Consider the following 55528-nt stretch of genomic DNA (forward strand, 5'->3'; position numbering starts at 1 on the left):
CGATAGCGGCGTGTCAGTCAAAATCGATGTGACAGACCTATCGCTATCGCGAGCAAGCTCGCTCCCACAGGGGGATACATCTCAATCGGCCTGGATCGCCTCGAAACGCTGCCGCCCAGGCTCACTGCGAATCATCCGCTTCATCTTCCATTCAAACGCCGCCGTCAGGCTCACCGCCGCGCAAGCCAGCCCCAGGGCCAGGCCCCACCAGACGCCGGTCGGCCCCCAATTCAGGTGGAACGCCATCCACCAGGCCGCCGGCGCGCCGATCAGCCAATAGCAACCCAGGCCCACCAGGAAGGTGGTCTTGGCGTCCTTGAGCCCGCGAATGCAGCCCATGGCGATGGTTTGCGTGCCGTCGAACAGCTCGAACCACGCCGCCACCGCCAGCAGGCTCACCGCCAGGTTGATTACCTCCCGAAACGCCGGGTCGTCGTGGTCCAGGAACAAGCCGATCAACTGATGGGGCAGCAGCCAGAACACCATGGCGAACGCCAGCATGGCCGCCGCGCCGAAGCCAATCCCGACCCGACCGGCCAGGCGTGCCATCAGCAGTTGCCCGGCACCGTAGTGCTGGCCGATGCGCATGGTGATGGCGTAGGACATCCCGGCCGGCACCATGAACGCCACCGAAACGATTTGCAGCGCGATCTGGTGGGCTGCCAACGGCGTGCTGCCCATGGTGCCCATGCACAGCGCGGCGAACGCAAACAGCCCGACCTCCACCGCGTAGGTACCGCCAATCGGCAGGCCCAGGCGCCACAGTTCCTTGAGGTACTGGCGATTGGGCCGCGACAGGCCGTCGAGCAATGGATAGGCACGGTAGGCCGGGTGCCGATGGATATGCCAGGCCAGCGCCAGGGCCATGCAGTTGGCAACGATGGCCGTGACCAGGCCAATGCCCATCAAGCCGAGTTTCGGCAGGCCGAACATACCGGTGATGAGCGCGTAGTTGAGCAGGAAGTTGGCCACCGTGCCGCCGAGGCTGATCACCATGACCGGTGTGGCCCGGCCGATGGCGCTGGTGAAGCCGCGCAGGGCCATGAAGCTCAAGTAGCCGGGCAGGGCGAACGGCAGCGCCAGCAGGAACTGTCCGGCAGACAGCACGTTGGTTTCGGTCTGGCCGAACATCAGCAGCACCGGCTTGAGGTTCCACAACAGCAACCCGGCCATCAGCGCCATCAGCCAGGCCAGCCACAATCCGGCCTGGGTCAGCCGGGTGGCGCCTTCGACATCGCCTGCGCCCTGGCGGATCGCGACCAGGGTGCCCACCGCGGCGATCACGCCGATGCAGAAGATCGACACGAATGAATAGCTGGCTGCCCCGAGCCCGCCGCCGGCCAGGGCTTCGGGGCTCAGGCGCGCCATCATCACGGTGTCGGTGAGCACCATCAGCATGTGCGCCAACTGCGAGGCAATCAACGGCCCCGCCAGCCGCAGGATGGCCCAGAGTTCGGTACGCACCGGATGCCGCATGATCATCACGCTCCATGTTCAAACAAGGCAGTAAAGCGACGATTCTCGGCGCTCTCGGTGGATTGCACAAAGGGATAAAAAAGATCGCTGGCATGATTAAAACTCATGCTGGATGGGTTTCTGGTAGGGTTTGCAAACCACGCCATGGAGCTTTTGCGATGCCTCGTCGTCTTCCTCCTCTTTATGCGCTGCGGGCATTCGAAGCCGCGGCGCGCTACAGCTCGTTCACCCGGGCTGCTGAAGAGCTGTCGATCACCCAGAGCGCGGTCAGTCGGCACATTCGCACCCTGGAAGATCACTTTGCCTGTCGGCTGTTCCAGCGCAGCGGTCGCAACCTGCAATTGACCGAGGCGGCGCGGTTGTTGTTGCCGGGCGTGCGTGAGGGCTTCATGGCATTGGAACGGGCCTGCCACACCTTGCATGGTGAAGACGGCATCCTGCGCATGAAAGCGCCTTCCACGCTGACCATGCGCTGGTTATTGGCGCGCCTGAGTCGTTTCCGGCATTTGCAGCCTGGCAACGAGGTGCAACTGACCAGTGCCTGGATGGACATCGACTCGGTGGACTTCAACGTCGAGCCCTTCGATTGCGCCGTATTGCTGGGCAACGGGCATTTTCCGGCGGACTGGGAAGCCAGTTTGCTGTTTCCCGAGGAATTGATCCCGGTGGGCGCGCCGAACCTGTTGAACGATCAGCCCTGGGATGTGGCGCGGTTGGCCAGTGCGGAGCTGCTGCACCCCACGCCCGATCGCCGGGACTGGCGCAATTGGCTGCAACGCATGGGCCTGTCCGACAAGGTCTCGCTCAAGGGAGGGCAGGTGTTCGATACCCTGGAGCTGGGCATGATCGCGGCGGCACGTGGCTATGGGGTGTCCATGGGCGACCTGTTGATGGTGGCCGAGGATGTCGCCCAGGGACGCCTGAGCTTGCCATGGCCGACGGCTGTCGCCAGCGGTGAACACTATTACCTGGTCTGGCCGAAAACCCGTCCGGGAGGTGAACGTTTGCGCCGGCTCAGCGACTTCCTCCAGAGTGAGGTGAAGGCCATGCAATTACCCGACGTGCAGCGTCTGGGCTGAAACGTTGCAGGTGGCGTGCTAGCCACTTGATATTAATCCCTCCAAACCGCTCAAGTATTTGGCTTTGCCGCCGACTCCGTGAAGATGGAACCTTCGTTCAGAAAGGTCAACTTACACCTCACCCGAATAAAACGCCGAGCGTGCGAGCGTGATCAGGATGATCCGGTCTCTCGGCCAGGAGCCGTCATGTCTCAACCCCGTGCCCGGATCGCCTCACAGCTAGGCCTTGCCCTCGCTGTGATATTGGCGGTCGTGATCTCCGGCAGTACCGTCTTCGCCCTGCGTTCGCTGGACGCTGCCAACCTCGCCACCCGTGAAGAACACCTGGCCAGCGAAGCGCGCCTGATGGCCGATCAGCTCAATACCTTCCACAGCACCTTGCGCGAGAGCACCCAGCGCCTGGCCGGTCTGTTCGAGAAGCGCTTCAGCGCTGGCCTGAGCGTACATCCAGACCAGCCGGTGACGGTGGCGGGTGTACAAACCCCAGGCTTGAGCCTGGGCAGTGACGTGTTGAACAACAACTTCAAGGAAGTGGATGAGTTCAAGCAGATGACTGCCGGGGTGGCGACGGTCTTCGTGCGCAGCGGCGACGACTTCATCCGCGTCAGCACGTCTTTGACCAAGCAGGACGGTACGCGGGCCATTGGTACCGTGCTTGACCGCGCCGGCCCTGCCTACGGCCCGGTGATCAGCGGGCAGAGCTACATTGGTCGAGCCTTGCTGTTCGGACGTTACTACATGTCGCAGTACACGCCTGTACGCGACAGCAGCGGCAAGATCATTGCCGTGCTGTACGTAGGCTTCGACTACACCGATGCGCAGAACGCGCAGTTCGAGAACCTCAAGCGCTTCCGCATTGGCCAGACCGGCTCGCTGGCGCTGTTGGACGAGCAGAACAAATGGCTGGTGCCACCGGCCGGCGTGCAGGCGCTGGACCAGGCGAGTACGACCATCGTTGGCCTGGTCAAGAAACCGGGCAAGGGCGCGTTCTGGACCGATACCGCGGAAGATTTCTACAGCGTTGCCGTACCGTTCGAAGGTGGGCCGTGGGCGGTGGTGGCGAGCATGCCCAAAACCGAGATACGCGCCGTGACCTGGAGTGTCGGTACGCAACTGGCCATTGGCAGCCTGCTGGCGATGTTGTTGGCAGTCGGCTCGGCGATGTGGTTGCTGCGCAGCAAACTCGCACCGCTGGGAGACCTGGTGCGCCAGGCCGAAGCCTTGGGCGCCGGTGACTTGAGCGTGCGCCTGAACGTGTCGAGCCATGATGAGATCGGTCAGTTGGCCCGTGCCTTCAACCAGATGAGCCAGGCCTTGTCGACCATGGTCGAGCACATCCGCAAAGCCTCCCAGGAGGTCAACAGCCGCGCCCAGGCCCTGTCCGGGTTGTCCAGCGGGGCGTATGAAGGCATGGAGCAGCAATCCGGCGAAATCACCAGCATGGCCGGCGCAGTGGAAGAGTTCAGTGCAACCTCATTGAACATTGCCGACAACATGGGCAACACCGAACGCCTGGCCCAGGAAAACGCCCAGCAAACCCGCATTGGCCGGACCTCGATGGATGAAGCATCGTCGTCCCTGGAACAAATTGCCGGCGCGCTGAACAGCACGGCCACGGTCATCAATACCTTGGGCCAGCGTTCCCAGGAAATTGGCGGCATCGTGGGGGTCATCACCTCGATCGCCGAGCAGACCAACCTGCTGGCCTTGAACGCCGCCATCGAAGCGGCCCGCGCAGGCGAGCAGGGCCGCGGTTTCGCCGTGGTGGCCGATGAAGTCCGCAGCCTGGCTTCCCGCACTCGCCAGGCCACCGACGAAATTTCCAGCATGATCAACAGCATCCAGCAGGAAACCGGCAATGCCATCAGTACGATGGAGCAGGGCAACCTGTTGATGCAGGAAGGCCTGTCGCGCAACGCCAACGTCGCCACGGCCCTGGCCCGCATCGACGAGCAAAGCCGCTCGGCGGGCCAGCAATTTGCGGCGATCACCACCGCCACCCAGGAACAAAGCAGCACCGCGACCCTGCTCAGCAGCAACCTGCAAAGCATCGCCATGGCCAACAGCGAACAGCGCCAAGTGGTCTCGAACCTGGCACTCACCGCCAAGGAACTGGAAAAACTGGCCCAGGACCTGCGCCAAGAGGTTGATCGGTTCCGCTGAGGCGTCCCGTCACGAGCAAGTTCACCCACACCCCTGTGGGAGCGAGCTTGCTCGCGATGACGGTTTCCCGCCCAACATCATCTCAATCTGACCCACCGCTATCGCGAGCAAGCTCGCTCCCACAAGGGAATTGCGGCGAACATACTTCTAGCGCTCGTCTGAAATCAGTGTGGGAGCGAGCTTGCTCGCGATGACGACCGCCCAGGCAACATCATCTCAATCTGACCCACCGCTATCGCGAGCAAGCTCGCTCCCACAAAAGCTGCCACCCTGGTGTCGTTCCTTTTTTAGGAATATTGCTGTTTTTAAGCTTGCTGAAACGTTTCTTCAAGTCTATAAAAACCGCACAACTCCAATAAAAGGTCGTGACCATGACTCCGCTCAAACTCCTCATCACCCTTGGCGCCTTGGGCGCTGCCTCCCATGCGATGGCGTGGGACTACGTCCTGCTGGATACCGATAAAGCCGCTCAACCCTGGCAAATCACCAGCCAGCAACTCGGCGTGAAGACCGGCAAACCCTTTTCCGTGACGATGCGCACCCTGCACGGCGGCCGGCAGGAAGGCGTCAGCATCGTCGACATCGACAACGGCACCCTGAAGCTTTCAGTCGTCCCGACCCGTGGCATGAACGTGCTGCAGGCTTCGGTCGGGAATGTGCGCATGGGTTGGGATTCGCCCGTCAAGGAAGTAGTCAATCCGGCGTTCATCGAGCTCAACGGCCGAGGCGGACTGGGCTGGCTAGAAGGTTTCAACGAGCTGGTCACCCGCTGCGGTTACGAATGGGTCGGCCATCCCGGTATGGACAACGGTGAGCTGCTGACCCTGCATGGTCGCGCCGCGAATATTCCTGCCAACAAAGTCACGTTGCACATTGATGAAAAACCGCCCTACGCCATCACCCTGCGTGGCGAGTTGAAGGAGCAGGCGTTCAAGAAGGTCGACTTCTCGGTGCAGACCGAACTGGTCACCGAGCCTGGCAGCGTAACGTTCGCGCTCAGCGACACGCTGACCAACAACGGCGATTATCCGAAGGAATACCAAGCGCTCTACCACAGCAACTTCAGCACGCCGTTCCTGGAGCAGGGCGCTCGTTTCGTGGCACCGGTCAAGCAGGTCTCGCCGTTCAACGACAAGGCCAAGGGCGATTTGTCCGATTGGCAAACCTACCGGGGCCCCACCAAGGATTACGACGAGACCGTCTATAACGTCGTGCCCTACGCCGACGCCAAGGGCGACACCCTCACTGTGTTGCACAACAAGGCCGGTAGCCTCGGTGTGTCGGTGGGCTTCAACACCAGCACGCTTCCGGTGTTCTCGCTGTGGAAAAACACCGATACCCAAGGCCAGGGCTACGTGACCGGGCTGGAGCCAGGCACCAGTTTTTCCTATAACCGCCGATATCAGCGCCCCCTGGGTCTGGTCCCCACCATCGCGCCGAAAGAACACAAGCAGTTCCAGATCCACTACAGCCTGTTGGCGGACAAGGGCGCTGTGGATAAGGCGCTCAAGCGCATCGATACCATCCAGAACGGTCAAAAAACCGAGGTGCGGGAAACACCGTTGGTGGACCTGAGCAAACCATAAGGCGGTTCAGGAGGTAGTCGGCCGATACTGCAGGGCTTCGGCCAGATGCTCGCGGCGAATGTTCCCCGCTTGCTCCAGGTCCGCCAACGTCCGGGCGACCTTGAGCAAGCGGTGGGCGGCGCGCAACGACAGGGTCAGCCGTTCGCAGGCGGTTTCCAGCCAGGTTTCATCGGTTGTGGATAACTTGCAATGCCGGCGCAACCCCGGCAGATCGAGGAAGGCGTTGGCGCAGCCCTGGCGCCTGTGTTGACGCTCCCGGGCCTCGGCCACCTGCTCGGCGACCGTGGCGGTATCGTCTCCGGCTTCGCGCTTGGGGTTCAACGCCGTGGCTTCCCGGGCGACGGTCAGGTGCAGGTCGATGCGGTCCAGCAGCGGGCCGGAGAGTTTGTTGCGGTAGCGCTGCACCATGTCTGGTGTACAGCAGCAACGGCCGCTGGGTTCGCCAAGATATCCACAGGGGCAGGGGTTCATCGCCGCCACCAACTGGAAACGCGCCGGGAAGCGTACTCGGTCACGGGCGCGAGAAACCACGATGTGCCCAGATTCCAGCGGCTCTCTCAAGACCTCCAACACCCTGCGGTCGAATTCCGGCAGTTCATCCAGAAACAGTACGCCGTGGTGGGCGAGGGTGATCTCACCCGGTTGCGGTTTCGACCCGCCACCCACCAGCGCCGGGCCGGAAGCCGAGTGGTGCGGCTGGCGAAACGGCCGTTGCGGCCAATGGCTCAACGGCACGCAACTGGCCACCGACTGGATGGCCGCGACCTCCAGGGCCTCACTCTCGGCCAGGGGCGGCAACAATCCCGGCAGACGGCTCGCCAGCAATGTCTTGCCGGTGCCCGGTGGCCCGCTGAACAACAGGTTATGCGCCCCCGCGGCGGCAATCAGCAAGGCCCGCTTGGCCCCGGCCTGGCCTTGTACTTCGTTCAAGTCGGGGTAGGGTTTGCTGGCCGAAAGCAGCCCATTGGAAACGAAGGGCTCGACCGGTGTGTGCCCGTTGAAGTGCGCCACCGCTTCGAGCAGATGATCCACGGCGATCACCTTCAATCCCGAGGCCAGGCAGGCCTCCTCGGCATTGGCCCGCGGCACCACCAGCATGCGCCCGGCCTTGCGCGCCGCCAGCGCCGCCGGCAATACCCCACGCACCGGGCGCACCGCGCCGGACAAGGCCAGTTCACCGAGGCATTCCACATCGTCCAACGTCAGGGTTGGCACCTGCACGCTGGCCGACAGGATTCCCAAGGCGATGGCCAGGTCGAAGCGCCCACCGTCCTTTGGCAGGTCCGCCGGCGCCAGGTTCAGGGTGATGCGCCGTGCCGGGAAGTTCAGCCCCGAATTGATGATCGCGCTGCGCACCCGATCCTTGCTTTCCTTCACCGCCGCCTCGGGCAGGCCGACCATCGTCAGCGACGGCAAGCCATTGGCCAGATGGACTTCAACGGTAACGGCAGGAGCCTCGACCCCTACTTGGGCGCGACTGTGGACAATGGCGAGCGACATGAATCGTTCCTTGAGTGAATGGGGCACCGCGTCCTGCGGCTCTTGAAGGTTAGTCGTGGGGATGAACTTGGGCGCGGCAATTGAAGGGCGAAAATTTGCCAGGATGTTTCGAGGGCAAGTGCCAGGCGAGGGGCGGCAAGCGCGCTATCGCCGCTTCACCTGCCTGCGCAAAATCCCCGGGAGCGACCTAGACTGCGATTTGGCCGTCGAGCAGCAGGGCATGATCGCCGAGTTGGCGCAGCTAACCCGCCGAATCGACCACATCAAAGAAATCGTCGCCACCCAGCAGTCCTATGCTGGCAACGCCAGCGTGCTGGAGCCGGGTTCGCTGCGAGAACTGGCCGAGGATGTCGTGCGCATTTGCGATGTCTCCCTGGCCCGCCACCACATCACGCTGATCAAGGAGTTCAGTGATGTCCCGCAAATGCCGATGGACAAGCACCGAGTGCTGCAGATCCTGGTCAATCTGATCAACAACGCCAAGCAGGCGCTGGACGCAGGTGCGAACCGGCCACCGCAGATCACCCTGCGCCTGAAGGTCGTTGACGATGGGCGCGTGCGGGTCGAGGTCGAGGACAATGGCGAGGGGATATCGCAGGACAATCTTGCGCGGGTGTTCGAGCACGGCTTCACCACGCGTGTCGACGGCCATGGCTTCGGCTTGCACAGCTGCATCCTGGCGGCCCACGAGATGGGCGGCGATCTGACCGTGCAGAGCGCTGGGCCGGGCGGCGGCGCGCTGTTTATCCTGGAGTTGCCGCTGGCACTGACCCCGGGCCAGTCTCAACACGCTGCGAGCGGTTGAGTGCCCCGCAGGGGCTGCTTATTCCTGAGCCGGAGCCAGTCGCGCTTCCAGCTCGGCCACCTTGGCCTCCAGGCTTTCGAGCCGCGCCCGGGTCCGGGCCAGTACCACCATCTGGCTGTCGAATTCTTCCCGGCTTACCAGGTCCAGTTTGCTGAAGCCGCTTTGCAGCAGGGCCTTGAACTGGCTTTCGATTTCGCTTTTGGGCAGCGGCGTGTCGCCACTCAAGAGGCGGGAGGCGTGGCCGCTCAGGGCGTCGAGGAGGTCTTTGGGCGCAAGCATGGCAGGTGTCCTGAAAACAATGGCGGGCAGTGTATCACGCAGTGTCTATAGTCAATTCGCAAGCCAGGGATGCACGCTTTTCGCGCATGGGTGCGAGCATCGCTGCACTGTTGTTGTGCGTATCGCCGCGGTTACTGGCGCAACGCACGTCGAGCCGGTGGCCAAGAGACTGAAATCAGAGGGTTTGGTGCAGATGGCAAGGTTTCTGCTTAGAGGCTGATGACCCATGCACTGATGCAGTCGCTGTGACGAATGCAGTGCAGCAGGCGGAACGGGGAGTTTCGTCAGGATCGGTTAACTGGCACCTGTCGGGCAACTTGGGCCGACGATGCGTTACAAAGCCAGGCACTGCGCTTAGACTTGAGTCGGGTTTGTTTTCCTGGGGCAAGTCCACCAATTCGGGAGAAAGTTTCATGAAGCTAGTCACTGCCATCATCAAGCCGTTCAAGTTGGACGACGTGCGCGAGTCGTTGTCCGAGATCGGCGTGCAGGGCATTACCGTTACTGAGGTCAAAGGCTTCGGTCGGCAGAAAGGTCACACCGAGCTGTATCGCGGCGCGGAGTACGTGGTCGATTTCCTGCCCAAGGTGAAGATCGACGTTGCCATTGACGACAAGGATCTTGATCGGGTGATCGAGGCAATCACCAAGGCCGCCAACACCGGCAAGATCGGTGACGGGAAGATCTTTGTGGTCAATCTGGAACAGGCTATCCGCATCCGTACCGGCGAAACCGATACCGACGCCATCTAAGCCGCCAAACCCAACGCCCCAGGAGAAAACAATATGACTCTGCGTAAATTCGCAGGGCTAGGAGCCCTGTTGTCCTTCGCAATGCCTGGCCTGGCCATGGCAGAAGAAGCGGCAGCCCCAGTCCTGAACTCCGGCGACACCGCCTGGATGCTCACGGCCACGATTCTTGTACTGTTCATGACCATTCCTGGCCTGGCGCTGTTCTATGGCGGCATGGTTCGGTCGAAAAACCTTCTTTCCGTGATGATGCAGTGCTTTGCCATTACCGGTCTGATCAGCGTCCTGTGGGTCATTTACGGCTACAGCATTGCGTTCGACACCACCGGCATGGAGCAGGGCGTCGTCAACTTCAATTCCTTCATCGGCGGTTTCGGCAAAGCGTTTCTGGCAGGCGTCACGCCAGCCAGCCTGACCGGCCCGGCGGCACTGTTCCCTGAAGCGGTGTTCATCACCTTCCAGATGACCTTCGCCATCATCACCCCGGCCCTGATCGTCGGCGCATTTGCCGAGCGGATGAAGTTCTCCGCCATGCTGGTCTTCATGGGCGTGTGGTTCACCCTGGTGTATGCACCGATTGCCCACATGGTCTGGTCCGGTAACGGCGGCCTGCTGTGGGACTGGGGCGTGCTGGACTTCGCCGGCGGCACCGTGGTGCACATCAACGCCGGTATCGCTGGCCTGGTGGCGTGCCTGGTACTGGGCAAGCGCAAAGGCTTCCCGACCACGCCAATGGCGCCGCATAACCTGGGTTACACCCTGATGGGCGCGGCCATGCTGTGGGTTGGCTGGTTCGGCTTCAACGCCGGTTCCGCTGTCGCCGCCAACGGCACCGCCGGCATGGCGATGCTGGTGACCCAGATCGCGACCGCTGCGGCGGCGCTGGGCTGGATGTTTGCCGAGTGGATCACCCACGGCAAGCCAAGCGCACTGGGCATCGCCTCGGGCGTGGTGGCCGGCCTGGTTGCCATCACCCCGGCTGCCGGCACCGTGGGCCCGATGGGCGCTCTGGTCATCGGCCTGGCAGCAGGCGTGGTGTGCTTCTTCTGCGCCACTACACTCAAGCGCAAACTCGGCTACGACGATTCCCTGGACGCCTTCGGCGTGCACGGCATTGGCGGTATCCTTGGCGCGATCCTGACCGGTGTGTTTGCAGCACCGGCGCTGGGTGGCTTCGGCACCGTGACCGATATCGGCGCGCAGGTGTGGATTCAATTCAAGGGCGTGGCTTTCACGGTGGTCTACACCGCGATCGTCACCTTCATCATCCTCAAGGTCCTGGACGCCGTCATGGGTCTGCGTGTCTCCGAGGAAGAAGAAGCCGTGGGCCTGGACCTGGCCCAGCACAACGAGCGTGGTTACAACTTGTAAGCGCACGCAATAAAAAAATGCCCGGTTCGCCGGGCATTTTTTTGTCTGGAATTTGTCATTGCTCACAAGGTGCGGCGGTTTTTCCGACACCTTTTGTTGTGGATGCGACACAGGTTTTTATACCGCCAAAGGCTTACACCGCAGCAAGAATATTAGGCCCTTTGTTTTTTCCCAGAGCGCGCTAGAATGCGCGCCGAACGTGCGGAGATCTGTATGTGGCAACAGACGCTGATAACCCTGCGGGCAAGGCCCCGGGGCTTTCATCTGGTGACGGACGAGTTGCTTGCCGGCCTGCCTGAACTCCGGGCGTGTCGTGTCGGTCTGTTGCATCTGTGGCTGCAGCATACCTCGGCTTCGTTGACCATCAACGAGAACGCCGATCCGGCGGTACGTCGAGACTTCGAACGATTTTTCAATCGGCTGATCCCACAAGGAACCGCCGACTATGAGCACAACGACGAAGGCCTGGACGACCTCCCGGCGCACTTCAAGGCCAGTGTGCTCGGCTGTCAGATCAGCCTGCCGGTCTCGGCAGGACAACTGGCATTGGGTACCTGGCAAGGTGTTTATCTGGGCGAGCACCGTGATCACGGCGGTGCTCGTAAAGTCCTCGCCACCTTGTACGGTGAAGGGGCATAACCGCTGGTTGCCGGCGGATGTTGAATTTTTTCTGGCAGCCTTCGAACAGATGGCGAAGCTGGGCTATAACTAATCTGCTTTTCGCAAGTCATGAGGTAGAACATGAGCGACGATGATCTGGAAAACGACGACCTCGAAGTAGGCGACGAAGACGAGACCGAAGAAGGCCTTGAAGCGGCGGCGGAAGACGTTGCCGACGACGATGGGGCCGACGTTCCGGTTCCTACCGCCAAAGGCAAGGCCAAGGCGGCCGTTTCGGTCGACGAATTGCCGAGCGTAGAGGCCAAGAACAAGGAGCGTGATGCGCTCGCCAAGGCCATGGAGGAATTCCTGGCCAGGGGCGGTAAGGTGCAGGAAGTGGAGGCCAACGTGGTCGCTGATCCGCCCAAGAAGCCTGACAACAAGTACGGCAGCCGCCCTATCTGAGTATCGGCTTCATTGCTTGCTGAAAAAGCCCGCCGTCGCTGCGGGCTTTTTCATGGGTGCGATTCCATTCCCAGGCCAGGCGCAGTCCCTGTGGGAGCGGGCTTGCTCGCGAAAGCGGTTTATCTGTCACATCGATGCAGGATGTGCCGCCGTCTTCGCGAGCAGGCTCGCTCCCACAGGGTTTTGTGCCTGGCAAAGGGCCTCGGTGCACAGCAGATCCAGGGTGGGAGCGAGCTTGCTCGCGATAGCGGTGGGTCTGTTGGCATTGATGTTGGATGTGCCGCCGTCTTCGCGAGCAGGCTCGCTCCCACAGGGTTTTGTGCCTGGCGCAGAGCTTCGATTCGCAGCAGATCCAGGGTGGGAGCGAGCTTGCTCGCGATGGCGGTGGGTCTGTTGGCATTGATGTTGGATGTGCCGCCGTCTTCGCGAGCAGGCTCGCTCCCACAGGGTTTTGTGCCTGGCGCAGAGCTTCGATTCGCAGCAGATCCAGGGTGGGAGCGGGCTGTAGTGGCTACAGGGCGGGGTTCAGGGTTGGCTATGCCAACCTGCCAATAACCCCGGCAGTTCGGTCAGGCTTCGGATCTCCGCATCTGGCGCATGGTCGGCATTCCAGGGCTTGCCTGCCGGGTTGAACCATACGGCGCGCAGGCCGGCCTGTTGGGCGCCGGCGATGTCGTCGCCCGGGTGATCACCAATGTGCACGGCGGTTTGCGCCGTGGCACCGCCGCGTTGCAGGGCTTCGTGGAACAGTCGGGCGTCAGGCTTGGCGATGCCGATGTCTTCGGCGCACAAGGCGAACTTGAAATAGTCCGCCAACCCCAGGCGCCGCACGTCGGCGTTGCCATTGGTGACCACGCCGAGGGCGAAATGATTGGCCAGGATCTCCAGGGTGGGCTGCACCTCGGGAAAAACCTCCAGTTGATGACGGGCATGCAGAAACGTCTCGAAGGCCTGGTCCGCCAGCTCAGAGGCTTGCCACTGGTCGTAGCCGGCTTCCTGCAAGGCGCGGAACAATACCCGTCGGCGCAGTGCACTGATGCGGTACTTCAGCCCAGGTTCCTCGCGCAGCACTTGCTCGCGAATCGAAAAAAGGTGCTCCACCGGCAGGCCGCCCAGGTTCGGTGCGTTGTCGGTCAGCCATTGGCGGAGTATGGCTTCGGCGCTGGCGATCACCGGGGCGGTGTCCCACAGGGTGTCGTCCAGGTCGAAAGTGATCAGCTCTATGGTCATGATTCGTCGCCCTTGATGCGTTTGGCCCTGGGATGGGCACTGTCATAGACCGTCGCCAGGTGCTGGAAATCCAGGTGGGTGTAGATCTGGGTGGTCTTGATGTCCGAGTGGCCCAGCAGCTCTTGAACGGCGCGCAGGTCCTGGGAGGATTCCAGCAGATGGCTGGCGAAGGAGTGCCGGAGCATATGCGGGTGCAGGTTTTGTCCCAGCTCCCGTTCGCCGGCAGCCTTGACCCGCAACTGAATCGCCCGCGGGCCGAGGCGCCGCCCCTGTTGGCTGACGAAGACCGCGTCGTCGGCGGGGTTGGTCAGCGCCCGCAGCGGCAGCCATTGCTCTAGGGCTTCACGGGCCTTGCGACCGACGGGCAGCAGGCGGGTCTTGCTGCCCTTGCCGAGCACCTGGACCATGCCATCGGCCAGGTCCAGTTGATCCAGGTTCAGCCCCGTCAGCTCAGAAAGCCGCAGGCCGGAAGAATAGAACAGCTCGAGAATCGCCTGGTCACGCCGAGCCAGGAAGTCATCCTCGACGGCACCTTCAAGCAATTGCAGGGCGCGGTCGGTGTCGAGGGTCTTCGGCAGTCGGCGTTCGCCCTTGGGCGGTGCCAGGCCGGTGGCCGGGTCGTGATCGCACAAACCTTCGCGATTGAGGTAGTGATACAGGCCGCGTACCGCTGACAACAGGCGCGCCAGGCTACGGGAGGATTGCCCCTGTTGATGCAGGCGGGCGATCAGGCTGCGCAAGCGCTGGATGTCCAGGGCCGTCCAGCTGCCGATGTTCTGCTTCTGGCACCAGCCCAGCACTTTTTCCAAATCGCGGCGATAAGCCGACAGCGTGTGGGGCGACACCTGGCGCTCACTGCGCAGGTGTTCGCAGTAGGCGTCCAGCTGTCGTTCCATTATCAGCGTACCGAGCGCAGCGAACCGGCAACCCGTGGCAGCACCCGGCCGGTGACTTCGGCGATGTAGCTCAAGAACAGCGTGCCCACCGAGCTTTTGTAGTGCTGCGGATCGCGGCTGGCGATGGCCAATACGCCGTGCACGCCCTGGTGGGCGATGGCGACGACGGCGGTGGAGCCGATCTGCTTGCGCTGTTCTTCGCCGAACAGGAAGTCCAGCTCATGCTCGCGCAGGCTGCCGCTGACGCTTTTGTCTTCCGTGAGCAGGCCGCCGATGGCTGTCTGCGCTTCGGCGTGGGTTACCCAGCGGCCCACCGGCATGGCGTTGTCGCCGAACAAAATCAGGCTGACAAAAGGCACCTGGAAATCCTGGCGCAGGCTGTCTTCGACGCTCATGACCAGGTCTTCGAGGGTGCTGGCGTCCATCAGGGCGAGGATCAGCCGACGGGTCTTGTCGAACAGTCGGTCATTATCCCGGGCCACGTCCATCAGGTGCGAAAGACGATGGCGCATTTCGATGTTGCGCTCGCGCAGGATTTTCATCTGGTGTTCCACCAGCGACACGGTATCGCCGCGCCGGTGGGGGATGCGCATCGTCGCAAGCAGTTCTTCATGCTCGACGAAGAAGTCCGGATGAGCCTCCAGGTAAGCCGCCACGGCTGCGGTTTCTGGCAGGCTGGGGGATTCGTCGGGCTGTGGGGCTGGAACCTGTGGCTGGTCGGTCATGGGTTTGGCTCACTCAAAGACGAACTTGTCCTTCGTATACGCGCACTGCCGGGCCGGTCATCATCACCGGTTGGCCAGGGCCTGCCCATTCGATGGACAGGCGCCCGCCAGGCAGGTCGATCAACAACGGCGAATCCATCCACCCCTGGCTGATCGCAGCGACTGCGGCCGCACAGGCGCCGGTACCGCAGGCCTGGGTTTCCCCGGCACCGCGTTCCCAGACGCGCAATTGTGCGCGGTGGCGGTCGATGACTTGCAGGAAACCGACGTTCACTCGCGCGGGGAAGCGCGGATGATGCTCGATTTTCGGTCCCAGCTCATGCACCGGGGCACTGTTGATATCGGCCACGCGCAGCACGGCGTGGGGGTTGCCCATGGAAACCGCTGCCAGTTCCACCGTGGCGCCATCGACTTCCACCTGATAGCTCAAGGCCTGGGCCGGTGCCTGGAAGGGGATATCCGCCGGTACCAGGCGCGGAGCGCCCATGTTGACGCCGATCTGGCCGTCGCTGCGCACATCCAGTTCGATGATGCCGCTCTTGGTCTCGACGCGGATCAGCCGCTTGGCGGTCAGGCGCTTGTCCAGCACGAAGCGGGCGAAGCAGCGCGCGCCATTGCCGCATTGCTCCACTTCCGAACCGTCGGCGTTGAAGATCCGATAACGGAAATCCACGTCCGGGTTATTGGGTGCCTCGACGATCAACAATTGGTCGAAACCGATACCGGTGTGCCGGTCCCCCCATTGCTTGGCGTGCTTGGGCAGGATGTGCGCGTGCTGGCTGACCAGGTCGAGGACCATGAAGTCATTGCCCAGGCCGTGCATCTTGGTAAAACGCAGCAGCATGGTTTTACTCCGGCAGCAGGCTTTCGCCGGCAAACAACTCGGCTACCGTCTCGCGGCGACGCACTTCGAATGCCTGATCACCGTCCACCAACACCTCGGCGCAGCGGCCGCGGGTGTTGTAGTTGGAACTCATGACAAACCCGTAGGCACCGGCCGAATGCACGGCCAGCAGATCGCCTTCTTCCAGCGCCAGCTCCCGACCCTTGGCCAGGAAATCACCGGTTTCGCAGATCGGCCCGACGATGTCGTAGCTGCGCGCCGCGGTATCGCGAGGGCGCACGGCGGTGACGTCCATCCAGGCCTGGTACAGCGCCGGGCGGATCAGGTCGTTCATCGCCGCGTCGACGATGGCGAAGTCCTTGTGCTCGGTGTGCTTGAGGTACTCGACCTGGGTCAGCAGCACGCCGGCGTTGGCGACGATGTAGCGGCCCGGTTCGAACATCAGCGCCAGGTCGCGCCCGTCGAGGCGCTCGCGCACGGCCTTGATGTAGTCGGCCACCAGTGGCGGCTCTTCATCGCGATAGCGCACGCCGACACCGCCACCGAGGTCGATGTGGCGCAGGTAGATGCCGCAATCGCCGAGGCGATCGACCAGCGCCAGCAGGCGGTCGAGGGCATCGATGAACGGCTCCAGGGTGGTCAGTTGCGAGCCGATGTGGCAATCGACACCCAATACTTCCAGGTTCGGCAGTTGGGCGGCACGCACGTACACGTCTTCGGCGTCGGCAATGGCGATGCCGAACTTGTTTTCCTTCAGACCGGTGGAAATGTACGGGTGGGTGCCAGCGTCGACGTCCGGATTCACGCGCAGGGAGACCGGTGCGCGGACACCCAGCTCGGCGGCGACGATTTGCAGGCGCTCCAGCTCGTCGGTGGATTCGATGTTGAAGCAGTGCACGCCAACTTCCAGGGCGCGGCGCATGTCTTCACGGGTCTTGCCGACGCCGGAGAACACGATCTTGTCGGCGCTGCCGCCAGCGGCCAGCACACGTTCGAGCTCGCCACCGGAAACGATGTCGAAACCGGCGCCCAGGCGCGCCAGGACATTGAGCACACCCAGGTTGGAGTTGGCTTTTACAGCGAAACACACCAGGTGCGGCATGCCCACGAGGGCATCGGCGAACGTGCGGTACTGGGCTTCGATGTGAGCGCGGGAATAGACATAGGTCGGCGTGCCGAAACGTTCGGCGATCGCGGACAGGGCAACCCCTTCCGCGAACAGCTCCCCGCCACGGTAGTTAAAAGCGTCCATGGCGTTCCCTTAGTAGGTGGTGGTGTGGGTGTCGTGCGAGTGGGATTTGGCTTGCGACGACTTGGCCTGTTCTTCAGGGGACTTGCTGTCATCAGGCAGGTACAGCGGACCTTTTTGACCACAGGCTGTCACGAGGCAGGCAACCGCGACGAGCGCAGCAAGGGAAGAGATCAGGCGCTTCATGGCGAAATCCTTGAAAATGCTTTAATTGCGCCGGAGTATACCGGCCACCCGTCAGCTTGCCTATGCAACGGGGCGCCCGTCCGGCGGCGCTGGTGGTCGTCAGTGGGTTATCCTTTGCAATCGCCGGGAAGCGTCCGTATCTTGCGGCGCTTGAGCATGAGCAGACATTTTCGAGGTTGCCGCAATGAGTTTGACTGAAGCCCGTTTCCACGATCTGGTCGATGCGACCCAGCAAACGCTGGAGGATGTGTTCGATGAAAGTGACCTGGACATTGACCTGGAAAGCTCCGCCGGTGTCCTCACCGTCAAGTTCGAGAACGGCAGCCAATTGATTTTCAGTCGCCAGGAGCCGTTGCGGCAATTGTGGCTGGCGGCGGTCTCCGGTGGCTTTCACTTCGACTACGACGAAGAAAGCGAGCGCTGGATGTGCGACAAGAGCGAAGAACAACTGGGCGAGATGCTCGAGCGCATCGTCATGCAGCAGGCGGGCGTAGAATTCGATTTCGAAGGCCTGTGATCGCGTGAGCCAGACCGCCGCGCAACGGCCACCCAAGCCGCTCTACAGCAACGTCAGCCCGGCCGTGCCGTCGCCATGTACCGGTGTGTGCAAGCTGGATGAACAGAAGGTCTGCCTCGGTTGTTCGCGCCACGTGGAAGATATCCGCGAATGGCGTTCGGCCGACGACGAGCGGCGGCGGGTCATCTGTGCCGAGGCGCTCAAGCGCAGATCCTTGTAGGAGCTGCCGAAGGCTGCGATCTGTTGATCTTGATCTTGGGGCTTTCGCTTAAGATCCAATTGCCCGAGTCAAGATCGCAGCCTCGTTGCACTCGTCAGCTCCTACTGATAGTGTCCGGTTACGCCTCAATCCATCGAGGCCCGTGAAAACCCCGCCTTTTTGTGGCGGGGTTTTGCTTTTTTTGTGCAGAAGAAAGGAGTCTGCCAGGATCATGACCGCACCTTCCATCACCCTTACCCGTCTGGACGTACAGCGTCTGGAACGCCTGATCGACAGCCTTGATGAATCGCTGCCGGGCGTGATTGCGCTGCAAGCCGAACTGGATCGCGCCGAGGACCTGGTGCGCCACGAAGACGTGCCTGCCGATATCGTGACCATGAACTCGCGTGTGCACTGCCGCGAAGAAAGCAGCGGCAAGGACTATCACCTGACGCTGGTTTATCCACAGGACGCCAATGCCGACGAAGGCCGGATCTCGATCCTGGCGCCCGTGGGCAGTGCGTTGCTGGGCCTGAAGGTCGGCCAGCACATCGACTGGCCGGCCCCGGGTGGCAAGACGCTGAAGCTGACGTTGCTGAAGGTCGAGTCGCAGCCGGTCAATGGCGGCGACTGCGCGTTCTGAAGCCGTCTCAGACCTGGTTCAGCGCCTCATTCAGGGCGCGTTCCAGGTCGGCCTTGTAGCGCAGGTACAAATTGCTTGAACAGGCGCCGTCGCCCACCAGGCCCGAGAGGTCCAGGTCGGTGATGTAACAGCGATAGCGCTGGGCTTCGCGGCGCTGTTCGACGATCTCCCTGGCGACCACGCGGAACAGTTGGTCGCCATGTTCCAGTTCGGAAAACTCCTGCTGATCGCAGTACAGGGTGACGTGCACCTGCCCGTGCGCCGCTTTGCCGATGATCGCCTGCACGTCATAGAACGGCTTGTTGACCAGCATCTGCGGGGCTTGTCGCGCTTCGATCCGTCGCGCCCGACCGCTACCTGAGGGCAATAACTGGTAGTACAGGGTTTCCAGGGTCAGTGGCTGGGCGGCATCCAGTGGCAGCAGGGCGTCGCGACGGTACAGCACCGATTGCAAAAAGCGTTGCAGCGGCACCAGCAGGCTTTGTTCGTCGTGATAAGGCACGTGTTGTTGCCACAGTGCGTTGAATTCATCGAGCACGTACAGATCGGCTTCGTCTTCGTCGACGCGGTAGAACACCTGGATGCACTCGGGCTGGCCCATGGGCAGGATCAGTGCCAGGTCGTGGTCCTCCAGGGCCATCGGGTCCAGGTGCAAGGGGCTGTAGGCCGTCAGATCCTCGCCCAGGTAATCCACCAGCGCCGACAGGCTGCCCAGCGCCACGTGATTGACCTGGCCGGGCACCAGCTCCAACACGTGATAATGCTGCTGGACCTGAAGCAGATAGCGGTGATTGAGCCTGCTCAGCAGCAGGGTCTGCGCCGTTTCGATGACGTCCTCGACGCGCCGCGCAATGAATTGGGCGCGGTTGTGGCAGAAGCAGCGCACCTGCAAGCGTGGTTGGCGCTGGGTGACGGGCAGGTCGTTAAGGTAATCGCGCAGGCAGTCGAGCAGGGCGTGTTCGCCGTCAAAACGGTTGACCAGTACCTCATTCCAACTGTTGAGCGTGACCTGGTCGAGTGTCAGCACCAGGTTCTCACGGACTCCAGCATAGCTCAGCGAGTCGGTGCGCTCGGTGGTCATCAGGATATTCAGGTCGCGGTGGTGCTTGAGCGGGTCGACGCCGACGTTTACCAGGATCAGCACTTCGCTGGGCACGCTGGCGCGCAACAACTGTGCTTCGTCCACCGTGGTCAAGGGCAGGGCGATGGACTGTTGCAAGCTGCCCAGCAGGTTGAACAGTTCGAACTCGCTCAGGTCGCTGTCGCCTGGGTGCAGCGCCAGGCGCGTGCTGCTGTCGATCACGCCGTTGCGATGGCACCAGGTCAGCAGTTCCAGCAGCTCGCGGCAGCGCTTGATCGGTGCGAAGTTCTCCCACTCCAGGGCGTTGAGGCTGCCGTTGTACAGCGCCCACTGGTTCTGCCCCGGTTCTTTCTTGTTGGGTGACTGGACCAGCGTCAGGGTGTCTTCGGCCAAATCCGGTGCGATGCCGGGGTTGATGAATTCGACCTTGTCGGCCTTGCGCTCGAAGGCTGCATACAACCGTCGGCCAAGCACATTGAGATCGCGCTTGTTGATCAGGCTGACGGTTTTCTCGGTGCGGGCGAACTGGGTCAGGAAGCGGTAGCTGTGGGTGAGTTCGTTGACCAGGGCCCGTCGCTCGTGGCTGACCTGGCGGACTTTCCATTGGCTGCGGCTGTCCAGCAGCGCCAGTTGCCGTGGGTCCCAGCCCCATTCCCGGGCCAGTCGTTCGAGCAGTACTCGTTGCCAACCGCTGCTGCGCGTCTGGCCGGTGAGCTTGCGATTGACCTTCAGGTACAGCGCGCGGCGGATCAACTCCAGGCGTTCGGATTCGCCGCGGGCATTGAGGTATTCCTCGATGCGGCGGTAGACCAGCATGTACGGGTCCAGCTCTTCCAGGTCCAGGCGATTGGCAAACACGGCCTGTTTGAAGCGCAGGCTCAGGCAGCGCACGTTCGGGTGTTCGCTGGCGTAGACCTCGGTCAGCAGTAGCTTGAGCACGGACTTGTAGGGCGACTCGATACCCTTGAACAGCTGCCAGAGCCCGGCACCGACGAATTCGCCCGGCGGAATGTAGGCCAGGTGCCCCAGGTCCAGGGTTTCATCGGCGCGGATGAAACGCTTGGACATCAGCGTATGGGTGTACTGCTCGTAGTTCTCTTCTTCATAGACCGGCACCAGCCACCAGATCGGCGTGCGCCCGGCCAGCCAGATCGCGGTGCGGTAGAACTCGTCCAGCAGCAGGTAATGTTGTGTGGTGCCGCAATCGTCGGAACTGAGCTGGTTGTCCCGCTCGCCCCGTACGAAACGCGCCGGGTCGATCAGGAAAAAGTGGGCTTCGGCGCCCTGGGTCGCGGCCCAGACCTCCAGCAACTGGCATTTCTTGCGCAGCTCGGCCAGTTCATCGTCGCTCAGGTCCGGCCCGTGGCACACCCAAACGTCCATGTCGCTCTGGTCGGCCTGGGCGAGGGTGCCGAGGCTGCCCATCAGGAACAGGCCAAGGATCGGCCGTGGCGGGTTGCTGCCATGCCGGGGCTTGTAGGAAAACGAACGGGTCAGCCGCTGGGCTTCGGCAAGGATATTGGCGTCAGGCTCGTAGTTCGACAGACCGGCAGGCGTGCTGCCGGAGACGTAGCCGGGCAGCAGCGGATGGTTGACGTGGAAGAATAGCGGCAGCAACGTCAGCACGCCTTGCTGGCGCGGCGACAGGCCTTCGAGGGCGCGCTCCATCCGCACGGTGTTGAGCTTGAGGAAACGGGCGCGCAACTGGCTCAAGACCTTGCGGTCGATTCCCTCGTCCAGATCGGGGCGTATTTCGTGATTGCGGGTCATGTCGGCTCAAACCGGCTCGCGGCGTCGAACGTGGGGGTGATGGCAGGTTAGCGCCCGATCTTGGGAATTCTTAAGCTGGAAACAGGATTGGATGCCGGTTTTTTACGCAGGGCACCCGTGCGCCTGCGGAAATCCCGTAGAGGAGATTCCCGTGGGCGACAGGGGGGATCAGGCGGCTTCTTGCACGCTGAGTATCGTCAGGACGGTTTGTACGTTTTGGGCGGCATCTCGGCCCAGGCTTGTCAGGTAACCACCGTCGGGCTGGGTGATCAGTTCTTTTTCGAACAGGCGTTGGGCAGCGGCAATCGCTTTCGGGGCAGCGGTCTGATGAATTTTCAGGCCTTCCTGGGAACTGTCCAGGTTGAAGAGTGCAAGGATTTCCAGTTCGGCAACCAGCTCAGGGGTAAGCGACATAAGGACTCCAGACTTTCTAGGAATTTGGTCGACAGCGTCACTAAGGTGAGCGCACTCGGCCGAGCTGTCCAGTCTCAGTGTCATGCTTTTTTTGTTTTTTTTAGCGAGTCCAGGCAAGTCCCTTGTGGCGAGGGGATTTATCCCCGCTGGGGCGCGAAGCGGCCCTAAAAAAGTGGAGTCATTGCGATTTTGGGCCTGCTGCGCAGTCCAGCGGGGATAAATCCCCTCGCCACAAGAGCGGGTGCGCCTGTCGGTTATTTCTTCTCTGGCGGCAACTCAGGCAAGGCGCGCAAGGCGGTTTCATACCATTGGGTGTCGAACGCCCGGTCCTCTTCCAGGATCGCATCGATCTCCACCGCCAGCACATGGGCCATCAGGTTGAGGATTTCTTCGCGCTCATAACCGACCAGGGTCAACTTGTTGAAAGTGGCCTTGGCCGCTGGCGGGTTGTCACTTTCGATCTGGTTTTCGATGGCCTGGATCAGCGTGTTCTCGACGAACTCTTCTTCGTCGTTGTCGATATCGGTTGGCTCGCTCATGGCAGGCTCCTGGGAGAAAGGTCGCCAGTTTACCTGCATTCAGCGGCGTGATGCGCCTGGCAAGAAATGCCCCGACGGTCTATAACGCAAGGCTGCCAACCCCACACGGCCTGGAGGCTTTGTAATGCTCAAGCTTTATGGTTTCTCTGTCAGTAACTATTACAACATGGTCAAGCTGGCGCTGATGGAGAAGGGCCTGCCCTTCGAAGAAGTGCCGTTCTACCCCAACCAGACCCCCGAAGCGTGGGCCGTCAGCCCGCGCGGGAAGGTGCCGGTGTTGAAAACCGAACAGGGGTTCATCAACGAAACCAGCGTGATCCTCGAGTACATCGAGCAAACCCAGCCAGGCAAGGCCCTGCTGCCCAGTGACCCGTTCGAGCGGGCCCAGGTATTGGCCTTGTGCCGGGAGATCGAGTTGTACATCGAGTTGCCGGGGCGAGCCTGCTATGGCGAGGCGTTTTTCGGCATGTCGGTGCCCGTGGCCATCAAGGAAAAGACCAAGGCCGAATTGCTGTTGGGGTTCGCGTCACTGGCCAGGCACGGCAAATTCTCGCCCTACGTGGCGGGCGATAGCTTGAGTATTGCCGACCTGTATTTCTTCTACAGCGTTTCGCTGGCCATCCAGGTGGGCAGGAAGCTATTCGATGTCGACCTGCTGGCAGAGATGCCAGCGGCCAAGGCGCTGATGGAGCGCTTGGAGCAGAATCCGCATGTGCAGCGGATTGCGGCGGACAGGGAAGCGGCGATGCCGGCGTTTTTGGCGATGATTGCTGCCAAGAAGTGAGTATTTCGGTGTTTTGAAGTGAGTCATCGCGAGCAAGCTCGCTCCCACATTGGATCTCCATGCTCACAAGTTTCTGAGTTCACTGAAGATCTACTGTGGGAGCGAGCTTGCTCGCGATGCTTTTAGCGGTTGGCGATCAGCGCCTGGCCGCGTACTACGGCTGCCTTGACCTGCGCCGGCGCGGTGCCGCCGATGTGGTCGCGGGCATTGACCGAGCCTTCGAGGGTCAGCACGGCAAACACGTCCTGTTCGATCTGGTCGCTGAACCGGCGCAGTTCGTCCAGGCTCATTTCCGCCAGGTCCTTGCCACTGTCCACGCCGTACTTCACGGCATGGCCGACGATCTCATGGCAGTCGCGGAACGGCAGGCCACGGCGCACCAGGTAATCGGCCAGGTCCGTGGCGGTGGAGAAACCGCGCAGGGCCGCTTCGCGCATCACCGCGTGCTTGGGCTTGATGGCCGGGATCATGTCGGCGAAGGCCCGCAACGAGTCGCGCAAGGTGTCGGCGGCGTCGAACAGCGGTTCCTTGTCTTCCTGGTTGTCCTTGTTGTAGGCCAGCGGCTGGCCTTTCATCAGGGTCAGCAGGCCCATCAAGGCACCGAACACTCGGCCACTCTTGCCCCGCACCAGTTCCGGCACGTCGGGGTTTTTCTTTTGCGGCATGATCGAGCTGCCGGTGCAGAAGCGGTCCGGCAGGTCAATGAACTGGAATTGCGCACTGGTCCACAGCACCAGCTCTTCGGAGAAGCGCGACAGGTGCATCATCGCGATGCTCGCGGCGGCGCAGAATTCGATGGCGAAATCGCGGTCCGAGACGTTATCCAGGGAGTTGCCGCCCACGGCATCGAAGCCCAGCAACTGCGCGGTGTATTCACGGTCGATCGGGTACGTGGTGCCGGCCAGCGCGGCGCTGCCCAGGGGCATGCGGTTGGTGCGCTTGCGGCAGTCCACCAGGCGCTCGTAGTCGCGGCTGAGCATTTCGAACCAGGCCAGAATGTGATGCCCAAACGTTACAGGTTGGGCAGTTTGCAGGTGCGTGAAGCCCGGCATGATGCTCTCGGCTTCACGCTCGGCTTGCTCCAGCAGGCCTTTTTGCAGGCGAGTGATTTCGGCCAGGATCAGGTCGATCTCATCGCGCAACCACAGGCGGATGTCGGTGGCGACCTGGTCGTTGCGGCTGCGGCCGGTGTGCAGTTTCTTGCCGGTCACGCCGATGCGGTCGGTCAGGCGCGCTTCGATGTTCATGTGCACGTCTTCAAGGTCGACGCGCCAGTCGAACTGGCCGGCCTCGATTTCAGCCTGGATGGTCTTCAGGCCATCGATGATGCTGTCGCGCTCGGCATCGGTCAGCACGCCGACCTTGGCCAGCATGGTGGCGTGGGCGATCGAGCCCATGATGTCGTGGCGATACAGGCGCTGGTCAAAGTTGACGGAGGCGGTGAAGCGGGCGACGAAGGCGTCGACGGGTTCACTGAAGCGGCCGCCCCAGGACTGATTGGTCTTGTCAGTGCTCATGAATTCGCTCGTGATCGGCTGTGGAAAAAGTAGCGGTTAAAGGCTGCGGCGGATGATAGCAGGGTTGCCGGGACTGGCGCTGGCACTGGTCGGCAGGTTTTTTCGATGCAAGCCTGGGATCCAACCGGGTTTCGCGCAACGATATTTTTCGATTGAGCAATATCGTCGCGGCAACCGTCTACAGTGGACGGTAGGACTTTTGCTTTTTCCACCCATGGCGCAGCGGATACAGATAAGAAGGGGGTGCTCATATTGGTCAGATCGACAGTTAACAATCCCTACGGCGACGCCGTGCGACAACGGGCCTCGGGCATCGGTCGGCAAGCGCTGGTAAAGATAGGCAACCGCCTCGCGGCACTTTTTGGCCCTCGAACGAGTCTTAGCGTGGATCGCGGTGACGGATGTCACTTCCCCTGTCTACGCTATCCTTGTGCGAGACTCACGCAGGAATCCAGCGCAATATGAATGTCCTGATCGTTGATGACGAACCACTGGCCCGCGAGCGCCTGAGCCGAATGGTTGGCGAGCTCGAGGGTTACAGTGTCCTGGAGCCGAGCGCCACCAATGGCGAAGAGGCATTGGCCCTTATTGACAGCCACAAGCCGGATATCGTGCTGCTCGACATTCGCATGCCTGGCCTGGACGGTCTGCAGGTTGCGGCGAAGTTGTGCGAACGAGAGTCGCCGCCCGCCGTGGTGTTCTGTACCACCCGGGACGACTTCCCTCCCGAGGTGCTACAGGCCGGTGCCGTGGGCTACCTGGTCAAACCGGTGGCGGCCGAGGCGTTGCTCGAAGCCTTGCGCAAGGCCGAGCGACCCAACCGCGTGCAACTGGCAGCGCTGACCCGTCCGGCCGCCGAAAGCGGCAGTGGTCCACGCAGCCACATCAGTGCGCGCACCCGCAAAGGCATCGAGTTGATCCCCTTGAACCAGGTGGTCTATTTCATTGCCGACCATAAATACGTGACCTTGCGCCATGAGAGTGGCGAGGTGTTGCTGGACGAACCCCTGAAGGCCCTTGAAGACGAATTCGGCGAACGTTTCGTGCGCATCCACCGCAACGCCCTCGTGGCTCGTGAACGTATCGAGCGTTTGCAGCGCACCCCCCTTGGGCATTTCCAACTGTTCCTCAAGGGCCTCAATGGCGACGCGCTGATTGTCAGCCGGCGACACGTGGCCGGCGTGCGCAAGATGATGCAGCAGCTTTAATCCGGTGGTCCAAGGCGTTCGATGCGTTTCATTCGAGGATTTGGCGGCCAGGGAGGCCTTGGGGTCGTGATTCAAATCAAAGCGGTTTTGGCTGAGCTGTTATTATCTGCCGTATCTTTTAAGTACGGATTGATCCATGTCCCCTCGCGAGATCCGCATCGCCACCCGTAAAAGTGCCTTGGCCCTCTGGCAGGCCGAATACGTCAAAGCCCGCCTGGAAGCGGCCCATCCCGGTCTGATTGTGACCCTGGTGCCCATGGTCAGCCGCGGTGACAAGCTGCTGGATTCGCCGCTGTCGAAGATCGGCGGCAAGGGCCTGTTCGTCAAGGAACTGGAAACCGCGTTGCTGGACAACGAAGCCGACATCGCCGTGCATTCGATGAAAGACGTGCCCATGGACTTCCCCGAAGGCCTGGGCCTGTTTTGCATTTGCGAGCGGGAAGACCCACGCGATGCGTTCGTCTCCAACACGTTTTCCAGTCTTGAAGCATTGCCTGCCGCAAGCGTGGTCGGCACGTCCAGCCTGCGACGCCAGGCCCAATTGCTGACGCGCCGTCCGGACCTGCAAATCCGGTTCCTGCGCGGTAACGTCAACACGCGCCTGGCCAAGCTCGATGCCGGTGAGTACGACGCGATCATCCTCGCCGCCGCCGGCCTCATCCGCCTGGGCTTTGAAGATCGCATCACCTCGGCCATCAGCGTCGACGACAGCCTGCCGGCCGGTGGACAAGGGGCGGTGGGCATCGAGTGCCGCAGCGCCGACAGCGACATCCACGCCTTGCTGGCGCCGCTGCATCATGAAGACACCGCCACGCGGGTATTCGCCGAGCGCGCACTGAACAAACACCTCAATGGCGGTTGCCAGGTGCCGATCGCCTGTTACGCCGTGCTCGAAGGCGAACAGGTCTGGTTGCGCGGCCTGGTGGGGGATCCCAACGGTGGCCGGCTGCTCAGCGCCGAAGCCCGGGCACCGCGCCAGGATGCCGAAGCGTTGGGCGTGCGGGTGGCTGAAGACTTGTTGAGCCAGGGTGCTGCCGACATTCTCAAGGCGGTCTACGGCGAGGCCGGCCACGCGTGACGGGCTGGCGGCTGCTGCTCACCCGGCCGGCGGACGAGTCGTCGGCGTTGGCGGCTGTCCTGGCCGAAGCGGGGGTCTACAGCAGCAGCTTGCCCTTGCTGGATATCGAGCCGGTCCCGCTGTCCGATGCCGGGCAGGCGATACTCCAGGCGCTGGACCAATACTCTGCTGTGATCGTGGTCAGCAAACCGGCCGCACGCCTGTGCGTCGAACTGCTGCGCCAATACTGGCCGCAGCCTCCAGACCAGCCGTGGTTCAGCGTGGGCGCGGCCACCGGCCAGATTCTCGTCGATGCCGGCCTCACGGTGTTTTATCCCGATAACGGCGATGACAGCGAAGCGTTGCTGGAACACTTGGTCTTGCGCCAGGCTGTTGCGCGGCCCAACCCCAAGGTCTTGATCGTGCGGGGCGAAGGCGGGCGTGGCTTGCTGGCAGAGCGTTTGCGCGAGCAAGGTGCTAGTGTCGATTATCTGGAATTGTACCGCCGCCACTTGCCCGATTACGGCGAAGGGGCCTTGCTGGCGAAAGTCGAAGCGGAACGCTTGAACGCACTGGTGGTCAGCAGTGGGCAGGGCTTCGAGCATCTGGTGCGGCTGGCCGGCGATGCGTGGCCGGCCCTGGCGCGGTTACCGTTGTTTGTTCCAAGCCCAAGGGTTGCCGAGATGGCGCGTGCCGCCGGGGCCCGAACAGTTGTGGATTGTCGTGGCGCCAATGCCGCGGCTTTGCTGGCGGCGTTACGGGACCACTGCGTGCCGTTTTCTAATGCAAAGGATGGATACGTGAGCGAAACAGCCTTGCCAAAAGAAGATCTAGACCAGCCAGCGATCGATGCGCCGGTTGAAACTCCGCCCCCGGTGGCGCCGCGTCGCGGCAACGGGTTGGCCATTGTTGCATTGCTGCTCGGGGCCGCCGGCGTGGCCGTGGGCGGTTGGGGCGTGTGGCAGGTGCGTCATCTGCAAACCAATAACCAGCAGCAGTCCGCCCAGGTCCAGGCACTGAATGATCAGGCCCAGAGCCTCAAGCTCAACGAGCAACGCCTGAGCGAACGCCTGGCGCAATTGCCCCCGGCCGAAGAGCTGGAGGAGCGGCGGCGCCTGGTGGCCCAGTTGCAAAGTGACCAGCAGCACCTGAACCAGCGCCTGGAAACCGTGCTCGGTGCCAGTCGCAAGGATTGGCGCCTGGCCGAGGCCGAGCACCTGTTGCGCCTGGCCAGCCTGCGTCTTTCCGCCCTGCAGGACATCAACAGTGCCCAGGCGCTGGTCCAGGGGGCTGACGAAATCCTGCGCGAGCAGAACGACCCCGGCTCGTTCGCCGCCCGCGAGCAACTGGCCAAGACCCTCGCCGCGTTGCGCAGCACCGAGCAACCGGATCGCACCGGGCTGTTCCTGCAACTGGGTGCCTTGCGTGACCAGGTCCTGGAACTGACCGAGCTGGCGCCCGAGTACAAGGACCGCGGTGAATCCCTGCTGGGCCTTACCGCCGACGGCGATGGCGCCAGTCGTTGGGCGCAGTGGTGGGACCAGATCTCGCGCTATATCCGTATCGACTTCAACGCCGATGAGAATGTCCGTCCGCTGCTGGCCGGGCAAAGCCTTGTGCAAGTGCGTCTGGCCTTGAGCCTGGCGCTGGAGCAGGCGCAATGGGCCGCCCTCAATGGTCAGGCGCCGGTCTACACCCAGGCGCTGACCGAGGCTCGGGACGTGTTGAAGAACAACTTCAACCAGGACAACCCGCAAAGCAAGATCATGCTTGAGCGCGTGGTCGAGCTGTCCAAGCAACCGGTGACGGTGGTCACCCCGGACCTGACGGGCACGCTGAGCAGCGTCCAGGCTTACCTTGAGCGCCGCAACCTCAACGCCCAGGAATCGGTCAAGCCGCTGCCCGCGCCTGGCGCGCAGGAGGCCACGCCATGAAGCGTCTCTACGTGATTCTGTTCGTGGTCATCGCTGCCGCTGCTTTGCTGGGCGTGGCGATTGCCGAGCATTCGGGTTACGTGCTGGTGGCGTACAAGAACTTCCGCTATGAAGCTGGCCTGTGGGTCACCCTCGCCCTGGTGGTGGTGCTCTGGCTGGTGTGGCGAGGCCTGCGGGCCCTGATCGGGTTGGTGACCACGTCCAGCGGTGTCGTCAACCCTTGGTCGCGGCGCAACCGCAGCCGGCGGGTGCAAGTGGCGATCGAGCACGGCCAGTTGGACCTGGCCGAAGGTCGCTGGGCCAGTGCCCAACGACACCTGCATCGTGCCGCCGAAGCCGAGCGCCAGCCGCTGCTGTATTACCTCGGCGCCGCCCGTGCGGCCAACGAACAAGGTCTTTACGAGCAGAGCGACAGTTTGCTCGAGCGCGCCCTGGAGCGTCAGCCCCAGGCGGAACTGGCCATTGCCCTGACGCACGCGCAATTGCAGACGGACCGAGGCGACACTGACGGCGCATTGACCACGCTGCAGGCCATGCATGAGCGTCATCCCCATAACGTCCAGGTCTTGCGCCAACTGCAACGCCTGCATCAGCAGCGCGGCGACTGGTCGGCATTGATCCGGCTGTTGCCGGAGCTGCGCAAGGACAAGGTCCTGCCGCCGGCTGAACTGGCGGAACTGGAACGTCGCGCCTGGGGCGAAAACCTGACCCTGGCAGCCCACCGTGAGGAGGATGGCAGCGTCGGTTTGCAGTCGCTCAATCGCGCCTGGCAACAACTGACCTCCGCGCAGCGCCAGGAGTCGGCGCTGGTGCTGGCCTATGCCGAGCAACTGCGCCAGTTGGGGGCCCAGGTCGAGGCCGAAGAGGTACTGCGAAGTGCGCTCAAGCGTCACTATGACAGCCATCTGGCGCGCTTGTATGGGTTGGTTCGGGGCAATGATCCGATCCGCCAGTTGCAAACAGCCGAAGGTTGGCTCAAGGATCACCCGGCCGATCCAAGCCTGCTGCTGACCCTGGGGCGCCTATGCCTGCAGAACAGTTTGTGGGGCAAGGCGCGGGACTATCTGGAAAGCAGCCTGCGCGTCCAACGCAATCCCGAAGCCTGTGCTGAACTGGCGCGATTGCTGGCGCAACTGGGCGATGCCGAGCGCAGCAACCAGTTGTTCCAAGAGGGGTTGGGGCTACTGGACGAGCGCCTGCTGGCCGCGCCGTTGCCGGTTCCGGCTCAGGTGTTGTCCACTTGATAGGGCATAAGGGCGCTTGCTCTCGCTTGGCTGATGCCCTGTAGGAGCTGCCGAAGGCTGCGATCTTTTGATCTTTTGATCTTTCGCTTGAGATTCAAGTGTCTGGGGAAAGATCGCAGCCTCGTTGCACTCGACAGCTCCTACACAGCTCCTGCATGCAGCCTGGCGGGAGCAAGCTTGCTTGCCACAGGTGTGTGTAAACCTTGGAAGAGAGGGGGCGAATACCGCCCCGGTTTTTGGGCTTTGGTCATGCCATCAGTAAAGTCCTACAGTCCATCGCGCTGAATCCTCTTTGGCTTGTCGGGATTTCCCTACATCCCTGGTGAAGTGTCTGCGTGGGCCTGCCTTGAAAGGCCCGAGGGCTTTCCTCTACCGTAACTGCTTGTCTCTTTTGTTACGGAACCGCCATGTCTTTGGCCAGCTCACGCTTCTTGTTTCTCATGGCTTCCATCGCCGCAGCCCTGGCTTTGGGTATAGCCAGCTACCTGGAATATGCAGTCGGTCTGACACCTTGCAGCCTGTGCGTGTTGCAGCGGTTGTGTCTGATGCTGTTCCTGGTGAATGGTCTGGTGGCCTGCGTACATGGCCCAGGTCAAGGAGGCAGCATTTGCTACGGGGCGATGGGGTTGGTTTTCGCGTCGGGGGGAATGACCCTGGCATGGCGTCAGGTGCTGGTGCAGAGCGCTTCTTTCGAACCGGCACCTGATTGTATTGCGCAGCTGCAGAGGGCAGATTCCTGGTGGGGTGCCGTGCATCGCGTCCTCGACGGGGCGGTGGACTGCGCGAATTTCACCTGGACGCTGTTCGACCTGAGTATTCCCGAATGGAGCCTGTTGTTTTTTCTCGCGGTGTCCAGCGTCATGACCTACCTGCTGCTGCGCCTTGCCTGGAGTGCTCTGGTACGACCGCTCAGCGGCGATACGTCGCAGATGCTCCGGGCCGTGGATTAAACACTTGTATGAACTTTCTCTCCTGCGTACCTTGAAGCCATTGTCGTGCGGGCATAATCTGGCCCGCACGTGTTATTGGATTTGTGCCGCTCGATCATGTTGTGTCTGGCTTGTCCCTGATCTCATCAGGCGTGCACAGGCTGCGAGTGGCATGACTCACAAGGGAAGAAATCACCATGCTCGAAAGTTGTCAGAATGCTCAGGAACGCTGGGGTGGGGTGCATCTGCTGATCGATCGCTGGTTGCAGGAGCGTCACGAACTGGTCCGGGCTTATGATGCCCTCGGCGACAAGCCTGAAGCGCTGGGTGAAAGCCGCAAACCCTTGCAGGAGTTCTGCGGCGTGCTGGTCGACTATGTGTCTGCCGGTCATTTCGAGATCTATGAACAACTGACGGGCGAGGCCAAGGCCTTCAACGACAAGCGCGGCCTGGAACTGGCCGAGACGATCTACCCGCGCATCGATGTCATCACCGAGAAGCTGCTGGCGTTCAACGACCTGTGCGACGAAGGCAAGTGCGTGGCGGAAAAATTCAAGGAGCTGGGCGGCTTGCTGCACGAACGTTTCGAACTGGAAGACTGCCTGATCGAAGTGCTGCACACCGCTCACAAGGAAGAAGACGCGGTCCAGGCCTGAGGGTTTCGCAGTCATGAAAAAACGGTGCGCATTGCGCACCGTTTTTTATTGGGCCCGCGTCAGGTCGTCGCGCCCAGCAATTCGATTTCAAACACCAGTGGCGTGAACGGCGGGATTACATCTCCCGCTCCTTCGGCGCCATAGGCCAGGGTCGACGGAATCACCAACCGCCATTTCGCACCGACCGGCATTTGCGGCAATGCGCTGCGCCAGCCGTCAATCACGCTGTCGAGGTTGAACCACTGCGCCTGGCGGTTTGAGTCGAATACGGTGCCGTCCGGCAGTCGACCGGTGTACAGCACCTGGACCTTGCCGTGAGGGCCGGCCTTCGCGCCATGGCCTGGCTTGATTTCGGTCAGCAGGATGCCGTCAGCGAGTTGCTGGACGCCGGGCCGGTTCTTTTCTTCGTTGAGAAATGTCTGCTCGGTTTTCAACGCGGCTTCGATCTGCGGCGTTGCCGATGGCGCGTTCAGTTGCGCCTGGTGCTCGGCCAGGATCTGTTCGATGCGTTCATCCTTGAGGGCCAGCGGCTTGCCCAGGTAGGCCTGTTGCAAGCCTTCGACCAAGGCTTTGATCTGCAGGTCCGGCACGTCCTGGCGCAGGCGTTCGCCGAGGCTGGCGCCCAGGCTGTAAGCCAGATCGTGGGCATCGTTTGCGCTGGTTTTTTCAACGGCCTGGACCGTAGAGCAAACCATGCACAGGAATAAAAACAGGTGACGCGACATGTGTGCTCTCCGGCCTCGAATCGAGGAATTATGCCAGTGCCGATATCTATGGGGGTGTGTCGCCTGGGCGCTGACGCAGAAGATTTTTTGTCTCTTGCAACGCAACGTCTTATGTAGTGTCAACATGCCCTAGCGGCGGTTGTAGCAGAGGTCTAGTATGAGCCGCACTTACGTCAGTCAGGAGGTAAACCATGTCGGCCACCAAGAAGCCTGTAAACACTCCGTTGCACTTGCTCCAACAACTCTCGGGCAGCCTGCTCGAACATTTGGAAAACGCCTGCTCCCAAGCCCTGGCTGATGCTGAAAAACTGCTCGCCAAACTTGAAAAACAACGCGGCAAAGCGCAGGAAAAACTGCACAAGTCGCGCACCAAATTGCAAGACGCAGCCACCGCTGGCAAGGCCAAGGCACAAGCCAAGGCCAAAGAGGTCGTGAAAGAACTCGAAGACCTGCTCGATGCCTTGAAGGATCGTCAGTCCGAGACCCGCGCCTACATTCTGCAACTCAAGCGTGATGCCCAGGAAAGCCTGAAACTGGCCCAGGGTGTCGGTCGCGTGCAGGAAGCCGCAGGCAAGGCGCTGACGCTTCGTGCTGCCAAGCCTGCCGCTGTATCGGCCAAGAAGCCAGCGGCTAAACCCGTCGCGGCAAAAGCTCCGGCCAAAGTTGCTGCCAAGCGTGTGGCGAAAGCACCGGCCAAGGCTGCCAGCAAGCCTGCTGCCAAACCGGTCGCTGCCAGCGCTGCAAAACCTGCGGCAAAAAAACCAGTCGTCAAAGCGGCGACCAAGCCCGCCGCAAAAACAGCGGCCGCTAAACCTGCCGCCAAGCCCGCTGTAAAAGCTGCTGCTAAACCTGCGGTAAAAGCTGCAGCCAAGCCTGCCGTTAAAACCGCCGCTGCAAAACCTGCCGCGACGAAAACCGCTGCCGCTAAACCGGCTGCCAAAGCGGCGGTAAAATCCACTGTCAAACCTGCCGCCGCCAAGCCAGCTGCCAAACCAGCGGCAACCAAAACGGCTGCGGCCAAGCCTGCTGCGAAAACGGCTGCCAAACCCGTCGCTGCCAAAGCACCCGCCAAAGTCGCGGCTAAACCCGCCGCCAAACCGGCAGCGGCAAAACCTGCTGCCAAGCCAGCTGCCGCCAAGCCGGCCGCCGCAAAACCTGTCGCCAAGCCAGCAGCCAAACCTGCCGTGAAAAAGCCAGCCGCTGCAAAGCCTTCGACTGCGCCAGCCGCCAAGCCAGCGACACCGGCTCCGACCGCGGCACCGGTTCCAACCGCCAGCACTCCGGCTGCGGCGACCAGCCCATCCACTGCCGTTGCGCCGAGCACCAGCAGCACCCCAACCAGCGCTTCCTAAGTGCCGGACACCGCGACGCGCAGCTGATGCAGCGCGTCGCGGCTCGCTGGCCCGGCATTCGCCGCCAGCCCTTGCAGCCATTGCGCTGAATCGTTCTGTTGTGCCCCGGGCCAATCCTTGGCCAGCGCTTCCAACCGCTCCAGCAATCGCCGCTCGGCTGCCAACTCCAGTTGTTTGACCTGCTCGCGCAGATCATTGAGTGCCGTGTCCTGCAGGGCACTGGTTTTCCATTGGCGGCGAAGCGTACGCAGTGGCCGCACCACCTCGACATCCCACGGTTCGGCCAATTGTCGCAGCTGCTGCAGCCTATGTTCATTGCAGGCCACGCCGCGCTGCGCCAGCCACAAGCCGCAAAGCAACAGGCAGACGTTGGCGCCGGCGTCTTGGGATGCCAGGCAGGCAGGCTCTACGCCAGGCTTGGCATAGAGGTCGAGGGAAAAGCTCCACAGGTCTGGGGACATCGTGCTACTCGCGCCAGTTGCGAGCGAAGCTGGTAGACTCCGCCGCCATTATGATCCGACTTCAGAACCTGACTTTACAGCGTGGCCCGCAACGTCTGCTAGAAGACGCCGAGCTGACCCTGCACGCCGGCCACAAAGCTGGCCTCATCGGTGCCAACGGCGCCGGCAAATCGAGCCTGTTCGCCTTGCTGCGAGGCGAGCTGCACCCGGACTCGGGTGATTGCCTGTTGCCGGCCGATTGGCGCATCGCCCACATGCGCCAGGAGGTCGACACCCTCGAGCGCCTGGCGGTGGACTACGTGCTCGATGGCGACCTGCGCCTGCGCCAGGTACAACGCGACCTGGCTGCGGCCGAAGCGGCCCACGACGGTGCCGCACAGGCCCGCCTGCACGCCGAGCTCGACAGTGCCGATGGCTACACCGCCGATGCCCGTGCGCGCAAATTGCTCGCCGGCCTGGGCTTTACCAATGAACAGATGGATCGCCCGGTCGGGGACTTCTCCGGTGGCTGGCGGATGCGCCTGAACCTGGCCCAGGCCTTGATGTGCCCTTCGGATCTGCTGTTGCTCGATGAGCCGACCAACCACTTGGACCTCGACGCCATCATCTGGCTCGAAGACTGGCTCAAGAGTTACCCGGGCACGCTGCTGCTGATTTCCCACGACCGTGATTTCCTCGACGCGGTGGTGGATCACGTGGCCCATGTCGATCAGCGCAAGCTCACCCTGTACCGCGGCGGCTACAGCGCCTTCGAGCGCGCGCGTGCCGAACGCCTGGCCCAGCAACAGCAGGCCTACGAGAAGCAACAGGCGCAACGTGCGCACATGGAAAGCTACATCGCCCGCTTCAAGGCCCAGGCCACCAAGGCCCGCCAGGCCCAGAGCCGGATCAAGGCGCTGGAGCGGATGGAAGAGTTGTCAGCGGCCCACGTCGATTCGCCGTTCGATTTTGTCTTCCGCGAATCGACCAAGATTTCCAGTCCGTTGATCGACCTGTCCGACGCGCGCCTGGGCTACGGCGACAAGACCGTGCTGGAGAAGGTCAAGCTGCAATTGACCCCGGGGGCGCGGATCGGTCTGCTGGGGCCCAACGGTGCCGGCAAGTCGACCCTGATCAAGAACCTCTCGGGCGAACTCGAGCCTTTGGCTGGGCGCTTGACCCGAGGCGAAAACACCGTCGTTGGCTACTTTGCCCAGCATCAGCTCGACTCCCTGGATTCCAAGGCCAGCCCGCTGTTGCACCTGCAACGCCTGGCACCGACCGAGCGTGAGCAGACCCTGCGCGATTTTCTCGGTGGTTTCGATTTTCGCGGGGCGCGCATCGACGAGCCGGTGCTGAATTTCTCCGGTGGCGAAAAAGCGCGCTTGGCGCTGGCGTTGATCGCCTGGGGCCGGCCGAACCTGTTGCTGCTCGACGAACCGACCAACCACTTGGACCTGGAGATGCGCCTGGCCCTGACCATGGCCTTGCAGGAGTTCAGTGGCGCGGTGCTGGTGGTGTCCCACGATCGGCATTTGCTCAAGAGCACCACGGATAATTTCTTCCTGGTCGCCGATGGCAAGGTCGAGGAATTCGACGGCGACCTGGAAGACTACGCCCGTTGGCTGGTGGAATACCGCCAGCGCAACGCGCCGGTCAGCAGCACGCCGGTCAACCCGGACAAGACCGACAAGAAAGCCCAGCGCCAGGCCGCCGCCGCATTGCGCCAGCAACTGGCGCCGCACAAACGTGAGGCCGACAAGCTCGAAGCCGAGTTGGGCAAGCTGCATGAAAAACTGCAAAAGATCGAAACCAGCCTTGGCGACAGCGGTCTCTACGAGGCGGCGCGCAAAGATGAGTTGCGCGACTTGCTGGCCGAGCAGGCCAAGCTGAAGGTTCGGGAAGCGGAGCTCGAGGAGGCGTGGATGCAAGCGCTGGAACTGCTGGAAAACCTGCAAGCGGAGTTGGAGGCATTGTCCTGATGGAAGCGTTGGCGTTGCCTGTACCTGTCATGTGGATCGAGCCGATCTGGCTGGGTGTGCAAATCCTGCTGATCCTGCTGGCCGGTTATGTCGCGCAGCGTGTCGTGGCGCGGGCCCTGACAGGCCTGGGTGAGCGTTATCCGTTGCCACCCCAGCTGGTCATTATCCTGCGGGGCGTGCTGCGCTGGCTGATCATGGGCACCGCGGTGCTGGTGGTGCTCGAGCGCTTGGGTGTCTCGGCCACGGTGCTGTGGACGGCACTGTCGGGTTTCGTCGCGGTGGCAGCGGTGGCGTTCTTTGCCATCTGGAGCGTGCTGTCGAACCTGTTCTGCGCCGTTTTGATCTACACCGTCGGACCGTTTCGCCTGGGCGATGTGGTCGAGTTGGTGGACACCACCGACAAGCCCGGCATCAAGGGGCGCGTGGTGGCGATCAACCTGCTGTACACCACGCTGATCGAGCCCGAGGAACTCGGCACCGGCAGCGCCATGGTGCAAGTGCCCAACAGCCTCTTCTTCCAGCGTTCGGTGCGGCGCTGGCGCGGCAGCGAGGCGTTTCCGGTGGGTGGTTTCGTCGAATGACCCGGCCTTGGCCGATCGGCTGACTTTGCAAAAAGCGGTGGTCAACCGCCCGAAGGCGCATTAGCTTAGGGGGTTAGACGAATCTGAGCCGAGGTGTGCAATGGTGCTGGAAACATGGCTGGCGTTTTTCGCCGCATGCTGGGTGATCAGTCTTTCGCCGGGTGCCGGTGCCATTGCCTCGATGTCCAGCGGTCTGCGCTACGGCTTCTGGCGTGGCTACTGGAACGCCTTGGGCCTGCAATTGGGCCTGGCGTTGCAAATCGTGATCGTCGCCGCTGGCGTTGGCGCGATCCTCACGACGTCGGCCACTGCGTTCTATGCGATCAAGTGGTTCGGCGTGGCCTACCTGGTCTATCTGGGTGTCAAACAGTGGCGAGCCATTCCCGGCGACATGACTGACAACGCGTCCCCGCGGCCCATCGGCAAGCCCTTGGCGTTGGTGTTTCGCGGCTTCCTGGTCAACATCAGCAACCCCAAGGCGCTGGTGTTCATGCTGGCGGTGTTGCCGCAATTCATCGATCCCCATGCACCATTGATCGCGCAATACCTGATCCTGGGCGTCACCATGGTCATCGTCGACCTCATCGTCATGGCCGGGTACACCGGGCTGGCATCCAAAGTCCTGCGCCTGTTGCGCTCACCGAAACAGCAACGGCGGATGAACCGTACCTTCGCGGGTATGTTCATTGGCGCCGCGGGTTTGCTCGCGACGATCCGCAAGGCTGCGGTGTAAAGCAAAACCCGTGGCGAGGGCGCTTTTGTGGCGAGGGAGCTTGCTCCCGCTGGGCCGCGAAGCGATCTTGCGGTCGCTGCGCAACCGAGCGGGAGCAAGCTCCCTCGCCACAAAAGCATCCAGCTCAACACATAAGCAAAAAAATCTAGCTCGCCACAGAAGCAGCTAAGTATCTACCCGACGGTATGACTCAACGCAAAATCACCGGCGCCGTATCCCGAGGCAGGTTGTTGCGCTGCACCGGCTCGCTGGGTTGTTGGTAGCTCGGGCCGCCAAGCTGTTCGCTCAGTTGCCGCGCCACGTCTTCCCCCAAGGCCTTGGACACTTCGCGCACCACCCGTGGACGGTTGAGGCTGATGTGCACGTCCCGGTGGTTCAACAGCTTGGTGTCCTGGCCTTCGCCCATGGCCGTAAAGGCCGAGGTGATTTCGTAGGTCTTGGTGTTGATCAGGCTGAAGTCTGCCACCAGGGTCAGCGCCAGTACCGCCGAGTAGCTGTCGGTATTGGCCAGCTCGTTGATGTCGCGGGTGAAGTCGATGTCCGACACGGTGCCGAACAGCACGTAGTCGGCACCCTTGAAGTTCCCGGCCTTGATGCGCTTGATCACGTCATAGACGTCGCCCTTGGACGCCGCCGTGTAGGGCGTGCCCTGGGTCAGCTGGAACATCCCGCTGCGCAGGATCTCGCCCTTGATGTCGCCGGTGAACTTGCGCAGCTCGCCCTGCTCGATGTAGCTGCTGGTGGCTTCCATCTCGTCGTAGCTCGAGGAAGCGCTGGCGCTGTAAGGGTTCGCCTGGAAGTTGCTCTGCGCTGAAACGGTGTGGATGTATTCCTCCACCCGCTCCTGGTACGCAAGGTCGGTCACCGCGACTTTCGGGGCCGCCTGCGCGGCAAATGCGCAGGCCAGGGCCATGATGCCTATCCATGTGCGCATGGCTCAGCGCTCCGTGGTCTTGCGGATTTCTTTTTCGTCCATCCACTCGGCCAGACCGCTTTCGACGTCGATCAATTGCAGGCTGAATTTGTAGAAGACGTCCTTGTAGTCGCTGCTGCGCTTGACGATCGAGCTGATGGAGCCTTCGAGGCGGTACTTGGCAGCGATCATGTTGCCAGTCTTGGTCACGGTGCTTTTCTTGTACAGGCCGCTCTGGTTCTGCAGCTTGAGTTGGTCGACCTGGCTGTCCATGGCGGTGTTGTCGCTGGCGAAGCGGGCAGCGCCGGTCTTCATCAGCTGGGTCTTGATGCTGGTGGTGATTTCACGGGTGTCGATGTATTCGCTGGTCTTGTTCTTCACGTCATAGACCTGGACCACCGGGCGACCTTGCAGGATGCCGGACTGGGCCAGGGAGCGGGTCATGGACTCGGCGATCATTTGCAGGTCGGTGGAGCCGAACTCGTTGGTCACGGTTTCCACGGCCTTGGTATCGCCGTAGCTGATGTTCTTGTTGCCCAGGACCGGCGAATTGTTGGCACAGCCGCTGACCAGCAGGGCGGCGAGGGCGAGGGAGGAGATGCGTACGAACATGTGGGTGCTCTCGAAAACTGAATGAATATGGGCTTAGGTGCAATGTCGATCAGTAAAAGAACTTGTGCCGACGATCCCTGTGGCGAGGGAGCTTGCTCCCGCTCGGTTGCGTAGCGACCGCAAGATCTGGGGGCCGCTGCGCGACCCAGCGGGAGCAAGCTCCCTCGCCACAGGTCTGGTGTTGACTTGACCGACCGGAATCAGGCTCAAGGGGTATTGATTTCCAAACGGAAATCCACTGCCTTGGGTGTCGGTGCGATGGCCGGCAGGAAACTGGTCTGTTCGCCGTACAGCGTCAGGCTTTTCCAGGTCTCTTGCTCGGCGATCGGAAAGCCTTCCGGCCCCAGCCAGGCAAAGCGGTAATACATCGTCTTGTTGTTGTAGCTGGTGTTGCTCAGCTGGACATTGACGGTCATGTAGCCGTTTTCCCGGGCCACGCGCATGGCGCCGACCACGATGTTCTTGGTCTTGCCCATCGCCACGACCTTGCTGGCGGCGCTGCCCGGCTCCGGTGGCGGCGGGGTGGCGCAACCGGCCAGCAAGGCCAGGGCGCCGACGGCAATCAGTTTTAAACGCATGTGAACAAGACTCCGTTCTTAAGGTTGCTTGAGGGCAATGGCGGTCGGGTTGGCGCTGGGCATCACCTGGGCCGCGAGGCCACCGGCGAACACCTGGTTACCCACCGCCCGCAGGCTGATGACCTGGTAGCGCTGGTCGACGGTGACCTTGACCACCGAGCCGCCCACCGAGCTTGGCAAAGTGACCTGGTGCTCGCCTTTCTTCAGGCGCAGGCGCACCACCTGGGTGTAGTCGGGCAGGGTGCGCCAGGTCCGGGTGTCGGCACCTTCGAGTACGGCCGAGGTGAGGCCGACGGCCAGGCCGGCCAGGGGGTTGGTGTCGTTGATCTGCTTTTGTGCCACGCCACGGCTGACGGCGCGTACGGTGGTGCGCAGGATGATGCCGGGCATGTCGTCGCGCAGGGCGCGGCGGGACATGGCGGTGGTGCTGTTGAGTTGGGTCAGGTCCAGCTGACGGCCGTCGACACCGATCTGGCTGAAGGTGGCCGTGGAGGTGTCAGGCTTGATCAGCGGGAACGACAACGGCGTGATGACCAGGTTGCCGCTGATCGGCAAGGGCAGGGGAATGCGGATCGAGTCCCGGGACGGTGCCAGGCCGCTCTGCACCACGATCAGGATGTCGCTGTCGTCGTTCTTGGCGGCAGGCTTGTCGAGGTTGAGCAGGGCCTGCTCCAGCAGCGGCGTGTTGGGGCGCAGTTCGGCGGCCTTGCGGTAACCCGGTGCGGCCAGGTCCTTTTCACCCAGGGCTTCATAGACGAAGCCGGCCAGGTAATGGCTGAACGCGCTCTGGTAACTGTTTTTCAGGCTGACCACTTCCGGGGCGTCGAGGCTGGCCACCGGGTAACCCTTGAGGTCCTTGTATTCGGTCTTGACCCCTTGCTTCTCGGCGTCTTCCTCACGCTTGAGGTATTCCTTGTCCCGCAGGTCGGCGATCACCGCTTCGCGTTCGTGGGTCTTCTTGATCTGGGTCCGCGCGCCGTCGAAGTCATTCACCGCCAGCAGATTCAGGGCCATCTGCGTGGTCAGCATGACCTTTTCGTAATCGTAGCCTTCGTAGCGGCGGACCTTATCGTTGACCAGGAAACTGCCGAACTGCGCCAGGTACTTGGCCGTGTCGAGTTTGACCGCGTCTTCCCATTGGCCCACTTGTTGATCGGCGCTGTTCCAGGCGGTCTGGCTGCCGGACAAGTCGCCCTTGGCGCGCAGCAGCTCACCTTTCTCGAAGTAATACAGCAGGTCCTTGTCCTGGCTGGTGTTGTTCTTTTCCAGCAGCGTCAATGCGCCGTCGACATTGCCGGAAGCCAGCTGCTGGTTGGTCTGGGCCAATTCGCTGTCGTAGTTGCGAAAGGCCGAACAGCCGGACAACAAGGTGATCGCACCGAGGGCGACCGAAAAAACGGCACGGGATGCCATGAACATTTCTTCCCTGAGTAACAGCCTGGATTTGCGGGTCGGGCTGGAGCGATCCCACGGACAAACGTCGGGACGCTGTCGGTTCCTCATAAAAAGAGGAGCTTTTATGCCATCTAACAATAAGAAGGCGGCGCGATTATAAACATGGCGCTTGGCTATGTAATGGCTTTTCAATCTCGAAATGCAGTTTTTGTGACATCACCTCCAAAGCAGGAATCCGATGAAAATGTGCCGCTAAAGCACATCGGCTCTTGAGCCAAAGTCATTGGAAGTGAACAATGTGTTACTTCTTATTACCAACCGAGAGTCATTCATGACTGCGCCGCTCCGTTTCCTGGCTTGGCTTGTACTGCCATTGCTTGCCCTGTGCAGCACCTCGCTGCTGGCCGACACCGTCGAGGGCGCCCCCCAGGCGCTGCATTTGCTGGATTACATCGGCGCGGACTACCCGGCGACAGTCGAGGCAGGCAAGGTCATCGAGGACGGGGAATACCGCGAGCAACTGGAATTCACCCAGGTGCTGGCAGGGTTGATCGCCGGGCTACCGGCCAAGCCGCAAAAGGCTGATTTGACCCAGGGTATCGACACCTTGCGCAGCGCGATCACCCAGCGCCAGGACGGCGCCGACGTCGCGCGCCTGGCGCGGCAACTGGGGGCCAAGCTGGCGGTGGCCTATGAAGTCAGCCAGGCGCCGGTCATCACCCCCGATCCTTCCCGCGGTGCGCCGCTGTATGCCCAGAATTGCTCGGTGTGCCATGGCGCCAACGGTGCCGGCGACGGTCCAGCAGGTGTCGGCATGGAACCGCCGCCCGCCAACATGCGGGACGCCCAGCGCCTGGATCGCCTGAGTCTCTATGCGATCTACAACACCGTCGGCATGGGCATCGAAGGCACCGACATGCCGGCCTTCGCCGATCAGCTCGACGACCGTCAGCGCTGGGACCTGGCGACCTACATCGCCAGCTTCAGCGCCGACCCGGCCGCCGCCAAAAGTGAACAGGCCTTCAACCTCGCTGACCTGGCGCGCCAGACCCCGGCCGAAGTCCTCGCCGCGCAAGGCCCGGCAGCGGCGGCGACGTTCCGTGCCCAGCGTGCCCAGCCGCCGCAGGTACAACGAGGCCCGGCGCAGTTGCTCGACTACACGGCGGCCACCCTGGATAAAAGCATCGCGGCGTACCGTGCCGGTGACCACGACCAGGCCTACGACCTGTCGGTGGCCGCTTACCTGGAAGGTTTCGAGCTGGTGGAAAGCTCGCTGGATAACGTCGACGCCAACGTGCGCAAGGACACCGAAAAGTCCCTGATGGCCTACCGTCAGTCTTTGCAGGACGGTTTGCCGATCGAGCAGGCGGTACAGCGCCTGGACGCGGCCAAGGCCAAGTTGAAGGAGTCCGCCGGCCTGCTGGGTGGCGATGGCTTGAGCTGGTCGCTGAGCTACATCTCGGGGTTGCTGATTCTGCTGCGCGAAGGGCTGGAAGCGATTCTGGTGCTGGCGGCGATTTTGGCGTTCCTGCGCAACACTGGCCAGCAGTCGGCCGTGCGCAGCGTTAACGTCGGTTGGGGCCTGGCACTGTTGGCCGGCCTGGCGACCTGGGGACTGGCGGCGTATGTGATCGACGTCAGCGGTGCCCAGCGTGAGCTGCTCGAAGGCGCGACGGCGTTGTTCGCCAGTGTGATGGTGCTGTGGCTGGGGGTGTGGATGCACGACCGTCGCCACGCAGCGGCCTGGCAGGACTACATCAAGAGCAGCCTGGTGGGCGGCGGTGGGCGTTTTGGTTTTGCGATCCTGGCGTTCTTCTCGGTCTATCGCGAACTGTTCGAAGTGATCCTGTTCTACGAAACCCTGTGGCTGCAAGCGGGCCCTGCCGGGCACAACGCGGTGCTGGCCGGTGGCGCGACGGCGCTGGTGTTGCTGGTTGGGTTGGCCTGGGTGATCCTGCGCGGCTCGGCGAAACTGCCGCTGGCGCTGTTCTTCAGCATCAACGCCGGGTTGCTGTGCGCGCTGTCAGTGGTATTCGCCGGTCACGGCGTGAAGGCGTTGCAGGAAGCCGGGATCTTCGGCACCCACCCGGTGGCGTTCTTCGACTTCGACTGGCTGGGCATTCATGCCGATGCCTATTCGCTGGCCGCTCAAGTGGTGGCGATCCTCGCGATCGTGGTCCTGTATGGGCGCAGTTGGGTGGCGGAGAAGCGTCGGGTCCAGGTTTCCTGAAAACCATTCGCTGCGCTCATAATCGCGAGCAAGCTCGCTCCCACAGGATGTAGGCTGTCCTTTGTGGGAGCGAGCTTGCTCGCGATGCATTTAAAGAGGAGCACTCCAATGCGCGTATGGATCGACGCCGATGCCTGTCCCAAGCCGGCGAAGGAACTGGTGGTCAAGTTCGCCTTGAAGCGCCGGTTCCAGGTGGTGCTGGTGGCTGGTCAGCCGCAGATCAAGCCCGCCCTGGCGTGTGTGAAGCTGATCGTGGTGCCCAGTGGCCCTGATGCGGCGGACGATTACCTGGTGGAGCACGCCGAGCCGGGGGAGCTGGTGATCTGCAGCGACGTGCCCTTGGCCGACCGGTTGGTGAAGAAGGGCGTCGCCGCCCTGGACCCGCGCGGCAAGGAGTTCGATGCCCAGAACATGGGCGATCGGCTGGCGGTGCGCAACCTGTTCACTGATTTGCGTGAACAGGGCCACATGGGCGGTGGCCCGGCGGCGTACAGCGAGCGGGACAAGCAGGGGTTTGCCAATGCACTGGACCGGATCCTGACGCGCCTGACCCGAATCGCTTAAGCCTTGCCCGACCCCCTGTGGGAGCGAGCTTGCTCGCGATGCGGTGTATCAGCCAATGCAAATGTAGCTGAGCCGACGCTATCGCGAGCAAGCTCGCTCCCACAGGGGTAGTGGTGGTGGGGTCAGGCGTCGTTCTCGTGCGTCAACTCCAACACCCGATCCACCAGCTTGTTGATGCCGGAAGCCGCTTCGCTGATGTTCTGCGCCAGCATGTAGGCCGGGGTGCTGACCAGTTTGCGCGCGCGGTCTTCGATGATGTCGGTGACGGCGCACTCTTCGTGGGTAGCTCCCATTTTGGTCACGGCGGCGGCAGTGTCGACGTCGTTGCCGATGGTGCAGACCACACCCGGGCCGTAGATTTTTGCCGCCAGGGCCGGGGAGATGCAGATCAGCCCCACCGGTTTGCCGGCCTCGGCAAAGGCCTCGGTCAGTGCCAGGACCTCTGGCTGGACCGTGCAGCCAGCACCTTCGACGGCAAAATTGGAGAGGTTTTTCGCCGAGCCAAAACCACCGGGTACGATCAGGGCGTCGAAGTCCTCGGCCCTGGCTTCACGCAAGTCCTTCACGTTGCCCCGGGCGATCCGTGCTGACTCCACCAATACGTTGCGGCTCTCGGGCATTTCCTCGCCGGTCAGGTGATTGATCACGTGCAATTGGGCAATGTTGGGGGCGAAGCACTGGACGTGAGCCCCACGCTGATCGAGACGCAGCAAGGTGATCACGCTTTCGTGGATCTCGGCGCCGTCATACACGCCACAGCCGGAAAGGATCACTGCAATTTTTTTGCTCATGGGCTTTTCTCCAGATTCATGGCGTTAAATGTCTACTAATTTGTCACTCGTTGCCATAGGGGGATCGGGCAGCTACACCTAATCTGCCGACTATCTCCCTGCCTTGCATGCCCGGGTTGCGTCATGAATTTCATCCTGTATGCCGTGCCGTTCTTCTTCGTGCTGATCGCCGTCGAGTTGCTGGCCGATCGCTGGCGAGGCATGAGCCACTACCGTGTGGCAGATGCGATCAACAGCTTGAGCACCGGCGTACTGTCGACCACCACGGGCCTGTTGACCAAGGGCGTGGGGCTGGTGACCTACGCCTTTGCGCTGAAACACCTGGCTGTCATCGAACTGCCTGCCGACCGGGCCTGGACCTGGGTGTTTGCCTTCGTGCTCTACGACTTCTGTTACTACTGGCTGCACCGCATGGGCCATGAGCGCAACATCCTCTGGGCCGCCCATTCGGTGCACCACCAGAGCGAGGACTACAACCTGTCCACCGCGTTGCGCCAGACCAGCACCGGCTTCCTGTTGAGCTGGATCTTCTACGTCCCGCTCGCCGTACTGGGCGTGCCGCTGGTGGTCTTCGTCAGCGTCGCGGCGTTGAATCTGCTGTACCAGTTCTGGGTCCACACCCAGCACATTCCCAAGCTCGGCTGGCTGGAGTGGTGCTTCGTTACGCCGTCCAATCATCGTGCCCACCATGCACAGAACCCTCTCTACATGGATCGCAACTACGGCGGGGTGTTCATTATTTGGGACCGTCTGTTTGGCACCTTCCAGGAAGAAGACGCCAACGAACCGGTGATTTTCGGCGTGACCACGCCGCTGGCGAGCTGGAATCCGCTGTGGGCCAACCTGCAGTTCTATGCACAGCTGTGGGCCGATGCGCGGCGGGCCGGGCGCTGGTGGGACAAGCTGCGGATCTGGTTCATGCCCACCGGTTGGCGACCGGCGGACGTCGCGGCCAGGTACCCGCTGAACAAACCAGACCTGGGCCAGTTCCGCAAATTCGAAGTGCCGTTGGATGCTCGCCAGCAGTGGTACGTAGGGCTGCAGTTCTGCGCCTACATTGCCTTGGGCAGTTATCTGATGAACCTTGAAGCCAGCCTGCCGGTCGCCGCCCTGGTGCTGGGGTGGGGCGCGGTGGCGTTCGGTCTGTTCGTGTTGGGCGTGGCCCTGGAGAATCGCCCGTGGGCATTGAGGCTGGAGCTGTTGCGGCTGGCCTCGAACCTGCCGCTGGTATGGCTGGCGCCACTGGTCGGGTTGTGGCCGGCCAGCGCTGTGATGAGCCATGGGGCCTGGGCCGGGCTGCTCAGCTACAGCCTGCTCAGCGGCATCGGGCTGTATTGTTGTCGCAGCCGGTTTACTCGGTTGGCGTCGTAGGTTCGCTGGACCTGGCTTGCTCCAGGCGCTCGGCTTCGAGGACTTTCCTGGCCAGGCGCGCATTCTTGATGCGTCGGCGCAGCCACAAGACCAGGCCCAGCACCAACAGGGCACCGAGTACCCACAACTCATACTTCTTGATGCTGCCCAGCATGCCTTCGAGCACCGCGCCAAAGTGGTACGCGGCGGCGGCCAACGCCGTGGCCCAGACCGCCGCACCGATGCCGTTGAGCAACAGGTAGCGGCCCGGCGGATAGCCTGACAGGCCGATCGCCACCGGCATTACCGTGCGCAGGCCATAGACGAAACGGAAGCTCAGGACCCAGATGTCCGGGTGCCGGCGAATGTGCTCCAGCGCCCGATCCCCCATCAACTGCCAGCGCGGCTTGCGGGCCAGGAGCTTGCGCCCGTGCTTGCGGCCCAGGAAATACCACAGCTGATCGCCCGCGTAGCTGCCGCAGAACGCCACGACGACCACCAGGTTGATGTCCATGTAGCCACGGAACGCCAGGAAACCTGCGAGCACGAGGATAGTTTCGCCTTCGAAGAACGTGCCGATAAACAAGGCCAAGTAGCCGAAGTCATGCAGAAATTGTTGGAGCATTGTCTGGGTGCTGGCGAAATGAACGCGCAGCCTAACCCTTCAGGCACATTCAGGAAAGTATCGAAATGTGTCTCGACGTGAACAATTCCTACAATGACAATAACTGCGACGACAGGACGCAGGTGCACATAACTGTAATGTCTTCGTCATAATGGGCGCTTATAACTGTCACGCTCGCCCGTCAGCACGGGCTCAGGAGTCTGCCGTGAGCTTTACCCCCGCCAATCGTCTGTTCCCTGCTACCCGCTTGCGTCGCAACCGCCGTGATGAGTTCTCTCGTCGGTTGGTGCGTGAAAACGTGCTGACCACCAATGACCTGATCCTGCCGGTGTTCGTGCTGGACGGTGAGAACCGCCGCGAAGCGGTGGCGTCGATGCCCGGGGTGGAACGCCTGACCATCGACCTGCTGCTCGAAGAAGCCGCCCACTGGGTCGAGCTGGGCATTCCGGCGCTGGCGCTGTTCCCGGTCACACCGCCGACCCTCAAGTCCCTGGACGCCGCGCAAGCCTGGAACCCGCAAGGCATTGCCCAGCGCGCGACCCGCGCCCTGCGCGCGCGCTTCCCGGAGCTGGGGGTAATCACCGACGTGGCGCTGGACCCGTTCACCACCCACGGGCAGGACGGTATCCTCGATGAAGAAGGCTACGTGCAGAACGACATTACCGTCGATGCACTGGTCAGGCAGGCCTTGTCCCACGCCGAGGCCGGTGCCCAGGTGGTGGCGCCGTCGGACATGATGGACGGGCGCATCCAGGCGATCCGCGAAGCCCTCGAGGTGGCCGGCCACGTCAACGTGCGGATCATGGCCTACTCGGCCAAGTACGCCAGCGCCTATTACGGCCCGTTCCGCGACGCGGTCGGCTCGGCCCTGAACCTGGGCAAGGCCAACAAGGCCTCTTATCAGATGGACCCGGCCAACAGTCAGGAAGCCTTGCACGAAGTGGCGGCTGACTTGTCAGAAGGGGCAGACATGGTCATGGTCAAGCCTGGCATGCCCTACCTCGACATTCTTTGCCGGGTCAAAGACGAATTCAAAGTGCCGACCTTTGTTTATCAGGTCAGCGGCGAGTACGCGATGCACATGGCCGCGATCCAGAACGGCTGGTTGGGCGAAGGGGTGATCCTGGAGTCCTTGACCGCTTTCAAGCGCGCAGGCGCTGATGGAATTCTGACTTACTTTGCTGTGCGCGCTGCCCAATTGTTACGAGAGCAGAAATAGCCTCCCAGGAACTTGCGATGAATACCGAAGGACTCTCCGAAGTTGCCGTAAAAGACGCTCAACCCGTGGTCGAGCAGATTGCCGAGACACCGCCGACGCTGGAGCCAGCTGCCCCGGCGGTCGTCGAGCCCGCCCCGGCCCCGGCGATCGTGATCCCCAACCTGGATGACAGCAGCCTGTACATCCATCGGGAGCTGTCGCAACTGCAGTTCAACATCCGCGTGCTGGAGCAGGCGCTGGACGAGTCCTACCCGCTGCTGGAACGGCTGAAGTTCCTGCTGATCTTTTCCAGCAACCTGGATGAGTTTTTCGAAATCCGCGTCGCCGGGCTGAAGAAGCAGATCACCTTCGCCCGTGAACAGGCCGGTGCCGATGGCCTGCAACCGCACCAGGCCCTGGCGCGCATCAGCGAGTTGGTCCACGGCCACGTTGACCGCCAGTACGCGATCCTCAACGACATCCTGTTGCCGGAGCTGGAAAAGCACCAGGTGCGCTTCATTCGTCGCCGCAACTGGAACACCAAGATCAAGACCTGGGTGCGCCGTTATTTCCGCGACGAAATCGCACCGATCATCACCCCGATCGGCCTCGATCCAACGCACCCGTTCCCGCTGCTGGTCAACAAGAGCCTGAACTTCATCGTCGAGCTGGAAGGCATCGATGCCTTCGGTCGCGATTCCGGCCTGGCGATCATTCCGGCGCCACGCCTGCTGCCGCGCATCATCCGCGTGCCGGAAGACGTCGGCGGCCCCGGCGACAATTATGTGTTCCTGTCGTCGATGATCCACGCCCACGCCGATGACCTGTTCCAGGGCATGAAGGTGAAGGGTTGCTACCAGTTCCGCCTGACGCGTAACGCCGACCTGTCGGTGGACACCGAGGACGTTGAAGACCTGGCCCGCGCCCTGCGCGGCGAGCTGTTCTCCCGTCGCTACGGCGATGCGGTGCGCCTGGAAGTGGCCGATACCTGTCCGAAACACCTGTCCGACTACCTGCTCAAGCAGTTCAACCTGCATGAGACCGAGCTGTATCAGGTCAACGGCCCGGTCAACCTGACCCGACTGTTCAGCATCACCGGCCTGGACAGCCATCCGGAGCTGCAATACCTGCCGTTCACGCCGCAGATCCCGAAACTGCTGCAAAACAGCGAGAACATTTTCAGTGTGATCAGCAAGCAGGACATCTTGCTGTTGCACCCGTTCGAGTCGTTCACGCCGGTGGTCGATTTGCTGCGCCAGGCCGCCAAGGACCCCCACGTCCTTGCAGTGCGCCAGACCCTGTACCGCAGCGGCGCCAACTCGGAAATCGTCGATGCCCTGGTGGACGCGGCGCGAAACGGCAAGGAAGTCACGGCAGTGATCGAATTGCGCGCGCGCTTCGACGAGGAATCCAACCTGCAACTGGCCAGCCGCCTGCAAGCGGCCGGCGCGGTAGTGATTTATGGCGTGGTCGGCTTCAAGACCCACGCCAAGATGATGCTCATCCTGCGCCGTGAAGCCGGTGAGATCGTGCGTTATGCCCACTTGGGCACCGGTAACTACCACGCCGCCAACGCGCGGCTGTACACCGACTACAGTCTGCTGACCTCTGACGATGCCTTGTGCGAAGACGTCGGCAAGCTGTTCAGCCAGTTGATCGGCATGGGCAAGACCTTGCGCATGAAGAAACTGCTGCATGCGCCGTTCACCCTGAAAAAGGGCATGCTCGACATGATCGCCCGGGAGACCCAGTTCGCCCTGGACGGCAAGCCGGCCCACATCATTGCCAAGTTCAACTCGCTGACCGACCCGAAGATCATTCGTGCGCTGTACAAGGCCAGCCAGTCGGGCGTGCGCATCGACCTGGTGGTGCGGGGCATGTGCTGCCTGCGGCCGGGCATTGCGGGGGTGTCCCACAACATCCACGTACGCTCGATCATCGGGCGCTTCCTGGAACATACGCGGGTGTTCTACTTCCTCAACGGCGGTGAGGAGCAGATGTTCCTGTCCAGCGCCGACTGGATGGAGCGCAACCTCGACAAGCGGGTCGAGACCTGCTTCCCGGTAGAAGGCAAGAAGCTGATCCTGCGGGTCAAGAAAGAGCTGGAAAGCTACCTTACCGACAACACCCACAGCTGGAGCTTGCAGTCCGATGGCCGCTACATCCGCAACACGCCGACCGGCAACCAGAACCCGCGCAGCGCCCAGGCGACCTTGCTGGAGCGCTTGAGCAGCCCGGTGTTGGCGGTTCGTTAAAAAAAGGTGGGCGGCGGCAGGCTCAGCTTTTGTGGCGAGGGAGCTTGCTCCCGCTGGGCTGCGCAGCAGCCCCAACTCTTGGGAGGGCTTCGCCCTCCAGCGGGAGCAAGCTCCCTCGCCACAGGGGTTGCAGCTGAGCCACAAGGGACTCCAGCAAGCAATCAGTGGATGTTCAGCACAATCCCGACCCGTGTCAGCCATTCCGCTTCCTGGGCGAAGTCGGCTTGGGTCAGTTGGTTCTCTTCCAGCCAATTTTCGGGAAACAGCACATCCAACTGATCGCCATTGGCGTGCAGGACCACCTGGGGCATTTCCTGGGTGCCACGGATGTGATGGAACAGGATCGCAAAGCGCAGCAGCACGCACAGGCGAATCAGCTTGATGCCGTCATCGCCGAACTCGGCAAATTTATCCTTGGGAATGTTGCGTCGATGGCCGCGCACCAATAGCGCGAGCATTTGCTGGTCTTCCCGGGAGAAACCCGCCAGGTCCGAATGCTCGATCAGGTAGGCGCCATGCTTGTGGTAGTGATAGTGGGCGATGTCCAGGCCCACTTCATGGACCTTGGCGGCCCAGCCCAGCAACTCGCGCCAGACCCCGTCGTTCAAGTCCCAGTCATCGGCGACCTGGTCGAAAGCGTGCAGCGCCTTGCGTTCGACCCGTACGGCCTGTTCCTGGTCGACGTGGTAACGCTCCATGAGCGAGCCCAGGGTGCGCTCGCGCACGTCTTCGTGATGATGACGTCCCAGCAGGTCGTAGAGCACGCCTTCGCGCAGGGCGCCTTCACAGTGGTCCATGCGTTGCAGTTCGAGGGCGTCGAAAATCGCCTCGAGGATCGCCAGGCCCGCGGGGAAAATCGCCCGGCGATCGGGCTTGATGCCTTCGAAATCGATCTTGTCCGCATCGCCGAGCTTGAACACCCTGCGCTTGAGCCAGGCCAGGCCATCGGCGTTGACCTCGCCAGTGCCGTGGCCGCCGGCCTTGAGGGCCAGGCCGATGGCCCGAATGGTCCCTGAGGAACCGATGGCTTCGTCCCAGGTCAGGCGGTGCAGGGCGTGTTCGATGCTCATGATTTCCAGGCGCGCCGCGGTGTAGGCCTGGGCGTAGCGGGCCGGGGTGATCTTGCCGTCGCGGAAATAACGCTGGGTGTAGCTGACGCAACCCATCTGCAGGCTTTCGCGCAGCAGCGGTTCGAAGCGCTGGCCGATGATGAATTCGGTACTGCCGCCGCCAATGTCCGCCACCAGGCGCTTGCCCGGGGTGTCGGCCAGGGTGTGGGAAACCCCCAAGTAGATCAGGCGGGCTTCTTCACGGCCGGAAATGACTTCTACCGGATGCCCGAGGATTTCCTCGGCGCGACGGATGAACTCGCCACGGTTGCGCGCCTCGCGCAGGGCGTTGGTGCCCACGATCCGCACCGCGCCCAGGGGCATGCCGTTAATCAGCTGGGCAAAGCGCTTGAGGCAATCGAGCCCGCGCTGGATGGATTCTTCGCTCAGCTTGCGCTCTTCGTCGATGCCAGCGGCCAGTTGGACCTTCTCGCCGAGCCGCTCAAGAATACGGATTTCGCCGTTCTGGGCCTTGGCGACGACCATGTGGAAGCTGTTGGAGCCCAGGTCGATAGCAGCGATCAGGGACAGATTCTTGGCTTGGGATGGCGGCATGGTCAAAAAGTCTCGGTCGATAACCTCGCCATCCTGCCACGATCGACCGCTTACGCCAACGCACCTGAACCAAACCCTTGAGCCAGAGCAGTGTTGGCTTGGCTTCCCTGTGGCGAGGGAGCTTGCTCCCGCTGGGCCTGTAGGAGCTGTGTAGGAGCTGACGAGTGCAACGAGGCTGCGATCTTTCCACTGCCAATTGAGTCTGGAGCGAAAGATCAAAAGATCGCAGGCTTCGCCAGCTCCTACAGAACCGAGCGGGAGCAAGCTCCCTCGCCACAGAGGACTTCCTTGGCAGCAAGGATCAGGCCGGCTCGACCATCCCGATAAAATTCGCCAGCTCCGCCGTCCGCGGCTCGGCGAACAGCACCTTGGGATCGCCCACCTCATGCACCTTGCCCTGGTGCATGAACACCAGCTTGTCGCCGACTTCCCGGGCAAAACGCATTTCATGGGTGACCATGATCAGCGTCATGCCTTCCTTGGCCAGCTGGCGCACCACGCTGAGCACTTCATTGACCAGTTCCGGGTCCAGGGCCGAGGTGATTTCGTCGCACAGCAGCACTTTCGGCGACATGGCCAGGGCCCGGGCAATCGCCACCCGTTGTTGCTGGCCGCCGGACAAACGGTCGGGGAAGGCATCGAATTTCTCGCCGAGCCCGACCCGTTCCAGCATCTGTCGCGCGAGCACGGCCGCCTTGGCCTTGGGCACTTTCTGGACAACCTGCGGCGCGAGCATGACGTTCTCGCCGACCGTCAGGTGCGGGAACAGGTTGAACTGCTGGAACACCATCCCGACTTTCTGCCGCAGGCTGCGCAGGTCGGCGCGGGCCGCATCGAGGTATTCGCCGTCGACTTCGATCACGCCATCGTTGATCGACTCCAGGCCATTGAGGGTGCGCAGCAAGGTGGATTTGCCCGAGCCGCTGCGGCCGATGATCGCCACCACCTGGCCTTCCTCGACACTCAGGTCGATGCCTTTGAGCACGTGATGATCGCCGTAGTATTTATGCAGGGCGGTAATTCTAAGCAGAGGCATGCAGTCTCCTTTCCAGGTAGCGCGCACTGAGGGACAAGGGGTAGCAGAGCAGGAAATAACCGAGGGCGACCAGGCCATAGACCATGAACGGCTCGAACGTGGCGTTGGCGAGCATGCCGCCGGTCTTGGTCAGTTCGGTAAAGCCAATGATCGAGGTCACGGCCGTGCCCTTGACCACTTGCACCGAAAAGCCCACGGTCGGCGCCACGGCGATGCGCAGGGCCTGGGGCAGGATCACGTAGCGCAACTGCTCCAGCGGGTTGAGGGCCAGGCTCGCCGAGGCTTCCCACTGGCCGTGGGAAATCGAGTCGACACAACCGCGCCAGATCTCCGCCAGGTAGGCGCTGGTAAACAGCGTCAAGGCAATCGCCGCCGCCATCCAAGGGGAAATCTCCACCCCGGCCAGGGCCACGCCGAAGAACACCAGGAACAGCTGCATCAACAGCGGCGTGCCTTGGAAAAGCTCGATGTAGGTACGGGCAATGTTGCGGGGCAGGGCGCTCTTGGAGATGCGCAACACCATGATCAGCAAGCCGATCACGCCGCCACCGATAAACGCCACCAGCGACAGCGCCAGGGTCCATTGCAGGCCGGTGAGCAGGTTGCGCACCACGTCCCAGAAAGTGAAATCGCTCATCGACCGCTCCCGTTACCGCTCTTGTACAGGCAGCGGCGACCCAGCCAGTTGAGGAACTGGCGGATCAACAGCGCCATGCACAAGTAGATGAGCGTGGTCAGCGCATAGGTTTCGAACGCGCGGAAGTTGCGTGACTGGATGAAGTTGGCGGCAAAGCTCAACTCTTCGGTGGCAATCTGCGAACAGACCGCCGAGCCGAGCATCACGATGATGATCTGGCTGCTCAGGGCCGGCCAGACCTTGCCCAGCGCCGGCAACAGCACCACATGGCGGAAGGCCTCGAAGCGGCTCATCGCCAGGGCCGCGGCGGCTTCCAGTTGCCCCCGCGGGATCGCCTGGATGCCGGCGCGAATGATCTCGGTAGAGTAGGCGCCGAGGTTGATCACCATCGCCAGTACCGCCGCCTGCCATTCGGAAATCTGCAGGCCCAGGGACGGCAAGCCAAAGAAGATGAAAAACAGTTGCACCAGGAACGGCGTGTTGCGGATCAATTCCACGTACACACCGAAGATCGCCGCGAACGGCCGAATGTTCCATGCCCGCACCACGGCCCCGACGATGCCCAGGCTGACCCCGAGCAACGTGCCGATGGCCGTCAGTTCCAGGGTGAACAGCGCACCGCGCAACAGCAGCTCGGTGTTTTGCACCACCGGCAGAAAATCGAACTGATAAGCCATGCTCAGCCTCTCAAGCGACGGTCAGAGATCGGCCGGCAGCGGCTGCTTGAGCCAGGTCTGGGAATTCTTCTCCAGGCTGCCATCGGTCTTGGCGGTGGCCAGGATCTGGTTGACCTTGTCCAACAGCGCCGGCTCGTTCTTGTTCACGCCCACGTACACCGGCGAGTCCTTGAGTTTCACCTTCAGCGCCGGAACACGCTTGGGGTTGCGTTCGCTGATGGCGACCATCACCACGTTGCCGCTGGCGATCAGATCGACCTGGCCGGCCAGGTAGGCGGCGATGGTCGAGTTGTTGTCTTCGAAGCGCTTGATGGTGGTGCCTTCGGGGGCGACCTTGGTCAGCTCGATGTCTTCGATGGCGCCACGGGTGACGCTGATGGTCTTGCCCTTGAGGTCGTCCAGACCATTGATGGCGGCGTCAGGCGGGCCGAACACGGCCAGGTAGAACGGCGCGTAGGCACTGGAGAAGTCGATGACCTTTTCCCGCTCCGGGTTCTTGCCCAGGCTGGAGATCACCAGGTCGACCTTGCCGGTGGTCAGGAAGGGGATGCGGTTGGTGCTGTTGACCGGCGTCAGTTCAAGCTTGACCTTGAGCTGGTCGGCCAACAGTTTTGCGGTGTCGATGTCCAGGCCGCGGGGTTTCATGTCCGGGCCTACCGAACCGAATGGCGGGAAATCCTGGGGCACGGCGACCTTGAGGGTGCCACGCTTGACCACGTCTTCCAGGCCATCGGCGTGGGCGGGTAGCTGACAGAGCATCAGGCTGGCGAACAGGGCTGTGAGCAGGGCGCTGCAACGCTGAATCATGGCGAATCTCCGCAATCGGTGATGTGATTTCTGCGTTCGGACAGAGCACAGGCCATGCCAAGGCGACTTTTCAGCGGCCCGAGCCACGGTTTTGCTGGTGGGGAGCGGTCTTACTGGTCTGAACAGTCGCGGCATTTTTCGCACCGTTATCGAGCGTCTGTATTTGTCGCCGAACCCTGCTGGGGCACGACTTGCCGGGCGCGGCGAATAGCTTTACAACTAGCCGCTCACTGGCCCGGTTCGTCTTGAAAATCATGAATTCCATCGCTCGCGCCGTTCCTGAAGTGGCCCTGCAAGCCATCCGTAAACTGATCGTCGATGAAGGCTTCGGCCCGGGCGATGCGCTGCCCTCGCAACGGGACCTGGCGCTGCAATTGGGGGTGAGCCGGGCGTCGTTGCGCGAAGCGCTGTCATCGCTCAGTGCCTTGGGCATGATCAGCGTGCAACCGGGCAAGGGCGTGTTCGTGCAGGCTCCGGTGGAGGCTCCACGCAGCGACTCGGCGCCGGGCTGGCCGTTCGCGGCCCAGGCTTCGCCAGTGGATATCTTCCAGTTGCGCTACGCCCTGGAGGGTTTCGCGGCGGGGTTGGCGGCGGTGACCCTCAGCGCCGATGAGCTGGACAGGCTGCAAGACAATGTCGAAGCCATGCGCCGGGAGTTGAAGACCGGCGATTTCGACGCCGCCGCGCG

Annotated in this window: 54 protein-coding genes and 2 pseudogenes (1 of these 56 cut by a window edge); 30 read left to right on the forward strand and 26 right to left on the reverse strand. The window is 62.2% G+C overall.

Going from position 1 to position 55528, the window contains the following annotated elements:
* Nucleotides 1–81: 81 nt before the first annotated feature.
* Nucleotides 82–1476, reverse strand: a complete 1395-nt coding sequence (locus tag LQ215_RS05080) for a NorM family multidrug efflux MATE transporter (protein WP_230147803.1) — start codon at nt 1474–1476, stop codon at nt 82–84.
* A gap of 158 nt (nt 1477–1634) precedes the next feature.
* Between LQ215_RS05080 and LQ215_RS05085 the strand changes: the two genes are divergently transcribed.
* The 3 genes from LQ215_RS05085 (at nt 1635) to LQ215_RS05095 (ending at nt 6304) form a co-directional block, all read left to right on the forward strand.
* Entirely contained in the window at nt 1635–2555 is a 921-nt protein-coding gene (locus tag LQ215_RS05085; protein ID WP_230147637.1) for a LysR substrate-binding domain-containing protein, read from the forward strand.
* Nucleotides 2556–2741: 186 nt separating this feature from the next.
* A complete protein-coding gene (locus LQ215_RS05090) occupies nt 2742–4718 on the forward strand; it encodes a methyl-accepting chemotaxis protein (RefSeq protein ID WP_230147638.1) in 1977 nt (658 codons plus the stop codon).
* A gap of 371 nt (nt 4719–5089) precedes the next feature.
* A complete protein-coding gene (locus LQ215_RS05095) occupies nt 5090–6304 on the forward strand; it encodes an aldose 1-epimerase family protein (protein ID WP_003206824.1) in 1215 nt (404 codons plus the stop codon).
* A gap of 6 nt (nt 6305–6310) precedes the next feature.
* Here the strand turns inward: LQ215_RS05095 and LQ215_RS05100 are convergent, their stop codons facing one another.
* Nucleotides 6311–7804 (reverse strand): YifB family Mg chelatase-like AAA ATPase, encoded by a 1494-nt coding sequence (locus LQ215_RS05100; RefSeq protein ID WP_230147639.1) that lies wholly within the window; start codon nt 7802–7804, stop codon nt 6311–6313.
* A 61-nt stretch (nt 7805–7865) separates the two neighbouring features.
* On the opposite strand from LQ215_RS05100, the gene LQ215_RS05105 reads away from it, so the two are divergent.
* Nucleotides 7866–8609: a sensor histidine kinase gene (locus LQ215_RS05105; RefSeq protein ID WP_230147640.1), complete on the forward strand. Its 744-nt coding sequence runs from the start codon at nt 7866–7868 to the stop codon at nt 8607–8609.
* An 18-nt stretch (nt 8610–8627) separates the two neighbouring features.
* Here the strand turns inward: LQ215_RS05105 and LQ215_RS05110 are convergent, their stop codons facing one another.
* Nucleotides 8628–8888 carry an accessory factor UbiK family protein gene (locus LQ215_RS05110; protein ID WP_053126510.1) on the reverse strand — a complete coding sequence of 87 codons (261 nt, stop codon included), beginning with the start codon at nt 8886–8888 and terminating at the stop codon, nt 8628–8630.
* A 413-nt stretch (nt 8889–9301) separates the two neighbouring features.
* Between LQ215_RS05110 and glnK the strand changes: the two genes are divergently transcribed.
* The 4 genes from glnK to sutA all read left to right on the forward strand — a co-directional run bounded on the left by glnK (nt 9302) and on the right by sutA (nt 12073).
* On the forward strand, nt 9302–9640 hold the full coding sequence (gene glnK / locus LQ215_RS05115; protein WP_002555808.1) for a P-II family nitrogen regulator: 339 nt from the start codon (nt 9302–9304) through the stop codon (nt 9638–9640).
* Nucleotides 9641–9673: 33 nt separating this feature from the next.
* Nucleotides 9674–11008: an ammonium transporter gene (locus LQ215_RS05120; protein WP_230147641.1), complete on the forward strand. Its 1335-nt coding sequence runs from the start codon at nt 9674–9676 to the stop codon at nt 11006–11008.
* A gap of 213 nt (nt 11009–11221) precedes the next feature.
* A complete protein-coding gene (locus LQ215_RS05125) occupies nt 11222–11647 on the forward strand; it encodes a secondary thiamine-phosphate synthase enzyme YjbQ (protein ID WP_230147642.1) in 426 nt (141 codons plus the stop codon).
* Nucleotides 11648–11749: 102 nt separating this feature from the next.
* Nucleotides 11750–12073, forward strand: a complete 324-nt coding sequence (sutA, locus tag LQ215_RS05130; protein WP_003206813.1) for a transcriptional regulator SutA — start codon at nt 11750–11752, stop codon at nt 12071–12073.
* Nucleotides 12074–12598: 525 nt separating this feature from the next.
* Here the strand turns inward: sutA and LQ215_RS05135 are convergent.
* From LQ215_RS05135 to lptM, 6 genes are read right to left on the reverse strand one after another with little or no spacing between them, the layout of a single operon-like run.
* Nucleotides 12599–13303, reverse strand: coding sequence for an HAD family hydrolase (locus tag LQ215_RS05135; RefSeq protein WP_230147643.1), 705 nt, complete (start codon nt 13301–13303; stop codon nt 12599–12601).
* Nucleotides 13300–14199, reverse strand: coding sequence for a tyrosine recombinase XerC (gene xerC, locus LQ215_RS05140; protein WP_230147644.1), 900 nt, complete (start codon nt 14197–14199; stop codon nt 13300–13302). The genes LQ215_RS05135 and xerC overlap by 4 nt, the downstream gene beginning before the upstream one ends.
* Before the next feature lie 2 nt (nt 14200–14201).
* Nucleotides 14202–14924 (reverse strand): DUF484 family protein, encoded by a 723-nt coding sequence (locus LQ215_RS05145; protein WP_003206807.1) that lies wholly within the window; start codon nt 14922–14924, stop codon nt 14202–14204.
* A 13-nt stretch (nt 14925–14937) separates the two neighbouring features.
* Entirely contained in the window at nt 14938–15768 is an 831-nt protein-coding gene (gene dapF, locus LQ215_RS05150) for a diaminopimelate epimerase (RefSeq protein ID WP_230147645.1), read from the reverse strand.
* Nucleotides 15769–15772: 4 nt separating this feature from the next.
* Nucleotides 15773–17020: a diaminopimelate decarboxylase gene (gene lysA, locus LQ215_RS05155; RefSeq protein ID WP_230147646.1), complete on the reverse strand. Its 1248-nt coding sequence runs from the start codon at nt 17018–17020 to the stop codon at nt 15773–15775.
* Between the two features lie 9 nt (nt 17021–17029).
* The gene (gene lptM, locus LQ215_RS05160) at nt 17030–17203 is read right to left on the reverse strand and encodes an LPS translocon maturation chaperone LptM (RefSeq protein WP_013694543.1); all 174 of its coding nucleotides are present in this window, start codon (nt 17201–17203) and stop codon (nt 17030–17032) included.
* 184 nt (nt 17204–17387) lie between these two features.
* Between lptM and cyaY the strand changes: the two genes are divergently transcribed.
* From cyaY to rnk, 3 genes are all read left to right on the forward strand, one after another.
* On the forward strand, nt 17388–17720 hold the full coding sequence (cyaY, locus tag LQ215_RS05165; RefSeq protein WP_230147647.1) for an iron donor protein CyaY: 333 nt from the start codon (nt 17388–17390) through the stop codon (nt 17718–17720).
* A gap of 4 nt (nt 17721–17724) precedes the next feature.
* Nucleotides 17725–17940, forward strand: a complete 216-nt coding sequence (locus LQ215_RS05170; protein ID WP_230147648.1) for a DUF1289 domain-containing protein — start codon at nt 17725–17727, stop codon at nt 17938–17940.
* 211 nt (nt 17941–18151) lie between these two features.
* Nucleotides 18152–18562: a nucleoside diphosphate kinase regulator gene (gene rnk / locus LQ215_RS05175; RefSeq protein ID WP_230147649.1), complete on the forward strand. Its 411-nt coding sequence runs from the start codon at nt 18152–18154 to the stop codon at nt 18560–18562.
* A 7-nt stretch (nt 18563–18569) separates the two neighbouring features.
* Here rnk and LQ215_RS05180 read toward each other — a convergent pair whose 3' ends face one another.
* From LQ215_RS05180 to LQ215_RS05190, 3 genes are all read right to left on the reverse strand, one after another.
* Nucleotides 18570–21413, reverse strand: coding sequence for a class I adenylate cyclase (locus tag LQ215_RS05180; protein WP_230147650.1), 2844 nt, complete (start codon nt 21411–21413; stop codon nt 18570–18572).
* A gap of 168 nt (nt 21414–21581) precedes the next feature.
* Nucleotides 21582–21827 carry a TIGR02647 family protein gene (locus LQ215_RS05185; protein ID WP_003206789.1) on the reverse strand — a complete coding sequence of 82 codons (246 nt, stop codon included), beginning with the start codon at nt 21825–21827 and terminating at the stop codon, nt 21582–21584.
* Nucleotides 21828–22081: 254 nt separating this feature from the next.
* Entirely contained in the window at nt 22082–22366 is a 285-nt protein-coding gene (locus LQ215_RS05190) for a hypothetical protein (protein WP_230147651.1), read from the reverse strand.
* A gap of 124 nt (nt 22367–22490) precedes the next feature.
* On the opposite strand from LQ215_RS05190, the gene LQ215_RS05195 reads away from it, so the two are divergent.
* A complete protein-coding gene (locus LQ215_RS05195; protein WP_230147652.1) occupies nt 22491–23150 on the forward strand; it encodes a glutathione S-transferase family protein in 660 nt (219 codons plus the stop codon).
* Nucleotides 23151–23272: 122 nt separating this feature from the next.
* On the opposite strand, the gene argH is transcribed toward LQ215_RS05195, so the two are convergent.
* The gene (argH, locus tag LQ215_RS05200; RefSeq protein WP_230147653.1) at nt 23273–24667 is read right to left on the reverse strand and encodes an argininosuccinate lyase; all 1395 of its coding nucleotides are present in this window, start codon (nt 24665–24667) and stop codon (nt 23273–23275) included.
* 315 nt (nt 24668–24982) lie between these two features.
* Between argH and LQ215_RS29690 the strand changes: the two are divergent.
* The 8 genes and pseudogenes from LQ215_RS29690 to rsd form a co-directional block, all read left to right on the forward strand.
* Nucleotides 24983–25132: pseudogene (locus LQ215_RS29690) on the forward strand (sensor histidine kinase); the annotation flags it as partial.
* A complete protein-coding gene (locus LQ215_RS05205) occupies nt 25129–25875 on the forward strand; it encodes a LytR/AlgR family response regulator transcription factor (protein WP_003206780.1) in 747 nt (248 codons plus the stop codon). The pseudogene LQ215_RS29690 and the gene LQ215_RS05205, both read left to right, overlap by 4 nt.
* A 136-nt stretch (nt 25876–26011) precedes the next feature.
* Entirely contained in the window at nt 26012–26953 is a 942-nt protein-coding gene (gene hemC / locus LQ215_RS05210) for a hydroxymethylbilane synthase (RefSeq protein ID WP_230147654.1), read from the forward strand.
* A pseudogene (locus tag LQ215_RS05215) lies at nt 26950–27696 on the forward strand (uroporphyrinogen-III synthase); the annotation flags it as partial. The gene hemC and the pseudogene LQ215_RS05215, both read left to right, overlap by 4 nt.
* A 36-nt stretch (nt 27697–27732) precedes the next feature.
* On the forward strand, nt 27733–28866 hold the full coding sequence (locus LQ215_RS05220) for a uroporphyrinogen-III C-methyltransferase (protein WP_230147804.1): 1134 nt from the start codon (nt 27733–27735) through the stop codon (nt 28864–28866).
* Nucleotides 28863–30110, forward strand: coding sequence for a heme biosynthesis HemY N-terminal domain-containing protein (locus LQ215_RS05225; RefSeq protein WP_230147656.1), 1248 nt, complete (start codon nt 28863–28865; stop codon nt 30108–30110). The genes LQ215_RS05220 and LQ215_RS05225 overlap by 4 nt, the downstream gene beginning before the upstream one ends.
* Nucleotides 30111–30517: 407 nt before the next feature.
* Entirely contained in the window at nt 30518–31060 is a 543-nt protein-coding gene (locus tag LQ215_RS05230) for a disulfide bond formation protein B (protein ID WP_230147658.1), read from the forward strand.
* A gap of 176 nt (nt 31061–31236) precedes the next feature.
* Entirely contained in the window at nt 31237–31695 is a 459-nt protein-coding gene (gene rsd / locus LQ215_RS05235) for a sigma D regulator (RefSeq protein WP_230147660.1), read from the forward strand.
* 59 nt (nt 31696–31754) lie between these two features.
* On the opposite strand, the gene LQ215_RS05240 is transcribed toward rsd, so the two are convergent.
* Nucleotides 31755–32420 carry an FKBP-type peptidyl-prolyl cis-trans isomerase gene (locus tag LQ215_RS05240; protein ID WP_230147662.1) on the reverse strand — a complete coding sequence of 222 codons (666 nt, stop codon included), beginning with the start codon at nt 32418–32420 and terminating at the stop codon, nt 31755–31757.
* A 191-nt stretch (nt 32421–32611) separates the two neighbouring features.
* Here LQ215_RS05240 and LQ215_RS05245 point away from each other — a divergent pair, with 191 nt between their 5' ends.
* Nucleotides 32612–33772, forward strand: a complete 1161-nt coding sequence (locus LQ215_RS05245; RefSeq protein WP_230147664.1) for an AlgP family protein — start codon at nt 32612–32614, stop codon at nt 33770–33772.
* Here the strand turns inward: LQ215_RS05245 and LQ215_RS05250 are convergent.
* The gene (locus LQ215_RS05250; protein WP_230147666.1) at nt 33769–34233 is read right to left on the reverse strand and encodes a TIGR02444 family protein; all 465 of its coding nucleotides are present in this window, start codon (nt 34231–34233) and stop codon (nt 33769–33771) included. The two genes, LQ215_RS05245 and LQ215_RS05250, sit on opposite strands and share 4 nt — an antisense overlap.
* A gap of 50 nt (nt 34234–34283) precedes the next feature.
* Here LQ215_RS05250 and LQ215_RS05255 point away from each other — a divergent pair, with 50 nt between their 5' ends.
* The 3 genes from LQ215_RS05255 to rhtB all read left to right on the forward strand — a co-directional run bounded on the left by LQ215_RS05255 (nt 34284) and on the right by rhtB (nt 37508).
* Entirely contained in the window at nt 34284–36194 is a 1911-nt protein-coding gene (locus LQ215_RS05255; RefSeq protein WP_230147668.1) for an ATP-binding cassette domain-containing protein, read from the forward strand.
* Nucleotides 36194–36775 (forward strand): mechanosensitive ion channel family protein, encoded by a 582-nt coding sequence (locus tag LQ215_RS05260; RefSeq protein WP_230147670.1) that lies wholly within the window; start codon nt 36194–36196, stop codon nt 36773–36775. The genes LQ215_RS05255 and LQ215_RS05260 overlap by 1 nt, the downstream gene beginning before the upstream one ends.
* 100 nt (nt 36776–36875) lie before the next feature.
* Nucleotides 36876–37508 carry a homoserine/homoserine lactone efflux protein gene (rhtB, locus tag LQ215_RS05265; RefSeq protein WP_230147672.1) on the forward strand — a complete coding sequence of 211 codons (633 nt, stop codon included), beginning with the start codon at nt 36876–36878 and terminating at the stop codon, nt 37506–37508.
* Nucleotides 37509–37698: 190 nt separating this feature from the next.
* On the opposite strand, the gene LQ215_RS05270 is transcribed toward rhtB, so the two are convergent.
* The 4 genes from LQ215_RS05270 to LQ215_RS05285 all read right to left on the reverse strand — a co-directional run bounded on the left by LQ215_RS05270 (nt 37699) and on the right by LQ215_RS05285 (nt 41024).
* Nucleotides 37699–38442 carry a penicillin-binding protein activator LpoB gene (locus LQ215_RS05270; RefSeq protein WP_230147674.1) on the reverse strand — a complete coding sequence of 248 codons (744 nt, stop codon included), beginning with the start codon at nt 38440–38442 and terminating at the stop codon, nt 37699–37701.
* A 3-nt stretch (nt 38443–38445) separates the two neighbouring features.
* On the reverse strand, nt 38446–39033 hold the full coding sequence (lpoB, locus tag LQ215_RS05275; protein WP_230147675.1) for a penicillin-binding protein activator LpoB: 588 nt from the start codon (nt 39031–39033) through the stop codon (nt 38446–38448).
* A 206-nt stretch (nt 39034–39239) separates the two neighbouring features.
* The gene (locus tag LQ215_RS05280; protein WP_230147678.1) at nt 39240–39611 is read right to left on the reverse strand and encodes a YcfL family protein; all 372 of its coding nucleotides are present in this window, start codon (nt 39609–39611) and stop codon (nt 39240–39242) included.
* An 18-nt stretch (nt 39612–39629) separates the two neighbouring features.
* The gene (locus tag LQ215_RS05285) at nt 39630–41024 is read right to left on the reverse strand and encodes a COG3014 family protein (RefSeq protein ID WP_230147680.1); all 1395 of its coding nucleotides are present in this window, start codon (nt 41022–41024) and stop codon (nt 39630–39632) included.
* A gap of 313 nt (nt 41025–41337) precedes the next feature.
* On the opposite strand from LQ215_RS05285, the gene LQ215_RS05290 reads away from it, so the two are divergent.
* Together LQ215_RS05290 and LQ215_RS05295 are read left to right on the forward strand one after the other, a co-directional pair.
* Nucleotides 41338–43236, forward strand: coding sequence for an FTR1 family protein (locus LQ215_RS05290; RefSeq protein ID WP_230147682.1), 1899 nt, complete (start codon nt 41338–41340; stop codon nt 43234–43236).
* Between the two features lie 108 nt (nt 43237–43344).
* Entirely contained in the window at nt 43345–43800 is a 456-nt protein-coding gene (locus tag LQ215_RS05295; RefSeq protein WP_230147684.1) for a YaiI/YqxD family protein, read from the forward strand.
* Between the two features lie 122 nt (nt 43801–43922).
* On the opposite strand, the gene elbB is transcribed toward LQ215_RS05295, so the two are convergent.
* Entirely contained in the window at nt 43923–44591 is a 669-nt protein-coding gene (elbB, locus tag LQ215_RS05300) for an isoprenoid biosynthesis glyoxalase ElbB (protein ID WP_230147686.1), read from the reverse strand.
* A 123-nt stretch (nt 44592–44714) separates the two neighbouring features.
* On the opposite strand from elbB, the gene LQ215_RS05305 reads away from it, so the two are divergent.
* Nucleotides 44715–45962, forward strand: a complete 1248-nt coding sequence (locus LQ215_RS05305) for a sterol desaturase family protein (RefSeq protein ID WP_230147688.1) — start codon at nt 44715–44717, stop codon at nt 45960–45962.
* Here the strand turns inward: LQ215_RS05305 and LQ215_RS05310 are convergent.
* The gene (locus tag LQ215_RS05310; protein WP_230147690.1) at nt 45943–46566 is read right to left on the reverse strand and encodes a DedA family protein; all 624 of its coding nucleotides are present in this window, start codon (nt 46564–46566) and stop codon (nt 45943–45945) included. The genes LQ215_RS05305 and LQ215_RS05310 overlap by 20 nt on opposite strands.
* A gap of 205 nt (nt 46567–46771) precedes the next feature.
* Between LQ215_RS05310 and hemB the strand changes: the two genes are divergently transcribed.
* Together hemB and ppk1 are read left to right on the forward strand one after the other, a co-directional pair.
* Entirely contained in the window at nt 46772–47785 is a 1014-nt protein-coding gene (gene hemB, locus LQ215_RS05315; protein ID WP_230147692.1) for a porphobilinogen synthase, read from the forward strand.
* 17 nt (nt 47786–47802) lie between these two features.
* A complete protein-coding gene (gene ppk1, locus LQ215_RS05320; protein ID WP_230147694.1) occupies nt 47803–50019 on the forward strand; it encodes a polyphosphate kinase 1 in 2217 nt (738 codons plus the stop codon).
* A gap of 161 nt (nt 50020–50180) precedes the next feature.
* On the opposite strand, the gene ppx is transcribed toward ppk1, so the two are convergent.
* The 5 genes from ppx to LQ215_RS05345 form a co-directional block, all read right to left on the reverse strand.
* The gene (ppx, locus tag LQ215_RS05325) at nt 50181–51683 is read right to left on the reverse strand and encodes an exopolyphosphatase (protein WP_230147696.1); all 1503 of its coding nucleotides are present in this window, start codon (nt 51681–51683) and stop codon (nt 50181–50183) included.
* Nucleotides 51684–51984: 301 nt separating this feature from the next.
* Nucleotides 51985–52719 (reverse strand): amino acid ABC transporter ATP-binding protein, encoded by a 735-nt coding sequence (locus tag LQ215_RS05330; protein WP_230147698.1) that lies wholly within the window; start codon nt 52717–52719, stop codon nt 51985–51987.
* Nucleotides 52706–53356, reverse strand: coding sequence for an amino acid ABC transporter permease (locus LQ215_RS05335; protein ID WP_003206735.1), 651 nt, complete (start codon nt 53354–53356; stop codon nt 52706–52708). The genes LQ215_RS05330 and LQ215_RS05335 overlap by 14 nt, the downstream gene beginning before the upstream one ends.
* Nucleotides 53353–54033 carry an amino acid ABC transporter permease gene (locus tag LQ215_RS05340; RefSeq protein ID WP_230147700.1) on the reverse strand — a complete coding sequence of 227 codons (681 nt, stop codon included), beginning with the start codon at nt 54031–54033 and terminating at the stop codon, nt 53353–53355. The genes LQ215_RS05335 and LQ215_RS05340 overlap by 4 nt, the downstream gene beginning before the upstream one ends.
* A gap of 21 nt (nt 54034–54054) precedes the next feature.
* Complete coding sequence (locus LQ215_RS05345; protein ID WP_230147702.1) at nt 54055–54840, reverse strand: transporter substrate-binding domain-containing protein; 786 nt, start codon at nt 54838–54840, stop codon at nt 54055–54057.
* A gap of 254 nt (nt 54841–55094) precedes the next feature.
* On the opposite strand from LQ215_RS05345, the gene LQ215_RS05350 reads away from it, so the two are divergent.
* Nucleotides 55095–55528: the 5' portion of a FadR/GntR family transcriptional regulator gene (locus tag LQ215_RS05350; protein ID WP_230147704.1), read on the forward strand. Its footprint extends 274 nt past the window's final position; the window shows 434 of its 708 coding nt (coding positions 1–434); its start codon is at nt 55095–55097; its stop codon lies off the right edge, out of view.

Origin of the sequence: Pseudomonas brassicacearum (assembly GCF_918698105.1) — a bacterium.
Taxonomy (GTDB): domain Bacteria; phylum Pseudomonadota; class Gammaproteobacteria; order Pseudomonadales; family Pseudomonadaceae; genus Aquipseudomonas; species Aquipseudomonas brassicacearum_F.

Bases quoted from the DNA above. Each gene is read 5' to 3' on its own strand.
- LQ215_RS05080 (WP_230147803.1), bottom strand. From the start codon at position 1,476: ATGCGGCATCCGGTGCGTACCGAACTCTGGGCCATCCTGCGGCTGGCG.
- LQ215_RS05085 (WP_230147637.1), top strand. From the start codon at position 1,635: ATGCCTCGTCGTCTTCCTCCTCTTTATGCGCTGCGGGCATTCGAAGCC.
- LQ215_RS05090 (WP_230147638.1), top strand. From the start codon at position 2,742: ATGTCTCAACCCCGTGCCCGGATCGCCTCACAGCTAGGCCTTGCCCTC.
- LQ215_RS05095 (WP_003206824.1), top strand. From the start codon at position 5,090: ATGACTCCGCTCAAACTCCTCATCACCCTTGGCGCCTTGGGCGCTGCC.
- LQ215_RS05100 (WP_230147639.1), bottom strand. From the start codon at position 7,804: ATGTCGCTCGCCATTGTCCACAGTCGCGCCCAAGTAGGGGTCGAGGCT.
- LQ215_RS05105 (WP_230147640.1), top strand. From the start codon at position 7,866: ATGAACTTGGGCGCGGCAATTGAAGGGCGAAAATTTGCCAGGATGTTT.
- LQ215_RS05110 (WP_053126510.1), bottom strand. From the start codon at position 8,888: ATGCTTGCGCCCAAAGACCTCCTCGACGCCCTGAGCGGCCACGCCTCC.
- glnK (WP_002555808.1), top strand. From the start codon at position 9,302: ATGAAGCTAGTCACTGCCATCATCAAGCCGTTCAAGTTGGACGACGTG.
- LQ215_RS05120 (WP_230147641.1), top strand. From the start codon at position 9,674: ATGACTCTGCGTAAATTCGCAGGGCTAGGAGCCCTGTTGTCCTTCGCA.
- LQ215_RS05125 (WP_230147642.1), top strand. From the start codon at position 11,222: ATGTGGCAACAGACGCTGATAACCCTGCGGGCAAGGCCCCGGGGCTTT.
- sutA (WP_003206813.1), top strand. From the start codon at position 11,750: ATGAGCGACGATGATCTGGAAAACGACGACCTCGAAGTAGGCGACGAA.
- LQ215_RS05135 (WP_230147643.1), bottom strand. From the start codon at position 13,303: ATGACCATAGAGCTGATCACTTTCGACCTGGACGACACCCTGTGGGAC.
- xerC (WP_230147644.1), bottom strand. From the start codon at position 14,199: ATGGAACGACAGCTGGACGCCTACTGCGAACACCTGCGCAGTGAGCGC.
- LQ215_RS05145 (WP_003206807.1), bottom strand. From the start codon at position 14,924: ATGACCGACCAGCCACAGGTTCCAGCCCCACAGCCCGACGAATCCCCC.
- dapF (WP_230147645.1), bottom strand. From the start codon at position 15,768: ATGCTGCTGCGTTTTACCAAGATGCACGGCCTGGGCAATGACTTCATG.
- lysA (WP_230147646.1), bottom strand. From the start codon at position 17,020: ATGGACGCTTTTAACTACCGTGGCGGGGAGCTGTTCGCGGAAGGGGTT.
- lptM (WP_013694543.1), bottom strand. From the start codon at position 17,203: ATGAAGCGCCTGATCTCTTCCCTTGCTGCGCTCGTCGCGGTTGCCTGC.
- cyaY (WP_230147647.1), top strand. From the start codon at position 17,388: ATGAGTTTGACTGAAGCCCGTTTCCACGATCTGGTCGATGCGACCCAG.
- rnk (WP_230147649.1), top strand. From the start codon at position 18,152: ATGACCGCACCTTCCATCACCCTTACCCGTCTGGACGTACAGCGTCTG.
- LQ215_RS05180 (WP_230147650.1), bottom strand. From the start codon at position 21,413: ATGACCCGCAATCACGAAATACGCCCCGATCTGGACGAGGGAATCGAC.
- LQ215_RS05185 (WP_003206789.1), bottom strand. From the start codon at position 21,827: ATGTCGCTTACCCCTGAGCTGGTTGCCGAACTGGAAATCCTTGCACTC.
- LQ215_RS05190 (WP_230147651.1), bottom strand. From the start codon at position 22,366: ATGAGCGAGCCAACCGATATCGACAACGACGAAGAAGAGTTCGTCGAG.
- LQ215_RS05195 (WP_230147652.1), top strand. From the start codon at position 22,491: ATGCTCAAGCTTTATGGTTTCTCTGTCAGTAACTATTACAACATGGTC.
- argH (WP_230147653.1), bottom strand. From the start codon at position 24,667: ATGAGCACTGACAAGACCAATCAGTCCTGGGGCGGCCGCTTCAGTGAA.
- LQ215_RS05205 (WP_003206780.1), top strand. From the start codon at position 25,129: ATGAATGTCCTGATCGTTGATGACGAACCACTGGCCCGCGAGCGCCTG.
- hemC (WP_230147654.1), top strand. From the start codon at position 26,012: ATGTCCCCTCGCGAGATCCGCATCGCCACCCGTAAAAGTGCCTTGGCC.
- LQ215_RS05225 (WP_230147656.1), top strand. From the start codon at position 28,863: ATGAAGCGTCTCTACGTGATTCTGTTCGTGGTCATCGCTGCCGCTGCT.
- LQ215_RS05230 (WP_230147658.1), top strand. From the start codon at position 30,518: ATGTCTTTGGCCAGCTCACGCTTCTTGTTTCTCATGGCTTCCATCGCC.
- rsd (WP_230147660.1), top strand. From the start codon at position 31,237: ATGCTCGAAAGTTGTCAGAATGCTCAGGAACGCTGGGGTGGGGTGCAT.
- LQ215_RS05240 (WP_230147662.1), bottom strand. From the start codon at position 32,420: ATGTCGCGTCACCTGTTTTTATTCCTGTGCATGGTTTGCTCTACGGTC.
- LQ215_RS05245 (WP_230147664.1), top strand. From the start codon at position 32,612: ATGTCGGCCACCAAGAAGCCTGTAAACACTCCGTTGCACTTGCTCCAA.
- LQ215_RS05250 (WP_230147666.1), bottom strand. From the start codon at position 34,233: ATGTCCCCAGACCTGTGGAGCTTTTCCCTCGACCTCTATGCCAAGCCT.
- LQ215_RS05255 (WP_230147668.1), top strand. From the start codon at position 34,284: ATGATCCGACTTCAGAACCTGACTTTACAGCGTGGCCCGCAACGTCTG.
- LQ215_RS05260 (WP_230147670.1), top strand. From the start codon at position 36,194: ATGGAAGCGTTGGCGTTGCCTGTACCTGTCATGTGGATCGAGCCGATC.
- rhtB (WP_230147672.1), top strand. From the start codon at position 36,876: ATGGTGCTGGAAACATGGCTGGCGTTTTTCGCCGCATGCTGGGTGATC.
- LQ215_RS05270 (WP_230147674.1), bottom strand. From the start codon at position 38,442: ATGCGCACATGGATAGGCATCATGGCCCTGGCCTGCGCATTTGCCGCG.
- lpoB (WP_230147675.1), bottom strand. From the start codon at position 39,033: ATGTTCGTACGCATCTCCTCCCTCGCCCTCGCCGCCCTGCTGGTCAGC.
- LQ215_RS05280 (WP_230147678.1), bottom strand. From the start codon at position 39,611: ATGCGTTTAAAACTGATTGCCGTCGGCGCCCTGGCCTTGCTGGCCGGT.
- LQ215_RS05285 (WP_230147680.1), bottom strand. From the start codon at position 41,024: ATGGCATCCCGTGCCGTTTTTTCGGTCGCCCTCGGTGCGATCACCTTG.
- LQ215_RS05290 (WP_230147682.1), top strand. From the start codon at position 41,338: ATGACTGCGCCGCTCCGTTTCCTGGCTTGGCTTGTACTGCCATTGCTT.
- LQ215_RS05295 (WP_230147684.1), top strand. From the start codon at position 43,345: ATGCGCGTATGGATCGACGCCGATGCCTGTCCCAAGCCGGCGAAGGAA.
- elbB (WP_230147686.1), bottom strand. From the start codon at position 44,591: ATGAGCAAAAAAATTGCAGTGATCCTTTCCGGCTGTGGCGTGTATGAC.
- LQ215_RS05305 (WP_230147688.1), top strand. From the start codon at position 44,715: ATGAATTTCATCCTGTATGCCGTGCCGTTCTTCTTCGTGCTGATCGCC.
- LQ215_RS05310 (WP_230147690.1), bottom strand. From the start codon at position 46,566: ATGCTCCAACAATTTCTGCATGACTTCGGCTACTTGGCCTTGTTTATC.
- ppk1 (WP_230147694.1), top strand. From the start codon at position 47,803: ATGAATACCGAAGGACTCTCCGAAGTTGCCGTAAAAGACGCTCAACCC.
- ppx (WP_230147696.1), bottom strand. From the start codon at position 51,683: ATGCCGCCATCCCAAGCCAAGAATCTGTCCCTGATCGCTGCTATCGAC.
- LQ215_RS05330 (WP_230147698.1), bottom strand. From the start codon at position 52,719: ATGCCTCTGCTTAGAATTACCGCCCTGCATAAATACTACGGCGATCAT.
- LQ215_RS05335 (WP_003206735.1), bottom strand. From the start codon at position 53,356: ATGAGCGATTTCACTTTCTGGGACGTGGTGCGCAACCTGCTCACCGGC.
- LQ215_RS05340 (WP_230147700.1), bottom strand. From the start codon at position 54,033: ATGGCTTATCAGTTCGATTTTCTGCCGGTGGTGCAAAACACCGAGCTG.
- LQ215_RS05345 (WP_230147702.1), bottom strand. From the start codon at position 54,840: ATGATTCAGCGTTGCAGCGCCCTGCTCACAGCCCTGTTCGCCAGCCTG.